The organism is Brevundimonas sp. Leaf363 (genome assembly GCF_001424025.1).
In the GTDB taxonomy this organism is placed as follows: domain Bacteria; phylum Pseudomonadota; class Alphaproteobacteria; order Caulobacterales; family Caulobacteraceae; genus Brevundimonas.
On sequence record NZ_LMPZ01000002.1, the window covers coordinates 942,270 to 994,898 of the forward strand.

Consider the following 52,629-nt stretch of genomic DNA (forward strand, 5'->3'; position numbering starts at 1 on the left):
GAGCCCGTCTCCGGGTTGGTGATCCGCATGTAGTTGTCGTGGGCGCCGCGATTGAAGCCCTCGGGCATGAACTGCGCCGGCTGGCGGTATAGCATGATCCGCACCTTGGCGAAGATGCTGTCGGGGTCGTCTTTCTTGTCGACGTAATCGACCTTGCGGCTGCCGAAGGTGGACTTGAAACCGGGGATGAACAGCCAGGCCCAGAGGGCGAACCCGCCGCAGAGATAGGTGACACCAACGTCCCGACTCTTCTCGCCAAGGCCCTCTTCAGCCGCTTCTACCCGGGCCTTCAGCCACAGAATGAACTCTCGCTGCTTGGGCCAGAGCTTGAACGGGACGAAGGCTCCGCCCGGCTTGCCGACCAGTCGAGGGTCATAGGTCCAGGCGTATCGGTCGAACCAGTAGAGCGGGTCCGCCGCGCACTTGGCTTTCTCGGCCTCCCACCCGCCGGCCTCGGCCTCGATGCGCTCCCGTTCCTCGCGCTCTCGCTTCAGGCGGGCGCGTTGTTCCAGCAAGGCAAGGGCTTCACGCCTCTGCGTCAGGGGCAGCCGCCCCAGCATCTCCGGCGAGAGCGGCGAGGCGAGCGTCAATCTCTGCCTCCGTCAGGTTGGCGAACTCGACCGGCCCACCCTGGGGACCAGTATGCCGAAGCGTGTGCTGCGGGCCGTACTTGGCGGGCTTGCGGATACCTGCCGACCACTTCTTGGCGTCGATGGCCACGCGCGCCGCCTGGGGGTCGAGGGTGCCCTCTATGACCTTCTCGCCGATGTCTCCCACGGCGTCCGCATCAGCGTCGGCCTGATCCTCACGCGCGAGCGCGTAGCTCTGCCGAAAGTCCGAGCGCTCCCGAAGCCAAGTCATGACGGTGCGGTAGGCGGGCATCTCGTCGTCGCGGCAAATCTTGGCCAGGCTTTCGCCGCACGCGAGCCGGATGCAGATCTCGCCAGCCGTCGCCTCGTTGAATGAGGTGGGTCGGCCCATAGGTTTGGTCCCTGTTGCGGCTGGAGCGCCTCTTGGGGCAGGGTGCCGTCTCCAGAAAAGGAGGTCCGCTATGGCCAAGGCGCCCAAAAGAGCCGTTTACCACTCCACGCCCGACCCGAAGGGAAGCGGCTGGGTAGTTACCCGCGACGGCAAGAAGGTCTCGGGCCACCGAAAGCAGGAGACGGCAGAGAAGGCGGCCACCAAGGCAGGGCGTCGCGCTCTCGACGAAGGCGGCCTGGGCCAAGCGGTTCTTCACAAGTCCGATGGCACCATTCGCGAGGAGCGGACCTACGGTTCAGATCCCGCCAAAACGCCCGGCTAGCGCCTTCCTGATCCAGCCGTTGCCGTAGCGCGGAACATGGTCAGAGGGCATGAAAAAAGCCCCTAGACACAAGGTCTGGGGCCGCCGGGCGCAAGAGCACCTATGGCGTGTGTCCGCGATTACCTGTCCCCTGTCAAGCCACGGCATCTAGCGGTTGCGTCTGAGATTGAAGTCTGGGGGCCGGCCAGCGTAGTAAGAGGCCTAACCCTTTGGCCAGCTCAGGTAGCCCTCTTCATTCAGCTTGTAGGGCAGGTCGCTGCGCTCAAGGTGGGCGATAAGCTTTGGGTGGCGGGACGTGACGATACCATCCTCATTGCCCCGGTAGCACCGGTCGCAAACCAGGATGTCCCAGACGTTGACCGCCCGGCCTTCGTACATGCCCGGACCCATCTTGAGCGGCCGCTCGCACATAAAGCATTCAAACGGGCTTTTGCTACCTTCGGGCGGGTTTGTCATTGTTTGACCCTAAGTGAATGCGTGCTGACGTGTTCATATCCAGACGTTACAGTCTCACGGCCTGTTCCTCTCGTGAATGCGATCTTCGAGTTCCGCTAGGCCCCAATCCATAAAATAGGCCAGCCACCATGACTTCTGACGCTTGGTCAGCGGGCACATTCGGTCTTCAGGCACGCCTCGCGCCCTCCACTCATCGTTTTGTGCCCTCAGATTGATCAGCTGGCGAACATGCGGCTCGTCCGCCTCTATTGTGATCCTGCGAGATCGTGCTTGGTGAAGGTGCTCATCGTCGGCAGGCCAAAGGGCCATGTCAGCCGCCAGTTTCGTAAAATCCTTGGTTAGCTTGTCATGGAGGTCAGCCTTTTTGGCGAACCCGTACACCAGGTTCAGCGTGCTTGTGACGCCCACGACGGCCATCAGAATCTTGGCGATGAGCGTAGTTCTATCGACTAGAAAAAGGGCCACGAATGCCCCTGAACCGCTGACCGCCGAGATCGCGGTTATAAGATCGGCTATCCGCCGGTAAAACTCTCGCATTGCCGAGTGATACCGGCGGCTTCGGCCTACTCCGCACGAAACGACATAAAAGCCGCCGTCGTCCCAAGTCATTTTCTGGGCGGGCGTTCTTGCTGCAGCCAGTCTGGTGTTCGCCCGCCTTCGTTGTTTCTGGCCTTCTCTTCTTGAAGGGGCGTCTGACCGGGCTGGGGTCGCGGCGGCTGCGGTCGCGGCGGTTGCGGTGGCTGCGGTGGGTTGATCTTCTTTTCGTCCGTCATGCCGTTCCTTTCGCGGGGGCTGCTGGTCTCAATCTAAGCAATAGACGATAGCGCACGCGTCGAGTGCGAAGATCAAGTCCTCGCGAATCCTTGTCCGCACCGAACCGCTGCTGGCCATCTCGTTGATGTTCGCCCCCTTGCCCGCGATCTCGGCCAGGGCATGGATCGCCCTCATAGCTGGGTGCCCGGCGGGGAGGTTCGGCATGTTGGGGCGCAGGTTGGGGTCTCCGCCCTTCCGCTCCGCTATCTCCAGGGGGACGCCTGCGATCATAAGGTGGATGGTCCGCAGCCGGTCCCAGCTCTCGGCGATCTTGGTGTCGTAGCCTTCACCCCCACCAGACTTGGTCTTGCCCTCGCGCAGCAGGGTCGGGGGTGTCAGCAAGCGTTCGGGGTCGATCCGCTCGTAATCGGTGCGGAAGCGCAGCCCAGCCGACCGCTGCAGTTCCGTGATCCCACCGGTGGTACGCAAAGTGTCCAAACCGTCTCGGCCGACACGCCACTGGTCGCCCTCTTGGCCACGCTGGTCCCGGCCCTTCTCGACCGACAGTTCGCCCCCGCGCGCCTTCTCCAGCGCGTTGATCTCCGCTCGGACGGATCGCATTCGCTTGGCGTCAGTCTGGGCCTCCAGGGCCAACTCAAGCTCCAGCATTGCCAGATGCCCTTCGCGTCGACGGGGTAGGTCCGGCGCGATTAAACCGTTCGGGCCCTCGACCGTCGCAGCGAGGTCGGCCTCGGCTTTGCGGAAAGACCGCGCCAAATCCGGCGACAGGGTAAGGCCGCCGATCACGACCGGCGCCGAGTTGTCGTTGGTGTGGTTGTCGTTCGCTCCGATGACGCGGGGGGCGGACGGGGCACGGTGCTGGCCCTGGCGCTGGCGAGCGCGCTTCTTGGCCTTGTCGGTCTTGCTCATGCTGCGGCTCCTGGGGCGAAGAGGTCAGGCTTGTGGTTGGTGTTGGCGGGCTGGGCGGTCAGACCGAACTCGACCAGCAGGTGAGGCGGGACGCGGCATCCGGGGCGGCCGGGCGAGGGGCCGATGTCATCGGACGGCCAGAACCGGTTGCGCTGAAACTCTCGCAGCTTGGCTCGCCAGCGGTCATCGTCCGGCGCGGCGGTGCGCTGGGCCAGCGAGGCGATGGCGGTTCGTGGGGCCTTTGCGATCGACCGGCGCGCCCAAGTCCGCCAGCAAGCGTCCCAATCGCGCTGTCGGCCGTCCTTGGCCATCCACCAGTCTCGGAACTGCCGGGCCTCAAACGCCAGATCGACGTTGGCTCCTACCTCTCGGGCTTCGGCCTGCATTTCCGCGACCAGATCGGCCTTCGGGCAATCCACCGGCAGAGACGTTTCAGGCTTTCGCCTTGTGGCCCCCTTGGGGGGAAGGGGGGTATCTTCTTCTGGTTCTGGTTCTGAAGAATGCTCTAGCAAAACGGTAGCATTTGCTAGGTCCGTCCCCTTTGCTTTCAGTGCCTTAGCCTGTCCACCTTTGGAACCGGAAACGGCTCTCTTGATCGACTTTTCCGACGCCTTTTTGAGCTCTTTGGTGATCCGGTCGTTGCGGATTACGTCGCCATCCGGGGTGAAAAACTCCAGCACGTCGTCGCCGATCTTGGCCCATCGCGAGGGCGAGCAGGCGGCCATCCGCGCCAGCTTCTTGGGGTCGTTCGGCAGCTCCCCGCCGGCCGTCCACATGGCCATCAGAAGCAGCAGGTAGGCCCCGTGCTGTTCGGCCGTCAGGTGGCGCGTGTCCTTGAGGTAGTCGCCCACATAGAGCTGCATGAAGGGGTTGCTCACGCGGCTCTCCGGTCTTCAATGAGGTCGATCTCGGCGCGGTAGCTCATGGGCTCCGAGCCTTCGCCGCCGTGGCGGTTCTTGGCTATGATGACGTCCATGTGGGTGCGGAGGTCAGCGACCTTCATTTCCCAGTCCAGGTGAGTGTCGGTCCCGGCCTTCGGCTCGGCCTTCTGCAGGTAATAGACCTCGCGGAAGGGGAAGAGGACGGCGTCGGCGTCCTGTTCGATCGAGCCCGACTCCCGAAGGTCGGACAGCATCGGCCGCTTGTCGTCGCGGCTCTCGACCGAGCGGTTCAGCTGGGACAGCAGCACGACGGTGATCTTGGCCTCGCGTGCCAGGTTCTTGAGGGCGCCGGTCATCTCCGCGATCGCGCTGGCCTCGTTCCGGCCGGCGAGGGCAGGACGGCGCATCAGCTGCAGGTAGTCGATCCCGATGGCGGCCAGTTCTCCGCGGCGCTTCATCGCCCAGACCGCGCGTGACACATCCTCGAGCGAGACGCCGGCCCGGTCGCGGAGCCAGAGGTTCTTCGGGATACGGCCCTTGGCGGCGTGCAGAGCCTGCATGTCGAAAGAAGTCAGAGGCATCACCTTGGCGATGTCTGAGAAGCTCACCGGCTGGTCCTCGCGGACGGTCAGACGCGACAGGGCGCGGTCGTTCAACTGGTCAGTGTCCATCTCCAGCGAGAAGCCGGCGAAGAGCTTGGTCGGGTTTTGCAGCGCCGCGCCGTACAGCACGTTGCCCAGAAGCGCCGTCTTGCCCATGCCGGGGCGACCAGCGAGGACGATGACCGAACCGGGCATGAGCCCGCCCAAGCGCTTGTCGAAGCACGACAGGCCGGTCTGGACACCCTTAGGCTTCCCGGTGGCGAGCTCCAGCTCCAGCCGACCCATACGCGTCTGCGCGGCCTCATAGGCATTCTGGAACAGCGCATCCTCTGGCGCGGAACCGCGCTCGGCGGTCTCCAGCTCGGCGCGGGCTTTGGCCACTGCCTCGTAACCACTGTGCTCACGGGACCGGGCCGACTGCATGGCTACGGCCGCCATCTTGATCAGGCGCCGGCGGACGGCCGTGTCCGCGAGCTGCTCGGCGTAGTCGCGCGAGAAGGCGGACGGTGGAGCGCGATCGATCAGGTCCAACAGATAGCTGAGGCCGCCGAAGTCGTGGAACGCCTGATCGTCGTCGAATGCCTGTTGGAGCGTCCTGGGTTCGGCTAGCTTGCCCGCGCCGATCAGCCGGGCGATCTCGGAGAACAGCCGCTCGTGAAAGGGCTCGCTGAAGTCCGGTCCTGTAACGGCGTCATGGACTAGCCGCCACGCCTCGTTCTCGAACATGAGGCAGCCCAGCAGCGCCTGCTCGGCTTCCAGGTTCAGCGGCAGGGCGTTGGCCCGGTCCTCTTCGTCGCGCGGATCCATCATGCGGCCTCACTGTCGAACAGGGGGCCGCAGCGGATGGCCTCGGCACGCGCTTGGGCTGCGTCAGCCCAGCGGTTCAGTTGCTCGGCGACGGCCGGGTACCGCTTGGCGCGGCTCTTCGCTTCACGGCGGACCATGCGGGCGTAGTTGAGTTCGAGGTCGAGGAGGTCTCGGCGATTCACCGGCGGTCCCCATCGTTAGCGGCGGAGGCGCGGTCGAACAGCTGTTCCGCCCGGGCCCGCGCGTTCGGTCCCGAAATCAGCGGCTGATAGGCCCGCGCCGCGATCATGGACGAAGCCCCAGGCCCATCACGTCGGGCGGTGAAGACGTCTTTGATGGCGTCCAGAGCCCCTTCGCATTCAAGCTGGAGGCAGGCGTCTGGCGCGCCCAGTAGGTGGTCTCGCATTCGCTCAAAGGCGGCGCGGCGCACGGCCTCGTCACGGGCGCGCTGGGCGGCCGTCTGGCGATCCCGGTCGATGCGGGCAGCGACATGGTCGGAGAAGTCTCGGCGGGCGGCGGTCATGCAGCGCTCCGGATGCTGGCGTTGAATCCGGCCTTGCGTCGGCGTGCGAGCTCCTCGTCGACCTTCAAGCACACGTAGGCGAAGTCGGGCTCTGACAGCCGCTGCAGGTCCATGAAATCAACGCGGGTGTCGTCGATCACTTCGAGCGTTCGCCAGCCACCGGGAAGGCTGCGAAGCCGACCGCGCCGGATCAACCCATAGACCATGCGGTGGACCCCGCTCTTCGAAGCGAGACCGAGCTCATCCATGATGTCGGTGTATGCGGGCGAAGCGCCCGCATGTTCAGCCTGATACCGTTTGATGAAGGCAAGACAGTTGGCCTGCACTGTGGTCAGTCCGCTCATCCGATCCAATCCTTGTCCAGAACATGCGCGCCGGCGACCCGCTCGTATTCGGTCGAGATGATCGCCCGCAGGCCGTGCACACCGCCCAGATCCAGGATCGCGCGCATGGCGCCGGACAACCGGGCTCGCTCGACCTCGATGCTGGTGGCGCGCTGACGCATCGCCGCGGCGGCCTCGGGAGGTCTCATGCCGCCCACCTGCGGAGGGACCGGGCGTAGTCCTTCTCGGACTGGCGGGGCGTGCCGACCTGGCGGGCCATCGCCTTGGCGGCATGGGTCAGGCAGTAGGTCTCGACCGACTTATTCGCGCCTTCAGGGACAGGGCCGCCGCAGCACATCTGAAATGCCGGGCGCCCAGGCTCGCCTACGGGCCAAGAGCACTGCGACCGGCGGCGATCAATCAGCAGCACGGCCAGATCGTTTGCGGGGGCAATGAGGCTCGGCGAATCGACCGGAGGCGGGGCGGCCTTCTCAGCCTTCAGCGGACCATTCGACATGTTCCGCACGATGGGCGGGGCTTTGGGCTCGCGCGGCGGTTTGGCGGGCGCTGCGGCTCTGAGGGTGGACTGCGGCCTGTCCTTTCTGGACATGCCCAGTCTATGCACACGGCCGATCACGGCGTTGCGCGTCCGGCCCGGCAGCACACTGGCGATTTCAGACGCGCTCTGGCCCTTCAGCCAGAGGTTCTTGAGGATCGCCTCTTCGTTCTGTGACCAGTCGCGGCACAAGGGGTTGATGTTCATGCGGCGTCCCTCCGGGCGAAGTTGATGGGGTCCCAGTGGCCGGCCACCTTCGGGTGACGCAGGCGGAGGGCGCAGAGCCAGATGCCGAAGGCGTCGGCCTCGTCGGAGGCGTCCTCGCCAGCCTGGGTGTAGGTGTGGGGTTCCAGCCCAAAGGCTCGGCAAGCGCGGACCATGTCCGGCTTTTTGGCGTTGCCCTTGCCCGTGAGGGCTTGCTTCGCCTGGGCGGGCTGGACCTCGGCGCACTCCAGCCCTCCGCGGTAGGCGATGCGCTCAAGCTCTCCGGCGAGGCCTTGGAGCTTGCGTGTCGTCAGGATGCTGACGCCGCCCTCGACCTTCTTGCTGGCCGGGTTCCATTTGGCGCGGGGCAGAACCGGCGCTTCGAACACGATGAGGGCCGGCTGGACGCGCTCAAGCAGGGCGTTGATCCGGTCCTCGAACGCGGCAAGGAAGCGCCCGACCTCGTCACCCGTCGACGGCAGCCGGAAATGCTCCAGCGTCGGGACTTCGCCGGTATCGGCGGCCCCGAAGCAGATGCCGGTCTGGGTTGCGAGGTCGAGCGCGAGCAGCATCAGGCCGCGTCCTGCATGTGCGCAGCATCGTCGCCGTCATCGTTGGCGACGGTTTCGATGTCGGTCTGGCCGTCATCGGGTTCCGGCGCCGACCGCGCATCGGCCGCAGCGGCGTTGGCCTTCTCGAGGCGGGTCTGGAAGGCACGGCGAACGATCCCTTGGCCTTCCTCGTGCCCTTCGCCGTAGCTCTGGACACAATCGGGCGGGCATTCCTTGGGTGCCTCACTTGCCCAGCCCTTGCCGGCCAGGCCATGCTTCACACCGATCTGACGCCACTTGAGCTGCTCGCGGACGGGGTCAGGGGTCGCCTCGGTGCCGTACAGCTCCAGTTGCGAGCCGATGGGGTGGGCCATCGCCTCGGCGTACCAGTCGCGCTCGGCGTAGAACTTCTTGACCTCTTCCGGCGTCCATTCCAGCAGCCGGACCTGCTCATCCAGCACGCCGAGGGTGATGCCTTTGGCCTTGGCGCCCTTCCGGTAGGCGCTGATCTCCGCAGCGATCTTTTTCCGCTTCTCCAGCAGAGCGACCATCTCGTGCGCGGCCATGCGGATGTCGTCGTGGCTCGGCATGCCGTTGCCGGGCTCGTTCGGGATCGATCCGATGGTCCCTTGAACCTCGGGATACTTGTCATCGTTGGCAGTCAGGGTCTTGGCCATCTGGCCCTCCATCACGACCGCTCAACGGGGCGGTCTGTCCCGTTCAGTCATCGCTGCGCTGCGCGCGCCTTGCAGTGGTGGTAGAGCGCCAGCATTGGTCGCAGGGCGTCCTGGATCAGGCTCAGGCTCGCAGCGCCGTCCAAGTGATCGAACTCGCCGTCAGCGGCCCGCCGGATCATCTCGGAGACCATCTCCCCGCTCTCGGCGGTGAAGGTCGCCAGCTGGGCTTGGAGCGCTGCCTGATCGATTGCCCCGCCGGGGACAAAGACTCCGCCCGCCTCATGAGCGATGTGCTCGGCCAAGGCCGTTCCGCCGGCGCCCGCCAGCTTGCAGGCTTCGGCGTAGGACAGCTTCACCCGCTTGCGATCCGGGGTGTCAGGGTCGCCCGCAGCGTGAAGAGACGCGCGCGGCCGTTCCACTACATCGGCGGCTTGGTTCAGCCCTCCGACCTGCCCAATGGCCTTCGCCAGGGCTTCGTAGTGCGATCCCGGCGGCCGGGGCTTCATCACTCGGTACGTCATCTGTTCACCCCAACGGGGCCTTCGCAGTTCAGGGGTGATCGTCCGGCCGTCTCAGGCGACGGTCGGGCTGGGCAGGACAGGGTTGGTTGGATGGTCGTTCGCGGCGTGCGGATGTTCCTCGGCTTTGCGAGGGAAGAAGGGGGCGAGCGTCCGCTGCGTGAGGTCCAAAGCCTCTGCGGCCTGCTGCTGGGCGGCGACCACGCCTTTGACGACAGGGAGCTCGGAGCGGGCGAAGTGGGCCAGGTTCCCAAAAGCCTGCCACGCCTCGTCTTGGTGGCCAGCCGCGGCCAGCCTCTCAATCTGGACGATGACGTCGTAAGCGACCGCCGCGTTGATCAGCGCGCCCTGGGCCAGCATCCTGGTCATGAAAGCCCCCGGACATCGGCACGCGCAGAAAACCGTGACCGAGGGAGCGGTTTGGACCCGCGTTCTGACAATGGCCCGCCGGAGCACGGGAGGGGAGGGGCGCTCCAGCGGGCCGCCATCGCCGCGCGTGAGGTCGCCAGCGATGAAGGGGAAGCAGCCATCGGTCAGGCCGCCTCTTGGGAAAGGGAAGAGTCGTTGGCTGGCGCAGAGAGCCTGCGCAGCACACTCGCCGGTGCCTTGGGCTCGTACATTGAGCGGAGCAGACGCAGCTCAGCTGCGGAGCGTCCCACGGTTGGTCCGACGCGCAGCCCATGTTCGTCCAACAGCCAAAGCGCTAGAGGCGGGGCCACCTGTCGTGTGCCAGCGATCACATGATCGGCGAAGCTACGAGACAGGCCTGCACGGCAGAGGTCGGCAGATGTGATTTGCTGAGCCATGGACGGACCCTACATATTGTAGGACTTCCATGCAAGGCCAAATCCTACGATACCGGTAGGGACGTCTTGGTGCGCTCTCTGCACAATGTAGAGATGGCCAGCCCGCCTTTTCCAAATCACGTCCGCGCCTGGCGGCTGTTCCGCCATATGACGCAGGAAGAGCTAGCCGAAGCGATTGGGTCGTCTACTGCGACCGTGGGACACATCGAGACTGGAGCTCGGCGGCTCACCGATAAATGGGCCCATCCCATCGCAAAGGCGCTGAGCACTTCGGCTGGCTACTTGCTGGATCACGATCCAAACGACCTACCGACTGCAGTTCTAGATGTGTGGGCCGAGATACCCGTCGAGAGCCGTGACCAAGCGCTAAAGGTGTTAGAGAGCTTCAAGCGGACAGGGACGCAAGGATGATAAACTCGGCCGTTTTGCTTGCCCTAGCGGTCCAGGTCGCGGCGGCGGCACCGCTTACTCCTCAGTTCGATCTGGTCTGCGTGGACTCAAAAAACGGAGAGCAATATCGCTTTCGCCTGGATCTAGATCAGAACCGCTGGTGCGAGGCTGAGTGCGCCGAGGCGCGCCCCATCTCTGCCGTCACGGCAGACCGCTACACGCTGTTCGATTATGAAAGCCGATCGCCTCGGCTGAGGACTTCTGGTCTTGGATATATTGATCGACAGACCGGTGAACATTGGGAACAGCGCACAGCGATAGGCTCCCTGACGCAGATCACTCGTCGAGAAGGGCGCTGCGAGCGCGCCGACTTCAGCGGAATGCCAGAGCCAAGGCTCTAGGCCGCAGTGAATAAACCTTTCCAAGCGCCGCTCTGGAGTCTTGCGGGCGGATGATCCCCCCGCCCGACCCGCCCGCCATCATCGGCCAGGCCAGCGTCATCGACGGCGACACCCTCGAGATCCACGGCCAGCGGATCAGGCTCTGGGGCATAGATGCTCCTGAGAGCGGCCAGACCTGCGAGCGGGGAGGCCAGACATACCGTTGCGGGCAGCAGGCGGCGTTAAGGCTGGCGCGCGACATCGACGGCCAAGTCGTCACCTGCGCCCCTCACGGCCGGCGCGATCGCTACCGGCGCATCGTGGCGAAATGCTCGATCAACATGGTCTCTGATAGTGAGTGGGAGCGGGTGGACGTCCCGGTCGATCTCGCGGCCGGCCTGGTTGTGGTCGGCTGGGCGGTCGACTTCCCGCGCTACAGCGGCGGCGAGTATGCAGACGAAGAGGCGATGGCGCGCGAGAGCCGCAACGGCATGCACGCCGGCACCTTCATCGCTCCTTGGGAGTGGAGGGGGCGGCCCAGATGATGTTGCCGGGAAGCCGCAAATCGTTTGGGTAACGATACCAAGTGGCCAGCGCGCCGAGAGGGCTGAAGCCAAACAGAAGCGGCTTCTGGCCGATAGCCGAAGAAATCGAGTCTGTCAAATTCGCTTGATTTATAGAACTTAACGGGACTTCTTTGGCTTTCATAAGCTACCGGCGCCCAAAGTGCGTCTTGAATGGAGGCAGTCATGGCAGCGATACGCAATGAATTCTCCTTCTTGGGTGTTCATGTGAGCTTCGGCAAACCGAAGGCAGTAGGCGAGAGCCGCCGCGCCCGTGAGTTCGCCAACAAGGTTTACAAGGAAACCAAGGGGGCGACGCCGGAGCTTAAGCGAATGTACGCCAAGCTCCTGGAAAATGAGCGTCGAACCTCCGGCTCTTAATCCCACTCCGCCAATCGAAATTGGGCCCTTCGCCGGCAAGATCGCGAGGGGCTCTTTTCGTTGCGGGGAGCGGGAGATCGACCGATGGGTGGTCGACTGCCACAAGGACCACGAAAAGCTGAAGGCCCGGGTCTGGGCCGCGCGGGTCGAGAACGGGTCTGTGGTGGGATTGTACGCCCTCCGCATTCGTCTTGAGCCTGACGACGATATTGAGGGCGGTGGGCAGTTTTTCCGACGCGAGGCTAACCATTTCGCAGCCGTGCAGCTCTGCTATTTGGCAACGCATTGGCCGTTCCAACGCCACGGGATCGGTGGCCTCATGACCTCGCATGCTATCCGCGAGTTCGGCCACGTCGCGGCCAAAACCGGGATCTGCGCGCTCACCCTTGTCGCCATCAACGAAGAAAAGGCTGCCTGGTACAAGAAGCTTGGCTTCCGCCAGTACGGCGCGGACTGCGCACAGCCGAAGCTGTTCCTACCTGCACAGTCTGCTATCGAAATGATCGGCTAGCCCTACGTATCGACGGTGACGTTGGCTAATCATCTGCGAACAGCAAAACGGCGGCCCCTTCCGAGGCCGCCGTCTGCTCACTCTGTGGGGTGAGTGAGGCCTACAGTGTATCCCGGCGCGTCATGCGGATGTCCGCCGTTCCGCCGGCGCCGTTGCCGGTGCACTGGTATTCCTTGGTGATCAGCGTGGTCATGCAGCCGGAACTCGTCATCGCCGTGCACTGGCTGGTCGTGCCGCCGAAGGCCTCGGCCCCCGAATATCCCCAGGTGGCGCAGCGTTGCTGAGCGACCTTCAGGCCTTGGGCCTCGTCGACTGTAGGCGCCTCGAACATGCCGACCTCATAAGACAGCCGCACCGTTCCGTCGGCACGGCTTCCGCCTGTCGCGGTGTATGTCTTGGCAGTGGCGCAGGCGGCCAACGCCAACAGGCCGACGCAAGCGCCGGCAACTAAGATCTTCTTCACAGGATAGCCCCCTCAGGCTTAATCGAACGCCGTCCTCCCGACGACGCGAGTTCACCATAGGGCACAGCTTCGGCGAGAGTCTAGGCGGCTTCAGGTTGTGTCTGCTCGGTGACTCTCGGGCAGGTGCCGAAGCTGGCCAGGATCACGGGCTCGTCCCAGAAATCCACATCCGGTTCCCCAGTCAGACTGAATGCGGCCGCGCCGTCTGCTGAACGGGCGATGATGTCTGCGCCTTCGAGCGCGCGCTCTGCATTCAGGAATTGGTGCACCTCGCCGGCCTCAAGCCGGCCGCTCCGGGCCCAGAACCCTTGCGCGCAGTAGATCTTCTTTCTGGCCATCTGCCGCTCCTCTCGCCGTTAACGAATCGCCGGTTTCACCAAGGAGTCGAGTCCGGCGGCTAAATGGTGCGACCGCTCCTGTCGTGAGGCATCCTACAAAAAGTAGGAAATTCCGCTGGACACGATCCCTACGATATGTAGGATGCCCTCATCACCTGAGAGGGACGCCATGTCGCTTCACCAACCCCAAGCCCGCCCGCAAGCGTCCGGAGTTCCGGCGCAGCTGGCCGCCGATTTGTCGCACTTCGACGCCGCGATGGATCGTGACTTCCCGCGCCATCAGCCCGCAACCTATGCCGATCTGGTCGGCAAAGAGTCGGGGCTGGCCCAGACGCTCATGCGACGCGCTGCGACCCGCTTCGGCCAGTTCGAAAGCGTGATGCTGGACCACTGGCGCTTCCGCCGGGCGAGCCGCCAGCCGGTCGAGGCCATGCCGAAGCTGGCCCTGCGCCACCTTAACGCGGTGTTGGATGATTACGACGCCCTGGCCCCGATCATGGCTGAGCTACGGGCTCGCCGGGATGCTGCTGTGGCCCCCATCGCCAAGGCCGCGTGATGGAGCGCCTCGACAGCATCGTCGGTCGGATGCGCGACGGCATGACCGTCACCATCGGCGGCCAGGCCCTCAAGATCTCGACCACCTACCGCGTGGTGGACGGCGAGATCATCAACCGCACCGGTCGGCTTTTCACCGTCGCTGAGGCGTGGGAGCGCATCGCCCTGATATGCGAGGACAGCGGCCGGGCCGAAGTTCTCTACGGCCAGACCAACCCCGATCAGGCCGACATCATCCAGGCGATCAACGCGGCGGACATCCGCTGCCTGCGGGCCTGCATCAAGGCGGTGAGCGGGCGGGGCGATCCCCAGCCTCCGGCCGCTGCGAACGCGCTGCCGATGGAACAGGCGAGGGCAGCATGAGCGCGCTCCTCTGGCCCCTGTGCGCCTTCGCGGCCTTCGCGCTCGGCAACGTCGCTTACCTTGGCTGGTCGGTCTGGGATGACTGCACCAAGCCTCTGCCAAGGGGGCGGGGATGAACGACCTCTCTCCTTCGCGGGACTGCGCCATCGCGCGTCTGACTGACCTTCGGGCGGCCCAGGCCAAGCGCGACGAGTTCGACCCGCGCATCGAGCCCTTCCGCATCAGCCCTTGGGTCGCGCGAGGCGTCGAATTCGCTGCCTGCGCTGCGTCCGTCGTCTTCGCTTGGAGCGTCCTGCCGTGACCCTCGCCAATCCCCTGACGCTGCCTGAGGGCGGCAAGATCACCGCGCCTGGCGTCTACTCTCTGTCGATGTCCGACTATCACTCGGACATCTGCTCCGGGTCGTCGATTAGCTCGTCCGGTCTGCGGACCATCTGGGCCAAGTCGCCCGCGCACTACTGGTACGAGAGCCCCTACAATCCGACGCCACCCGAGGCGAAGGACCGGCCTCACTTCTCCATTGGCCGGGCCGCGCACCACCTGCTGTACCTGGGCCGCAAGGGCTTCGACGACGAGTTCGTGGTCCGGCCGGAGCAGTGGTCGGACTGGCGCACCAAGGAGGCGAAGGTCTGGCGCGACGCCGCGATCCTCGCCGGAAAGACCGTCATCACCGACAACGAGCTGGCGCTGATCGCTGGCATGGCCCGTTCACTCGCCGCGCACCCACTGGTGAAGCAGGGCGTGCTGGACGGCGCGGTCGAGCGGTCGCTGATCTTCAAGGATCCGGTGACCGGCGCCTGGCTTAAGAGCCGCCCCGACAACATCCCGGTCGACAGCGGCTTGATGGCCGATCTGAAGACGACGGACAGCGTCTCCGACGACGACCTGGAGCGGTCGTTGGCCAGCTTCGGCTACCACATGCAGGCCGCGCTGGCGGGCATGGCGTCCGAGGCCGTCCTAGGCCGCCCGATGGAACAGTTCGCGCTGGTCTGGGTGGAGAAGGCTCCGCCGCACTGCGTCCGCGTAACCGTCCTGACGGGCGCCGACATCGAGCGCGGCCAACTGCAGCTCCGCACCGCGATCGATCAGTTCGCTGCAGCCGTGAAGTCCGGAGTCTGGCCCGGCCCGGGCGGCGACCGCCGCGATGCCGAATACCTCCAGCTGCCCGCCTGGGCGGCCAAGCGCATCGACAGCCGGCTCGAGATTATCGGCGCCGAGAACGACAACACCTCCAGCCCGAAGGCCGCCTGACATGACCGATCAACTGCCCGCCACCCGTCAGGCCGCGCCGCGTCCGCCGATCATGGCAGGGGGCCAGATAGCGGCCCTTGTCCCGCAGACGCTGGATGAAGCGTTCCGGGTCGCTCAGGCCATCGCCGCGTCGGGTCTGGCGCCGCGCGGGCTCGACAAGCCGGAACAGGTCATGGTGGCGATCATGGCCGGCGCCGAGCTGGGGCTCGCCCCTTTCCAGGCTCTCCAGTCGTTCGCCATCGTCAACAACCGGCCCACCCTTTGGGGCGACGGCTTGATGGCCGTGGCGCGGGCCCAGGGCATCAAGGCCCGCGAGTGGATCGACGGGGTCGGCGACCAAGCGGTGGCGAGCTGCGAGGTCACCCGCCCCGACACAGGCGAGATCATCCGCCGGTCGTTCTCGGTCGCAGACGCCAAGAAGGCGGCGCTTTGGAACAAGCAGGGGCCGTGGCAGTCCTACCCGAAGCGGATGCTCCAGATGCGCGCTCGCGCGTGGGCCCTCCGCGACGGCTGCGCGGATATGCTGCGCGGCTTCCAGGTCCGCGAGGAGGTCGAGGACTTCCAGCCAATGACGGCACGTCAGGTGCCGGCCGACGCCCCAAACCTGTCCGCTCGCCTTGCCGCGCCGCGCGAGGAAGACGCTCCGCGCGAAGGCTTCTCGACCATCCAGGCCGAGTTTACCGACACCGACGCCGCTACGCCCCCCGAGGCGGCTTCGGAGCCCGCGCTGGATGACGGCGCTGGCGATCTCTCCCCCGACGCTCCGCAGGCGGATGGGGCAGGGGAAGCAGCCGAGCCCGCGGAGCCCAAAGGCGATGATGAGACGGGCTCGGCTGCCGACCTCTTGGCGTGGGCACAGCGGCTCATCGAAGACCTGCCGGGCCTGAACCGCGATCAGATCGAAGCCATCCTGGCCAGCGAGAACGAGGTCGCCAACTTCACCGGTCTGGAGGCGACCCAGCCCCAGGTGGCGATGGACCTGCAGCGCGCGATCAAGAACCGCCAGCGGGAGCTCGCGTGATGTCGATTCTTACCGTCCGCGTCGACCTGATCCTTAAGTCCGGAATGTCCGTGCGCTTCTATTGCAGCGGCATCACAGCCACTCGCCGGCAAGACAACAGCTTGTCCGCCATCGAGATTACGAAGCCAGTTGGCTGGCCTCTCTACATCCGCCTCGACGACGTGAGCGCAGTTGTCACCCGCAGGATGCCGTTCTGGTGCGCTTGGGGCCGCCGATGACCCTCACCAAGGACGACCGCGAGACCGTCAAGATCGAAAAGCGCGCCGTCTCCAAGGCCCGCCGCGAGAAGATCATCGGTAAGCAGGACGGAGCCTGCAAACGCGCCAACTGCGACCAGCCGGCCGTCGATGTCGATCACATCCTGCCCCTATGGGCGGGAGGGTCGAACCGAGACGAGAACCTCGAAGGCCTCTGCACCGGCTGCCACAAGCTGAAGACGAAGGCTGAGGCCGCATGGCGCGCCAAGGCTAAGCGCATCGAAGCCCGCGAGAAGGGTACGCGCCGCGCCCGTCAGCCGATCCCGAAGGCCGCCAATCCCTGGCCGAAAGGTCGAGGCTTCGGCCCCAGGCCCCGCAAGTTCAACGGCCAGATCACTCCTACCAGGCGGCGGGGGGAGGGATAGATGCGCGAGACCCTGATCGAGGACGCCCTGATCGAGCTTCTGAACAGCCTCATGGTCTGCCGCCAGCGGCCTGATGACGGCCCTTTCCGCCAGGCGACCGGCGTCAACACCACCCGCTTCTGGACCGCCTACGAGCGCGGCCACGCGGCGCTGAACACACCGAAGGATCCGGCATGACCAATACCAACACACAGCCCGAAGAACCAGGACATACGGGTGGGCAATGGGCCGTTTGGAACGAAGGATGGTCCGAGCACAGCTACGCGACTGCCGAAATCGTGCGGGTAACGCCGATGAAGGTCATGACGGCGGCGGCTTGGGGCCGGAGGCGCGAGAAGCATCACTACGCCGACAACATCCTGTTCTCAGGGCCTGAAGCCAATGCAAAGGCCCTGGTCGAACGCCTGACATCGTCCGCTGGGCTCATGAAGGACGAGGTCCGCCGGTCCCGTGAACGCCATGCAGCGCGCGTCGCCGCAGAGGTCGCCCGCGCCACTCAACCAGAGGCGGGCTCGGAATGAGCGACGCCATCGACCTATTCTACGCCAAAGCGGACGCCTGCAATCCTGTCAAAATCGGGGGGAGAACCAATCTGCTTGGTGACCCCGACATCAAACCGGAAAAGCCGCACACCATAATCGGTTTCCCCGGCGGCGATGTGGAGATCGCTCGCACAGAAGACGGCGATTACTGGATCCATGTCGCCGTGCGGACCGATCATCGCGGAGACGGCGAGCCCAAGGGGGCGGGCCAGATTATCCGGGCAAGGATCGACGCATCGGGCCGCTACTCGGACGCGGCGAACGCGGCGCTCAATGACGAGATCGAGGAAGGCGCTGTCGAGCACATCGCGTTTCTCGTCCGCCCTGGATTCAAGCCCTCACGGAGCCGGAAATGACCGCCCCGTCCGACCACCCCACACCCGGATCAGTCCTAACGATTGGCGATCTGGTTCGGCATGATCGCGGCGAGCTTGGTGTCGTGACGGTGATTGAAGGTGATCGCCTGAAAATCGCTACCCTGAACGACACCGGGTTCCGAGGCGACTTCGTGAATCGCTTCACCTTCGTCTCCCGCCCCCAACCTGAACCCGGAGCGGAGGGGGTAGAGGCGGCGGTTGAGCGGAAGGCGTTCGATCCGCAGTTTTACGCCGAGCTGCGCGAACACGCACTGACCGCCCTTCGCGACCGAAAGCCATTCACCATAAACGCAGACGGCGCGCTGGCAATCATCGACCAGGCAGCGGCTGATCGCGCCTCCCACGAAGCCCAAGCGGCCGAGATCAAGGCGCTCAAGGAAGGGCTGGAGCTAGTGGCTGGCCTGTTGCCTAGCCTCGCTGGCGCGGACGGCCAACCCGATGGGAAGGTCTACGCGATCTACGCCACCAAGCGCGAAATCATGGCGGCTAAGGAAATAGCCAGCACCCTCACTGAAAGGGGCCAGTAGATGGCTGAAGCTCTGAAGGCGCGGGCGGGCGTATATGTCGCCAGCCGGGCCAGCATTCCCGAGCGCGGGCAGATGTGGCGCGACCTGCGCGCATCGGGCGTCAACGTCACCTCGACCTGGATCGACGAAGACGGTCCCGGCGAGACGGCGGACTTCGCCGATTTGTGGCCGCGCATCCAGCGCGAGGTAACGTCCAGCGAGCGCCTGGTCTGCTACCTGGAACCCGACGACTTCCCCATCAAGGGCGTGTTGATCGAAATCGGCATGGCGCTCGCCGCTGGGGTTCCGGTGTTCATCGTCGCTCCCGACATCACGCTTGAAGGCCGCACGTTCCGGCCCCTTGGGTCGTGGGTCAAACACCCGGCCGTGACCTTCTGCGCCACTGTAGCCGACGCCATCCTAGCCCTCGCTCCTCCAGCTGTTGGAGTAGCGGGGCCGGTGGATAACGCTATCCGGCTCGCTCTTCACCGGTGGCTGGAGTGGGATTTCGACGGATCGGATCGGGAGTACCGAGATGGCACACAGCACATCTTGGCCGCTCTTTCCGATGGACCCCAGTCGAGTGAACCAGCTCGTTGGCTGTGGGACCAGCGGGAGGGGATGGGCTGGGCTGAGCGATGCACGGCGGCCAAGCCCTTACCGGGGCCGATGGTCCGTAATGTCCGAGCCCTATATGCCGCCCACCCCCAACCCTCGCAACCCGCCCCCGATGGGGAAGTCGCCGCACAGTTCGAACTCGACGAGATGGCGAGCAAGGCGACCAGCTTAGAAATCATCGCAGCGTCGTGGAAAGAGCGCGCCGAAGCCGCCGAAGCCAAGCTCCAGGCGATGGAGGAAGAGAGGGCGCTGGCCGAAGCTGACGTGCTGATGGCGGCCGAGCGCCTGTCGATCCTCGCGCAGGGCAAGTCGAAGGGGCCGCACGAAGAGTACGTTCGATCCTCCATCGCGCCGATTGCGGGCGACCTGTTCAGCCTCGCCCGTTCCCGCCTAGCCAGCAAGGGAGTGCGGTGATGGGCGCGACTGACATCATGCTCGGCATCGCTCTCTGTGTCGGCTTCTGCCTTCTCGTAGGCGGCGCGACAGGGGGCTTTGATGCCCGCGACGCCTAACCCCTCCCGGAGAATAGCCATGTCCGATCAACCCGACACTGTAGTGGTTCCGCGCGAGCCGACCGAAGCGATGATCAGTGCCTTCAGGGCCTGGTATTACCAGCAATCCCGGAAGCGCATCTTTGCGACGAACGCCAAGAAGGCGTGGTCGGCCATGATATCCCAAGCCCCTGCTGCTGGCGGGGGAGGGGTGGACCCGAAGGTCCGTCGCCTGGTCATCGCGGCCCGCGCTGTAGCGTTCGGCGACAATACGGGCGCGGCAGCCATCAAGGAACTGGACGCGGCGTCAGAAGCCTTCGCAGAGACCGTTCCGTGGGACGACGACCCCGAACTAGAGGGCCTGGCCCTCACTGAGACGATCTGCGCCGAGGTCATCGCTGCGAAGGGGGGAGAGTGGCGGCCGATAGAGACTGCGCCTCGCGACGGAACATACGTCATCTTGGCCGAGCCGGACGGAAGCGTGTTCGAGGGCCGCTTGACCGATGGCGGGTGGTATTCGCGCGGTAACGACGCGTCCGACCATTGGGGCGGCGAGACGTATCCTGACCACTGGATGCCCCTGCCTGCCGCTCCCGCCCTCTCCTCCAAAGTGGGAGAGTAAGATGGACCGCGACGAAGAGGCCGACATCTTCCCGGCTAACAGAACGGTCAATGTGCGCCGCAGAATGAACCGCGTCAGGTCCAGCGCGAAGGTGTGCGTGACCTGTCCTGCAAGCCGCCACGTCGCCATGATGGCTGACGCGCTCTCGACCGGCGACAGAACCTACCACATGTTCGAGGACGAACCCCTGCACTGTGCCTCGTCGATCTACTCAGTGGTCGAGAACCTTTGGAAAGCGCGGGCTGAGATCGCGCGTCTGCGAGGCCTGTCATGACCCCCTCAAAGATTGCAGAGCTGCGACGGCTGGCGGAAGGAGCGACGCGATGAGCGAGGAAGCCTATCCGCTGGCCTGGCCGATGGGGAAGCCCCGGACGCCCTATGCCCGGCAACGACGCGGCGCGTTCAAGCAGGACGGCAAGCCTCTGACAATGACCGGGGCTCGGCGTCGGTTGACGGAGGAACTCGGTCGGCTGGGCGCGCGCTACGTCATCCTGTCGTCCAACGTCCCGGTGCGGCTCGATGGTCTGCCGAGGGCCGGGCAGCGCAAGCCTGACGATCCCGGCGTGTGCGCCTACTTCCAGCTGGACGGGAAGCCCTATGCGATGGCCTGCGACACCTTTTCGGAGGTCGAACAGAACATGGCGGCCATCGCTGGCCATATCGACGCGACCCGCACCATCACGCGCTATGGAGTGGCGAGCGCGGCCGAGACCCTGCAGGCATTCCAAGCACTCCCCGCGCCCGGCGGACGCCACTGGACGGCCGTTCTGGGCCTGACGAAGGCCGAGGCATCGCCGGACACCATCAAGGCCGCCCATCGCCGCCTGCTTCTGGACCGTCACCCCGACCGGGGCGGGTCCGATGCGGACATGGCTGAGATCAACGCGGCGCGCGATCAAGCTCTGAAGGAGACCAACCCATGAGCACAGGACTGGTCGAACGGCTGGAGGCGGCTGAGAACGGCGAGGTCTCTGAACGACCGTGGATTGCGACGGACCTCATGTCCGAAGCCGCCGCCCGTGTGGACGAATTAGCGACCCTCGTTAGGATGCTGGTCCGCCACGTCCCTGAAACCAAGGCGATACGGGCTAAGGCCGTGGACTATTTGGGCCGCCACAACCTCAACCCTAGTCCCCTCCGCGCCCTTCAGACCGACAGCAGTGGAGATGAGCCATGACGGCGGCTGTCCGTCACCGCGTCGATGTCCGGCCGGCGCCGTCAGACTGGGCCGATGATGACCCCATGACCCTGGCGGAGTTCGCCATCGTCTTCGGGGAGGCCTACCCCTTGACCGTGAGCGCCATGCGAGCCGAGATCCATCGCGGGCGCTTGACGGCCTCCTGTGTCGGGGGCTCCTACTGGGTTACCCCCGCGAGCGTGAAGGCTCTGTTCCGATGCCCCGTCAGTCCAAAGGCCCGCGCCTCTACCTCCGCAAGGGGCGGGTCGACAACCGAACCGGGCAGAGGCTCCCCGACCGGTTCTTCATCCGTGACGGATCGACTGAGGTCGGCACAGGCTGCGGCCCGGAGCGCATGGACGAAGCCGAGCAACGACTCGCAGCCTACATCGGCGAGAAGTGGACGCCGCCAGCCGCCGAAAGTGATCCCGCTAAGGTCTTAGTCGCGGACGTTCTGGCGCTCTATGGCCATGAGCGCGGGCCGAAGCTCAAGAGCAAGGCGGCGTCGAACCTGGGCTTCACCAACAATCTGTTGGCCTGGTGGGGAGCCCGAACGCTATCCGACGTGCGACGGACCACGTGCGCCGCCTACGTCAAGCACCGCACGTCTCAGCGGATCCGCCACGGGGACACCGGGCGTATGGTGACGCCGCAGACCGCACGACGCGAGCTAGAGCTGCTGTCGGCCGCGATCGGCTACTGGGATGGCGAACACCACCTGACGCGGCGGCCGGCCGTCATCCTGCCCGAGAAGCCTGAGAGCAACCGAGACGCCCTCAGCCGAAAGCAGGCCGCTGCCCTGGTCTGGGCTTCGATGGGCTGGGATCGGATCGAAGGGGAGTGGAAGCGCCCCTCGACCAACGCGCGCACCAACCGGATGCACCTGCGCCGTTTCCTGCTGATCGGGCTCTACACCGGCTCGCGGTCGGACGTGATCAAGCGCCTTTGCTGGTCCGAGAGCCTGCATGACCCGTGGGTCGATCTGGAGGCGGGGATCATCTATCGGCGGGGCAGGGGAGAGCAGGAGAGCCGCACGAAGCGCCGGCCGCTGGTGAAGCTGCCGCACAGGCTCCTGAGCCATATGCGCCGCTGGCACGCCCTCGACGCGAAGGCGGGGCGGACGACGGTGCTGCACTTCGGAGGCGAGCCGGTCGGGTCTGTCCGCACGTCCTTCGCCAGCTGCGTGGCGGGCGCCGGTCTCAACCCCGAGGTGACGCCGCACTGGCTACGACACACCGCCGCGACCTGGCTGATGGAGCGGAACGTGGTCACCTGGGAAGCCGCCGGCTACCTCGGGATGACGGCCGCGACCCTCGAAAATCACTATGGCCACCATCGCCCGGACCACCAGTCGGCCGCGCGGAAGGCGATGGGCTGACCTGCTTCCCGAATATTCCCCAGAAACGTCGGAAAACGCCGTGAACGAAACCGGAAAGTAAAGCGGGCCATACCCAGCAAACATAGACGTTAGGCGCTCAATCTAGCTCGTTTACACCGAGAGGGTCGGCGGTTCGAACCCGTCGCCGCCTACCAGGCAAGACAAAGGCCGCCGGAGCGATCCGGCGGCCTTTTTCCTTGGGTGGGCTGAGGCCCGATCAGAAGCGGAAGCTGGCCCGCAGCAGCAGGCTGTAGCGGACGTAGTCCTCGATCATTTCGGCGTCGGCCGAGATGGAGAGCATGCCCAGCGCATTGCCGAGGTTCAGCTGGAGCCCGGCGATGGGGCCGCCGCCTTCGATATCCGAGGGGCTGAGCACGAAGTCCGGGCCGCCGGAGAGGAAGCGGGCGGTGGTCGAGCCTGGATCGACCGAGATGTTCTGGCGCCAGCCGAGGCGCAGTTCCGGACGGATCCAACCATCGCGGCCGAAGCTGTAGCCCACGTTCATGGCGGCGGTGGCCGAGAACATGTGACCGGTGCGCTCGTCGATCGACAGGTCGAAGCCGTCGCCGCCGCCGTCTTCGGTGCGGGCGTCTTCGGTCAGATAGAAATATTCCGAATAGGCTTCAGGGCGAATCCACAGGCGGCCGAAGCTGCGCTCGTAGGAAGCGCCCCCGGCGGCCGCCAGGGTGAAGCCGTGCCACTCTGACTTGTTCGACAGGTTGATGCCTTCGCCGACGAACTGGCGGGTGGCGCTGAAGGTGGCGTAGCCGCCGGCCGCGCGGGCCCAGGTCGTCCAGTACTGACCCTGCGCGCGCCAGTAGAGGCCCAGCTCCAGCAGGTTGGCGGACAGGACTTCCTCGGCCTCGGCCTCGGGGTCCTTCAGGTCGGAGGAGGTGAAGGCGGCCGAGACGCCGAATGCGCCCAGGCCCGTGCCCCGCTCGACGCCGCCCGCGACGCCGAAGCCTTCGGAGCGGAAGCCGTAGGTGTCGGTCTTGTCCTTGTCGGCGTAGAAGTTGATCTCCTGCACCCAGGCGCTGGTCTGGCCCGGCGCGGCCGAGGCGTTGCGGCCGGTCAGGGCGCGGGTCACCGCATCGACGCCGGACGCCAGCGACAGCAGCGGCCCGCCGGAGTGGTCGGGCAGCATCTGTTCGTACAGGTTGATGAAGCCCTCGCGGCCGTTCTGGGCCAGGAAGGCCAGCCGAAGCTGCTCGTTGTCGCCCAGAGCGCCGTAGATGGCGTCGAAGGCCTGGGTCTCTGACTTGATCAGGCCCATTTCCTGCGTCGTACGCTGGCGCACATCGACGTACAGGTCGCCGGCCGCCTGATCGACGCCAACCGTGGTGACGAACAGATAGGGGGAGTTCTCGTCCACCTTGGTCTGATTCAGCGAGCCCACGTTCAGATCGCCGGCGTGGATCAGGCTGTAGCGCTCGGGGCCGTCGATCAGGGACGAGAAGCCGATGCCCAGGCCCGCGCCGTTGGCCAGATTGGCCTGACCGGTGACGTTGAAGCCGGGGGTCTGGTTCGACTGCGGGTCGATCAGGAACAGCAGGGTGCCATCGGCGCCGACGTCCAGGCTGGAGATCGTCGCGCGGCTGGTCTGCTGGGCGTAGAGGGTGCCCTTGGTGACGTCGATGTCCAGGCGACCGTCGCTGTCGTTGATAACGCCCGTCACGACCGCGCCGCCGGCGATCGACAGGCGATCCTGGCCCGCGCCGAAGTATAGGTCGCCCACGACGGCGCCGTTCTGGATGTCCAGGAAGTCGGCGCCGGCGCCCATCTTGATGTCGCCCGAAATCGCAGGCTCGAAGGCATCCGGCACGCCGTCTTTGTCGCTGTCGAGCGGCGGCTCGGTCTTGGGGTCGCCGTCATCCGGAACCACCACGCCGTATTGGGTGATGGTGACGCCGGTCGTGTTGGCGCTGAGGTCGATCGCGGTCGCCGTACCCGTCGTCGGCTTCTCGCTGTCGGGCTGGTTGCCGATCGCGATGATGCGGGTGTTGGTGAAGCTGGTCAGGGTGCCGGACAGGTCCTGCACGCCGGTCACGGCCGTCTCGTAGCCGCCCACGGCGGTGATGGGGCCGTTGTTGACGAAGGTCGGCATGTTCGCGCCGGCCGCGATACGTACGACCGCGACCTGGTTGGCGCCGGCCCCGCTGCTGACGGCCGCCATGGAGCCTGTGTTCACGAACCGGGGGGTCGTGGTCCCGGCCCGGATATCGACGCCGACCGCATCGCCCAGTATCGAGGTTGCGGCGACCGTGCCGCCGTTCGAGATGCCGCCGGCGACCGTGACGGTCTGGCCGGCGCCGCCGCCGATGGCGATCGCCGTGGCGTCCACCTGATCGTACAGGCCGGCTGCGCTGACGCTGCCGCGGTTGATGAAGCCGAAGGCGTTGTCACCGGTCCCGGCGACGCCCAGCGTGATCGAACGGTCTGCCGCGCCGACGCGTACGGCGGGCGCGCTGCCCAGCGTCGTGATCGCGGCGGTGCCTTCGGAGGCGTCGGGTATGCCGTCGTCGTCCTCGTCCAGATCGTCCTTGCTCGCATCGGTCGGCGGAACGGCCAGAACGACGCCCTGGGCGACGTTGGCGGAGACCACCAGAGCGGAACCGCCCTGCAACAGATCGTCGGCGTCCAGCTTCTCGACGATCGTGGCTGACGGCCGCGTGGTGTAGCGGTACCCCGTGGAGCTGAGCTGGCCCTGGACGGTCACAGACCCGGACACGTCACCCTCGACTGACGCACCGACGGCGTTCTTGCCGATGGCGGCGACCGTGCCGGCGACATAGATGTCACCCGTGACGTCGCCCTGGCTGCGAATGGCGTAGGTATCGTCGCCGCGCACGCTGATGAGGCCACGCAGATCCAGGTCGCCGACCAGGTCGCTCTGCAGCCGCACGCCGTACGACTGGTTGCCCTCGACGCTGATGTTGGAGGAGGTCTCTCCGTAGATTCGGCCCGTGAAGGGGCTGGCGCCGACGATGTTGACGCCGTGGCGATTCGTGCCGGTCGAGAACGGACCGTCCAGGTCGCCGTCCTTGTCGGTATCGACGGCGGTCTCGAGATCGTCCGTCAGCTGAATCGCGCCGCCGATGGTGACCGATCCGGTGCGGCCGCCCTGGACCAGGATGCCGGTGGAGCCGTCGGCCGACTTCAGCATGTTGATCTCGGACCCGCTGTCCAGATCGATGGAATGGTTGGAATCGAGCGTCAACGCGGCGCCGGAGGCGACAGCGATCGATCCCGAGCCGGCGATGCGCACGGAATCGTTCGAGCCCGACGTCGTGACGGGCGTGGTCCGATCGGTCGAGATGACCACTTCGGCCTGAACGCCTGTCGCAGCCAACAGGGGGGCGATCGCGGCCGCGGTCGCAAGCAGTTTACGCATTATCGAGAACACCCCGAGGTGGACGCAGAGACCCAGACCGCCCCTGTATCAGGGCGGGAACGCAGTGTCTCAAGTTTCTCGAATTTGAGGCGAATAGAAGGCGTCGGACGGCGCGTTGCGTTGCGGCCGCCTGCGGCCCCTCGACGCCTTTTCGACCGGGCGCGGACGAAAGCGCCCGAGCCCTTGGCAAGCACGGCGCAGAGGCCTAGGGCAGCGGACATGGCCAAGCTTGCCCACAGAGGACGCATCCAAACGTCGCGTGGGCGCGTTGCTGCCGTCCCCAAGCCTAAGTTCAACGAGTTCTCCATGAGCATGACCGACCTCGACGTTCAGGAAAGCGAGCTGCGGCTGATTCCTGGTCTGGATGAGGAGGTCGGCGACACCCTGCGGCGAGTGAAGGCGGCATCGTCCGATCCGCGCCCGCGCCTGGTCGACACCACCATGCTGTATGCGCCCAAGTCGGGCGGGGTGAAACGATACCTTTTGTCCAAGAAGGCGTGGCTGGAACAGAACCGGCCGGGTGTCGCACACACGCTGGTCGTGCCCGGCGCGAGGCATCATGTGAAGGGGGACGGCATCGTCACCCTGCACGCGACCAAACTGCCGTTCGGCGACGGCTATCGCTGGCCGTCGTCGGTCAAACGGTGGGGCGCTTGGGTCGCCGCCATGAAGCCGACCGTGATCGAGGCCGGCGATCCCTACACGCCGGGGCAGGGGGCCCTGGAGGCCGGGCAGCGGGCCGGTTGTCCGGTTGTCGGGTTCTGCCACTCGGACCCTGCCAGCCTCGCCGCGCTGCATTTCGGCGAGTGGGCGAAGAAGCCGGTCGAGAAGCGGTGGGCGAAGCTGTTCAGCCAGTTCGATCGGGTGGTGTCTCCCAGCCGTTTCATCGCCAGTCGCCTGGAAGAGGCGGGTGTGCGCGACATCGTCATCCGCCCGCTGGGGGTCGAAATCGACACCTTCCGCCCGGACCGGCGCGATCGCGACTGGTTGCTGCAGAAGACCGGCCTGCCGGCCCATGCGCGACTCCTGTGCTTCGCCGGGCGTCCGGCCAAGGAAAAGAACATCGACGTGCTGATCGAGGCCGTTCAGAAGTTGGGCGACCCCTATTATCTGGTGCTGGTCGGGGCCGGAACGGGCCTGCCGACCGAGGACCGGGTCATCAGTCTGCCCTATGAAAGGGATCCCAAGGCAGTCGCGCGCATCATCGCCAGCTGCGACGCCTTCGTGCACGCCAACGACCGCGAGCCGTTCGGACTGATCGTGTTGGAAGCCATGGCTTGCGGCCGCCCGGTCGTGGGGGTGAACGCCGGCGGCGTCGCCGAGACGGTCAACGCCTCCGTCGGAGAGTTGGCGAGATCCGCCGACCCGGACGATTACGCCCAGGCGGTCGAAGCCCTGTTCGCACGCGACATCGAGGCGCTGGGCCAAGCGGCGCGGATGCATACGGTCGAGAACTTCGCCTGGAATCGCGTGTTCCAGGATTTGTCCATGGTTTATGCGGACGTCAGCGGCGAAGCCGCCTTCGTCCAGCCGAGCGAGGCCTGGGCGGTCCATTAGGCCCAGCCTCCCGCGTCATGTCCCAAACATCTGAGTACGCGACTTTCACAGCCGCGCGGCCCCGCCGTGTGCTGGTGGCGACCAACCATCTGCAGAGGATTTCCGGCTCCGAGGTCGTAGCCCTCGAGGCCATCGAACACTTTCGCGCAGCGGGCTGCGACGTCACCGTGTTCGCCAACTGGATCGGCGCGCCGATGCGGCGCGTGGTCGAAAAGGCGGCCGGCAGGGCCATCATAACCGACCCCGCCGCCATCCGGCCGTTCACCTACGACATCGCCTATGTCCAGCATCAGGTGCTGGGCCTGTTGGACTACGAGGCGGGACCGGACGATGTCGAAGCGACGATGATCGCCATAGGCCGACTGTCGCGTCGCGCCTTTCTGGAGAGCGGCGGCTGGTTGCATGACCGTCTCCTGGCCAATCTGGTCCTCGCCAACTCCGAACTGACCGCTCAGCACCTGAAGGACGTTGGTGGCGAGGGCAGGGTGGTCAGTTTCCACAACGGCGCGCCGGACACCTTCTTCGCGCCCTACAGGCCTCGCCCAAGCAGGCCGGGTCGCATCATCGCGGTGACCAATCACCGCGACCCCGCGCTGCTGGCTGCGTTGGACGGCCTGGCCGACCACGCCAAGGTGCATCACTTCGGCCGGTCCGGCGAAAAAGTCCGCCGGATGACGCCGCACATCATCGCCAAGGCGGATCTCGTGATTTCGATCGGCAAGACCGTCCCCTATGCCCTGGCCGGCCGCATACCCGTCTATGTCTACGATCACTTCGGCGGGCCGGGCTATCTGACCCCGGAAAACCGCGACCGGGCGGCGCTGTTCAACTTCACCGGCCGCTGCAGCGAGCGAAAGCTGGCCGGCCGTGAGCTGATCGACGACATCCTGGGCGGGTATCGAATCGGAAACGACTTCGCTCGCGACGTGCCGGACGCGTGGCTGCGTCGGTATCGGCTGTCGGACCACCTCGATCGAATGTTCGAGCCGCCGCTGGTCTCGAACGCCGAGAAACGCGCGCGGATGAAGGCGAGCCCGTTCCTGGCGCAAGAGCGGATGCTGTCGGACTACGTCCGCGCCAGCTATCAAAGGGAACAGAGAGTGGAGGCGAAACGGCGCTAGGCGGACATACACCGCGGCTCGCCGCCATGCGGGGCCGCGCCACCTCTTCCAGATTTTCAGAAGAAGTGGCGCGAGTGACGGGGCTCGAACCCGCGACCTCCGGCGTGACAGGCCGGCACTCTAACCAACTGAGCTACACCCGCGTTTCCCTCCCGGCCGGGGCCGTCGGGGAGGCGGTCGTTTAGGCGGGGGGTGGATTTGCTGTCAAGCGACCCGACCGCTTTTTGTGCGGAAATCGCAACGCGAAGCTGCGAACCATTCGCACAAAAATCGTTATCCGGCTTGGGTTTGAACGTCGATAAGGTTGGGTCTAAGAAGCGGCGAATCCGCCGCACCTCCCACCGCAGCGGACGAGGGTCTGTCCCCCATGAACGCCTTACTGCTGGAATACCTGCCGATCGTGATCTTCCTGGGGATCTCGGCCGCGCTGGGCCTGCTGTTCATCATCGCCGCCTGGGTGCTGGCGCCCAAGTCGCCCGACAGCGAAAAGCTGTCGGCCTATGAGTGCGGGTTCAACGCCTTCGACGATGCGCGCATGAAGTTCGACGTGCGGTTCTATCTGGTGTCGATCCTGTTCATCATCTTCGATCTGGAAGTGGCCTTCCTGTTCCCGTGGGCGGTGTCGATCTTCGATCTGTCCAAGGGCGGCATGGTCTTCGCCTTCTGGTCGATGATGGCCTTCCTGGGCGTGCTGACCATCGGCTTCCTCTACGAGTGGAAGAAGGGAGCCCTGGAATGGGAGTGACCACCACCAATACGCTGCCGCTGATCGGTGCGGGCAATCAGGGCGCGTCGCCGCTGGTTCCGGCCGGCTCGGCCGCACGATCGTCGGTCGAGGGCTATGACCCCAAGATCCACGACAAGTTCTTCGAGGCGGTGAACGTCGAGCTAGCCGAGCGCGGCTTCCTGGTCGCCGGCGCCGAGGACGTCATCAACTGGGCCCGAACCGGCTCGCTGATGTGGATGACCTTCGGCCTGGCCTGCTGCGCCGTCGAGATGATCCAGATGTCGATGCCGCGTTTCGACGTCGAGCGCTTCGGCATGGCGCCGCGCGCCAGCCCGCGTCAGTCGGACCTGATGATCGTCGCCGGCACCCTGACCAACAAGATGGCGCCGGCCCTGCGCAAGGTCTACGACCAGATGCCGGACCCGCGCTACGTCGTCTCGATGGGCAGCTGCGCCAACGGCGGCGGATACTACCACTACAGCTACAGCGTCGTTCGTGGTTGCGATCGGGTCGTGCCGGTGGACGTGTATGTGCCGGGCTGTCCGCCGACCGCCGAAGCGCTGCTGTACGGGCTGCTGCAGCTGCAGAAGAAGATCCGCCGCACGGGGACCATCGACCGATGAGCCTTCTGGCCGCGATCCAGGCCGTCGAGGCCGAACTGACTCCGCTGGGCACCGAGATGGTCGCCGAGCTGGGCGTCGAGGCGCATGTCGCTTTCGGCGAGCTGACTCTGGCGGCGCCGCGCGAGCGGATCGTCGAGATCCTGACGGTTCTGAAGAAACGCTTCGGCTTCCAGCAGCTGCTGGACGTCTGCGGCGCCGACTATCCCGATCGCCGGGAGCGGTTCGAGGTCGTGTATCACCTGCTGTCGATGACGCGGAATGCGCGGGTGCGGGTGAAGGTCTCGACCGACGAGACCCAGCCGGTGCCCACCGCCGTCGAGGTGTATCCGTCCGCCGGCTGGTTCGAGCGCGAAACGTTCGACATGTACGGCGTGATCTTCTCGGGTCACCCCGACATGCGCCGGCTGCTGACCGACTACGGTTTCGAAGGGCACCCCCTTCGCAAGGACTTCCCGATGACCGGGTATGTCGAGGTGCGTTACGACGAAGAACAGCGCCGGGTCGTATACGAGCCCGTCAAGCTGACCCAGGAGTTCCGGAACTTTGATTTCCTGTCGCCATGGGAGGGCGCCGATTATCCGGCCCCCGTTCTGCCGGGCGACGAGAAGGCGGGAGGAGCGCGCTGATGGCTGACGGTCAGCCCCTGGCGCCGCTCGGCGCCGACGTTTTCGAGGATGTGGACGGCCGGACCGCGCATGCGCGGGAGATGGACGACCGCAAGTTCACCATCAACTTCGGCCCGCAACACCCGGCCGCGCACGGCGTGCTGCGCCTGGTGCTGGAGCTGGACGGCGAGCTGGTGACCCGCGTCGATCCGCACATCGGCCTGCTGCATCGCGGCACCGAGAAGCTGATGGAGGCGCGCACCTACCTGCAGAACGTGCCGTACCTGGATCGCCTCGACTATGTCGCACCGATGAACCAGGAGCACGCCTTCTGCCTGGCCATCGAGCGCCTGCTGGGCATCGACGTGCCGTACCGCGCCCAGCTGATCCGGGTGCTGTATTCCGAGATCGGCCGCATCCTGTCGCACATGCTGAACGTGACGACCCAGGCCATGGACGTCGGGGCCCTGACCCCGCCGCTCTGGGGCTTCGAGGAGCGCGAGAAGCTGATGGTCTTCTACGAGCGCGCCTCGGGCGCTCGCCTGCACGCCAACTATTTCCGTCCCGGCGGCGTCCACCAGGACCTGCCGATGGACCTGATCGACGATATCGGCCGGTGGTGCGCGGAGTTCCCGCGCGCGCTGAAGGACATCGAGAGCCTGGTCACCGAGAACCGCATCTTCAAGCAGCGCAACGTCCACATCGGCGTGGTGTCGAAGGAGGAGGCGCTGGACTGGGGCTTCACCGGCGTCATGCTGCGCGGGTCTGACATCGCCTGGGACCTGCGCAAGTCGCAGCCCTACGAGTGCTACGCCGACCTGGAGTTCGACATCGTCGTCGGCAAGGGCGGCGACTGCTGGGACCGCTATCTGGTGCGCATCGAGGAGATGAAGCAGTCGGTGCGGATCATGGAGCAGTGCATCCACCGCCTGCGCAACTGTCCCGGCGACCCGGTCATGGTCGAGGACAACAAGATCGTCCCGCCCCGCCGCGGTGAGATGAAGCGGTCGATGGAATCGCTGATCCATCACTTCAAGCTCTACACCGAGGGCTTCAAGACGCCGGAAGGCGAGGTCTATGCGGCCGTCGAGGCGCCCAAGGGCGAGTTCGGCGTCTATGTCGTCTCGGACGGCACCAACAAGCCGTACCGAGTGAAGATCTCGGCCCCGGGCTTCCGCCATCTTCAGGCAATGGACTGGATGAACCGCGGCCACATGCTGGCGGACGTTTCGGCCATCCTCGGCTCGCTCGACATCGTCTTCGGCGAGGTCGATCGTTGATGGATTTCGCCGTCACGCCCATTTTTACGCTGACGCAGGCCATCTGGTTCGGCGTGTTTCTTGTGCTGGGCGTGGCCGTTCAGTTCGCCTTTTCACCTAAGCGCCGGGCGGTGATGGGCTCGCTGCGCTTCATCCTCGCCGACGTGTTTCGTACGGCGCCGGCCATCGCGGGCGTGACGCTGATCCGCGGCGCCTACCGGGCCGGCTATCTGGCCGAGGGCCGTGGGTTCTTCGAGGCGAACTTGCGCTCGGTCGTGTGGATGAGCGGCTTCATCTTCATCACCCAGCTGCTGGTGCGCTATCTGCCGCCGCTGTCCTGGCTGGCGCGCGACCTGCGCGACGCCGGCCGCGCCGTCTGGAGCGCGCGACTGGGCCGCTGGATGGGGAGGGCGGCATGAGCGTGGACGCCGTCGTTCAAGGCCAGCTGGACGCCTACAATGCCCAGGACATCGAGGCCTTCGTGTCTCACTTCGCCGACGACATCACCGTCGCGGACCTGAACGCCGAACCGAACCTGACCGGTCTGGACGCTTACCGCGAGCGCCATGTCGGCCTGTTCGCTCAGCATCCGCAGAACCGCGCCGAACTGATTTCGCGCACGGTGATTGGCCGGACCGTGATCGATCATGAGCGGGTCTTCCGCTCGCCCGACGCTGCGCCCTTCGAGGTCGCGGCCATCTATTCCTTCGCCGGCGACAAGATCGCCCGCGTCGACTTCGTGAAGGCCTGACATGAGCGTTCGTCGTCTCGCCAAGGTTCAGCCGACCTCCTTCGCCTTCTCGGAAGCGACGAAGGCGAAGGCCGACTGGTGGATCGCCAAGTATCCGGCGGATCGTCGCCAATCGGCGGTGATCCCGATCCTGTGGCTAATCCAGAAGCAGGAAGGCTGGTGCTCGGAGCCTTCGCTGCGCGCGACGGCCGAGCTTCTGGGCATGGCCTATATCCGGGTGCTGGAGGTCGCGACCTTCTACACCATGTTCATGCTGGAGCCGGTGGGGACGTCGGCCCTGATTCAGGTGTGCGGCACCACGCCGTGCATGCTGCGCGGCGCCGGCGACCTGATGAAGGTCTGCAAGTCGAAGATCGGTCCCAAGGACGTGCTGTCGGCCGACGGCCGCTTCACCTGGCAGGAGGTCGAGTGCCTGGGCGCCTGCGTCAACGCGCCGATGGCCCAGATCAACGACTATTATTTCGAGGATCTGACGGCCGAGAGCATGGCCCAGATCATCGACGACTTCGCCGCCGGCAAGACGCCCGAGCGCGGCTCTTACATCGGCCGCACCAACTCGGCGCCGGACGGCGGCCCGCTGACGCTGAAGGACCCGAGCCTGTACGACGGCTCGGCCGCCAAGCCGATCACGGTCATCCCCAACAGCCAGCCCGCCAAGGAGCCGGCGTGACCCAACCGCTGGACCTCAACACCGAGGAAGGCCGATCGGCGTACCGGGTCGAGCTGCGCCGCGTGGCGTGGCCGGTGCGGATGACCGGTTTCGTGCTGGTCATCCTGGGTGCGCTGGCCGTGCTCGCCCCCCGGTGGATTTCCGCCTGGCCCAACTCGCTCGTCACGGTGGGCTGGGTCGTTCTGGCGGCCGGTTGGGTCCTTTTCATCACGGCGATTGTCATGCGGACCCGCTATCATCGCCGTCGGCTGGCGGAGCTGGCCGCATGATGCGTCTGTCTGTGCAACCGGCAAGGGCGGGGGATGGCCCAGAAACCGAAACGCGGCCCGGGGGGGACGCGGCCGTCGCTGGTGCGACGCGCCGGCGTGGCCGGAGCCTTCATCGTCAATCTGGCGGGGGCCACGGCCCTGCCGTTCGCCGCCGCGCAAGCCGCGCCCACCCGAACGCCGTCACCGCCCCATTCCAGCTCCAAGACGCCTGATGCCCCTCAGCCTCCAAGACAACAGCCTGATCGAACGCCGACCCTGCCCGAACGCGGCCAGACCGGCGGCGTCGCGCGTCGCCGCCGTAGCGGAGGTGGGCGCATGACCGGCGTTCTGCAGGACAAGGACCGTATCTTCACCAACCTCTACGGCCTGCACGACTGGGGCCTGGAGGGCGCGAAGAACCGCGGCTGCTGGAACGCGACCAAGGACATCCTGGACCTAGGCCGCGACTGGATCATCACCAACACCAAGAACTCGGGCTTGCGCGGACGTGGCGGCGCCGGCTTCTCCACGGGTCTGAAGTGGTCCTTCATGCCCAAGGAGGTGAAGGACGGTCGCCCGCACTATCTGGTGGTCAACGCGGACGAATCCGAACCCGGCACCTGCAAGGACCGGGAGATCATGCGCCACGATCCGCACCTGCTGATCGAAGGCTGCCTGATCGCCAGCTTCGCGATGCAGGCGCACGCCTGTTACATCTATCTGCGCGGCGAATATGTGCTCGAGCGCGAGCGCATGGAGGCGGCGGTCAAGCAGGCCTATGAGGCCAAGCTGATCGGCAAGAACAACGCCCACGGTTGGGACTTCGACGTCTACATCCACCACGGCGCCGGCGCTTACATCTGCGGCGAAGAGACCGCCCTGCTCGAGAGCCTGGAAGGCAAGAAGGGCCAGCCTCGCCTGAAGCCGCCGTTCCCGGCCGGCGCGGGCCTCTACGGCTGCCCGACCACGGTGAACAACGTCGAATCCATCGCCGTGGTCGGCACCATCCTGCGTCGCGGCGCCGACTGGTTCGCGGGCTTCGGCCGTCCGAACAACACCGGCACCAAGCTGATGTCGATCTCGGGCCATGTGAACAAGCCGTGCAACATCGAGGAGGCCATGAGCATCCCGATGAAGCAGCTGCTGGAAGAGCACTGCGGCGGCATCCGGGGCGGCTGGGACAATCTGAAGGCCGTGATCCCGGGCGGGGTCTCCGTTCCGCTGATCACGCGCGACATGGCCGAGACGGCCCTGATGGACTTCGACAGCCTGCGTGAGATGCGTTCGGGTCTGGGCACGGCGGCGGTGATCGTGATGGATCAGTCGACCGACCTGGTGAAGGCGATCGCGCGCATCAGCTACTTCTACAAGCACGAGAGCTGCGGCCAGTGCACGCCGTGCCGTGAAGGCACGGGCTGGATGTGGCGGGTGCTGGAGCGGATGGCCATCGGCGAGGCCGATCCGACCGAGATCGACCTGCTGCTCGACGTCGCCGGTCAGGTCGAAGGTCACACCATCTGTGCTCTGGGCGACGCGGCCGCCTGGCCCGTGCAGGGCCTGATCCGGCACTTCCGTCACGAGATCGAGGACCGCATCGCCTCCTACCGCTCACGCCGCGCGAACTTCGCCGGCCACGCCATCGCGGCGGAGTAGGGGATGAACGCCGTGGTTCGATCGCTGACCGTCATCACCGCTGCCGCGGCCCTGCTGGGGGCGTGCGCCACCCAGTCAATGCCTTCTGCGGCGGCGGTAGCTGATGCGGCTGCGTCGGAAGCTGCGGCCGCTGCAAACGAAGCGGTTGATGAGTGGCGTGCATCGCAACGTCCGACCTCGGCCAGCGTGGGGGTGCCTCAGCCGGAAAACTTCCAGCCTGCCGGCTGGATGAATAACAACTGGATCGAACAGGTGACGCAGATGTCGATCCTGCCGTCGACGCCGGGCGGCGTGGCCTTTGTCGGCGACAGCATCACCAACGGCTTCCGATGGGCCGAAGCCTTCCCGAACGCCAACGTGCGTAACTGGGGTATCAGTGGCGATACGACGTGGGGTGTGCTGGCCCGCTCGCAGCAGATCATCGCTACCAAGCCGGCCAAGATACTCCTGCTGATCGGCACCAATGATTTCGGCAATTGGGGCAAGACGCCGGAAGAGACTGCGGCTGGCATCGCCGCCATCGTCGATCTTTGGCAGGCGCAACTACCCGGCACACAAATCTATCTGCAGGGCGTGATGCCGCGTCAGCCGGAGTATCGTGAACGGGTCACGGCGCTGAACGCCATGATCCAGCAGATCGCGGCCGAGAAGGGCGCGACCTACATCGACCTGTATACGCCGTTTTTGGACATAGACCGGCTGGACCCGACGGTGACGATGGACGACCTGCACCTGACGGGGCAGGGGTATCAGCGCTGGCTGTCGATCATCACGCCCTGCGTCACAGGAGCGGGGCCGTGCGCATGAGCCTGTCCCTGATCCTGGCCTTCGCGCCCGTCGCCCTGATGGCTTGCAAGCCGGCGGCCGAGCCCGCGCCGACGCCGGTCGAGACGGTCGCGGCCGCCCCGGCGGTGACCGACGCCGCGCCCGCTGCGCCGGCCGTGCTGAACGCCGCCGATCTGCGCCGCGTGTGCCGCGCCGGTCTGGCCGCGATCCATGGCCAGGACGTGTCGATGATCGAGATTTCCGGCGTCACCGGCCAGGTCGTCAGCGCCAGCTGGCGCGCGCCGGTCGACGGCGGACGGATGCGCGCGGAATGCCGCGTGGATAGCGACCTGATCACCTGGAAGCCGCTGGACCTGCCGGACGCGAGCCAGGTGCGATGGATGAACCAGTCGGGCGACCCGGTCGTCCGCTATGCGCTGGACGGGGACCGGGTGATCGTCACCCAGACCCAGCCCGATGGCGCGAACGAACGGTCCGAAGTGACTGTTCCTGCTGAACAAGAGGCCCGCTGATGCCCGTCGCCAAGGTCAATGGCGTCCCGACCGAGTTCGAGCCCGGCATGACCGTGCTCCAGGTCGCCGAACGCGCCGGGGAAGAGATTCCGCGCTTCTGCTATCACGAGCGGCTGTCGATCGCCGGCAACTGCCGGATGTGCCTGGTCGAGGTGAAGCCCGGACCGCCGAAGCCGCAGGCGTCGTGCGCCCTGCCGGCCGCCGACGGCCAGGAGATCTTCACCGATACGCCGATGGTGAAGAAGGCCCGCGAAGGGGTGATGGAGTTCCTGCTCATCAACCACCCGCTGGACTGCCCGATCTGCGACCAGGGCGGCGAATGCGACCTGCAGGACCAGTCCATGGGCTACGGCCGCGACGGCTCTCGCTATGCCGAGAACAAGCGCGCGGTCGAAGAAAAGAACATGGGTCCGACCATCAAGACCTTCATGACGCGCTGCATCCAGTGCACGCGCTGCGTGAGGTTCATCACCGAGGTGGCGGGCGTTTCGGACATCGGCATGATCTCGCGCGGCGAGGACGCTGAGATCACGACCTATCTGGAAAAGAACATCGACTCGGAGCTGTCGGGCAACGTCAACGACCTGTGCCCCGTGGGCGCCCTGACCCACCGCCCGTGGCAGTACCACTACCGCCCCTGGGAGCTTAAGAAGACCGAGACCATCGACGTCATGGACGCCCTGGGCTCGAACATCCGCGTCGACGCGCGCGGCGCCGAGGTCATGCGCGTGCTGCCGCGCGTGAACGAGGGCATCAACGAGGAGTGGCTGTCGGACAAGAGCCGCTATGCGGTCGATGGCCTGCTGGCGCGCCGCCTGGACAAGCCGTGGGTGCGCGAGAACGGCAAGCTGCGTCCCGCATCGTGGGACGAGGCGCTGGGCGCCGTGGCGGCGAAGATCAAGGCGGCCCCGGCCGACCGCATCGGCGCCATCGCCGGCGACCTGCAGGACGCCGAATCCATGAAGGCGACGCTGGACCTGTTCCGGGCGCTGGGTTCGGCCAACACCGACTGCCGCCAGGACGGCGCGGCGCTGGGCTATGGCCCGCGCGAGAGCTGGCTGTTCAACTCGAGCCTGCAAGGTATCGAGAACGCCGACGCCGTGCTGCTGGTCGGCGTCAATCCGCGCGCCGAGGCCCCGCTGCTGAACGCACGCCTGCGCAAGGCCTGGCTGAAGGGCAAGATGCAGGTCGCGGTGATCGGCGAGGCGGTCGACCTAACCTATCCGTATTCGCACCTGGGCGCGGGCGCCAAGACGCTGTCCAAGCTGCCCAAGGCGGCGAGCGACATGCTGGCCGCCGCCGAACGCCCGGCCATCATCGTGGGCTCGGGCGCCCTGTCGGGCGACAATGGCGCGCAGGTGCTGAACGCCCTGGGTGCGCTGGCCAAGAAGGTCGGCGTCATCGCTGACGGCTGGAACGGCTTCAACGTCCTGCAGGGCGCCGCGTCGCGCGTGGGCGGTCTGGACATGGGCTTCGTGCCCGGCGAGGGCGGCCTCGACGTCGCGGGCATGCTGAAGCCCGGCGCGCTGGACGTGCTGTTGCTGCTGGGCGCCGACGAGGTCGATCCGACCGGCTCGGACGCCTTCCGCGTCTATCTAGGCAGCCACGGCGATCGGGGCGCGCACGGCGCCGACGTCATCCTGCCGGGCGCGGCCTATACCGAGAAGCCGGGTCTGTATGTGAACACCGAGGGTCGGGTCCAGATGGCGGAACGCGCCGTCTTCCCCAAGGGCCAGGCCAAGGAAGACTGGGCCATCGTCCGCGCCCTGTCGGGCCTGGTCGGCCAGACCCTGCCGTACGACACCCTGAGCCAGCTGCGCGACAAGCTGATGGCTGACCACCCGACCTTCGGCCGGATCGACTACCTGGCCGCGCCGGCCGCCTTCGACCCGTCTAGCCTGGGCGAAAAGGGCGACCTGGGCGACTCCGTATTCGTCTCGGCGGTCCGCGACCCCTACCTGTCAAATCCCATCGCGCGCGCCAGCGCCACCATGGCCGAGCTGTCGGCCCTGCGGGTTCAGCCCGCGGCCCTGGCAGCGGAGTAGTCCATGACCGAATCCTTCTGGACCACCCCCGTCGGCTGGACCGTCGTTACCGTGCTGCAGATCCTGGCCGTCACGGTCGGGATCCTGATCTCGCTGGCCTTCCTGCTGCTGGCCGACCGCAAGATCTGGGCGGGCGTGCAGATGCGCAAAGGTCCCAACGTGGTCGGCCCCTTCGGCCTGCTTCAGTCGTTCGCGGACTTCTTCAAGTTCGTACTGAAGGAAATCGTCATCCCGGCCGGCGCCGACAAGGTGGTGTTCATCCTGGCGCCGCTGATCACCTTCATCCTGGCCTTCCTGGCCTGGGCGGTGATCCCGTTCGCGCCGGGCTGGGTGATTTCCGACCTGAACGTCGGCATCCTCTACATCTTCGCGATCAGCTCGCTGGGCGTCTACGGCATCATCATGGGCGGCTGGGCTTCGAACTCGAAGTACCCGTTCCTGGGCTCGCTGAGGTCGGCGGCGCAGATGGTGTCGTACGAAGTCTCGCTGGGCCTGATCATCATCAACGTGATCCTGCTGGCCGGCACCATGAACCTGACGGCCATCGTCCAGGGCCAGCAGGGCTGGTTCTGGAACTGGTACGGCTTCGGCGGCGGGGCGGGGACGTGGCCTCTGCTGGTCATCATGTTCCCGATGTCGATCATATTCTTCATCTCGGCCCTGGCCGAGACCAACCGCCCGCCGTTCGATCTGCCCGAGGCCGAGTCGGAACTGGTGGCCGGTTATCAGGTCGAATACTCCTCGACCCCGTATCTGCTGTTCATGATCGGCGAGTACGCCAACATCGTCTTCATGTGCGCCATGATCAGCCTGCTGTTCTTCGGCGGCTGGAACCCCGGCTTCGACACCGACCTGATCGGGCTGGACGGCTGGCCCTCCGTTTTGCGTGACCTGTTCTACCTGCTGGTATTCGCCACCAAGATCGTCTTCTGGTTCGCCATGATCGCCATGGTGAAGGCATTTGTGCCCCGCTATCGGTATGATCAGCTGATGCGCCTGGGCTGGAAGATATTCCTGCCGACGTCGCTGGTGGCCGTGGTCGTCGTGTCGGCCTGGCGCGTCTTCGCGGTGGGGGCGTGATGCGCGTCCCCGCTCTTATTCTCGGCCTGGGCCTTCTGGCCGGCGCCTGCGCGCCGTATGAAGCCATGCCGACGTCCGGCTACCAGTGGGAGCAACGCCAGCAGCGCATCGAGCGCGATTGGCGCGACCAACAGGCGGCTCCGGCCGCCTTGCCTGCCAAGGATTCTGAGTGATGTTCACCCGTATCGTTCAAGCCACCAAGGGCGCGATGATGCTGGACGTCATCGGCGCCATCGGCCTGTCCATCAAATACATGCTCAAGCCGAAGGCGACGGTGAACTATCCGTTCGAGCGCAATCCGCAGTCGCCGCGTTTCCGAGGCGAGCATGCGCTGCGCCGCTATGCGAACGGCGAGGAACGCTGCATCGCCTGCAAGCTGTGCGAGGCCATCTGCCCGGCCCAGGCCATCACCATCGAGGCCGAACCGCGCGCCGATGGGAGCCGCCGCACGACCCGCTACGACATCGACATGGTGAAATGCATCTACTGCGGCCTGTGCCAGGAGGCCTGCCCGGTGGACGCCATCGTGGAAGGCCCGAACTCGGAGTTCACCGTCGAGACGCGTGAAGAACTCCTGTTCAACAAGGAGCGGCTGCTCGAAAACGGCGACCGCTGGGAACGGCAGATCGCGAAGAATCTGGAACTCGACGCGCCGTATCGCTAAGGCGCGTATCGCTTAACCGGCGGCCGATTCCGACAGGAGCCGGCAGCCACCAATGAAGGAGCCGAAAGGCCCGACATGCTGCAAGGACTGGCCTTTTATCTGATGGCGGCTGTGGCCGTGGTGTCCGGCTTGCTGGTCGTCACCGCGCGCAACCCCGTGCACTCGGTTCTGTATCTGATCCTGGCCTTCTTCTCGTCGGCCGGGCTGTTCGTGCTGCTGGGCGCCGAATTCCTGGCGATGCTGCTGGTGGTCGTCTACGTCGGCGCCGTCGCGGTGCTGTTTCTGTTCGTCGTCATGATGCTGGACGTCGACTTCCTGCGGCTGCGCGAAGGCTATGCGCGCTATCTGCCGCTGGGCGGCATCATCGCGGGCATCCTGTTGGCCGAAATGATCATGGTGTCGATCTCGGTGGTCCAGGGCGGCGCCGCCCGGATGGCCGACGCGCCGGGCCGGCCCGGGCCGGACGTCACCAATGTCGAGGCCATCGGCCGCGTGCTCTATACGGACTACGTCTACTTCTTCCAGGCGGCCGGTATCGTGCTGTTGATCGCCATGATCGGCGCCATCACCCTGACGCTTCGCCACAAGCCGAACGTGAAGCGCCAGAACCCCGGCGACCAGGTCAACCGCGACCGCAAGGCGGCGGTGGAGATCAAGGGCGCGGCCACCGGCCAGGGCATCGATCCCGAGGAGCTTGTCTGATGGTCGTGACGCTGCAGCACTATCTGGCGGTCGCCGCCATGCTGTTCACCATCGGCGTGTTCGGCATCTTCGTGAACCGCAAGAACGTCATCATCATCCTGATGTCGATCGAGCTGATCCTGCTGGCCGTGAATATCAATTTCGTCGCTTTCTCGACCTACCTCAACGACGTGTCGGGGCAGATCATGGCGATGTTCGTGCTGACGGTCGCGGCGGCCGAGGCCGCGGTCGGCCTGGCGATCCTGGTGACCTTCTTCCGCAACCGCGGCGACATCGCGGTTGACGACGCCTCGGTGATGAAGGGCTGATCCGACAGTGAACCTCGAGCTCCTCGTCACCCTGGGCGTCTTCGCCCCGCTGCTCGGCGCCGCCATCGTCGGCCTGAGCGGTCGTCGGATCGGGAACATCCCGTCCCAGGCCGTAACCACGGGCCTGCTGTTCTTCTCGTGCGCCGTCGCCTGGACGATCTTCATCAACTGGACCTGGTTCCACCTGGAGCCGTTCACGGTCGAGCTCATGCCGTTCATCAACGTCGGCGACTTCAAATCGGCGTGGTCGATCCGCATTGACGCCATGTCGGCCGTCATGCTGATCGTGGTGACGTCGGTCTCGTCGCTCGTGCACCTGTATAGCTGGGGCTATATGGCCGAGGACGACTCGAGGCCGCGCTTCTTCGCCTATCTGTCGCTCTTCACCTTCGCCATGCTGGCGTTGGTGACGGCAGCCGACTTCATGCAGCTGTTCTTCGGCTGGGAAGGCGTGGGCCTGGCGTCCTATCTGCTGATCGGATTCTGGTACAAGAAGCCGACCGCCAGCGCTGCCGCCATCAAGGCCTTCGTCGTCAACCGCGTCGGTGATTTCGGCTTCGCGCTCGGGATCATGACGATCTTCTGGATGTTCGGCACGATCAACTTCGCCGAGCTGTTCCCGCAGATCTCGACCTATGCCGGCGAGACCTGGAACTTCATCGGGCGCGACTGGTCGGCGCTCGACCTGGCGGGCTTCCTGCTGTTCATCGGCGCCATGGGCAAGTCGGCCCAGTTCTTCCTGCACACCTGGCTGCCGGACGCGATGGAGGGCCCGACCCCGGTGTCGGCCCTGATCCATGCCGCCACCATGGTGACGGCCGGCGTCTACATGGTCTGCCTGCTCAGCCCGATCTACGAATACGCGCCGGGCGCCAGCCAGATCATCGCCATCATCGGCGCCATCACGGCCCTGTTCGCGGCCACGGTCGGTCTGGCGCAGAACGACATCAAGCGGGTCATCGCCTATTCGACCTGTTCGCAGCTTGGCTACATGTTCTTCGCGGCGGGCGTCGGCGCCTATCAGGCGGCCATGTTCCACCTGTTTACCCACGCCTTCTTCAAGGCCCTGCTGTTCCTGGGCGCCGGCTCGGTGATCCACGGCATGCACCACGAGCAGGACATGCGGAAGATGGGCGGCCTGTGGAAGCTGCTGCCGGTCACCTATGCGGTGATGACCATCGGCACGATCGCCATCACCGGCCTGGGCATCCCGGGCGTGGGCGGCTTCGCCGGCTTCTACTCGAAGGACTCCATCATCGAGAGCGCCTATGCGGCGGCCTCCAGCGGTCACAGCGCGGTGGGCCTGTTCGCCTTCTTCATCGGCATCCTGGCCGCCGGCCTGACGTCCTACTACTCGTGGCGTCTGGTGTTCATGACCTTCCACAACAAGCCGGCGTGGAAGGATGCGCATGCGGACGATCACGCCCATGACGCACACGATGACCACGCCTCCCACGCCCAGATCGAGACCCACTCCGAGCCGATCGCTGACGACCACGCCAATGGCGATCACGCGCACGACGATCACGCTCACCACGGCCCGCTAAAGCCTCACGAGAGCCCGTGGGTGATGCTGGTTCCGCTGATCCTCCTGTCGGTCGGTGCGGTTCTGGCGGGCGTCGTCTTCGCCCCGCACTTCATCGGTCACCACGAGGGCGAGTTCTGGCGCGGCGCCATCTTCACCGGCCCGCACAACCACGTCCTGCACGAGAGCCACGACGTTCCCACCTGGGTGAAGTGGTCGCCGCTGGTCCTGACGCTGATCGGCGCCGCCTTCGCCGTCTGGATCTACATCCTGCGCGAGGGGATGGGCCGCCGCATGGCCGAACGGGGCGGGCTGATCTACCGCTTCCTCTACAACAAGTGGTGGGTCGACGAGGTCTACGACTTCATCTTCGTGCGGGGCGCCAAGGCCGTGGGCGATATCTTCTGGAAGGTCGGTGACGTGAAGATCATCGACGGTCTGGGCCCCAACGGCGCCGCCTGGGCGTCGCTGAAGTCGGCCGCGCGACTGTCCAAGATCCAGTCCGGCTACGTCTATCACTACGCCTTCGTCATGCTGCTGGGCGTCGCGGGTCTGCTGACCTTCGCCATTCTGGCCTGGGGAGCCTGATCGTGCCCTTCATCCTGAGCACCGTCACCTTCCTGCCCCTGCTCGGCGCCCTGGCCATTCTGGCCGCGCGCTTCACGCAGAAATCGGGCGACGCCGCCGCTCCCGCCGCGCGCTGGATCGCGCTGGGCACGACCCTGGTCACCCTGGCCGCCTCGGTCGCACTGGTCACCAGCTTCGACGCGAGCAATACCGGCTATCAGTTCGTGGAGATGGTCCCGTGGTTCGCGGGCGCCAGCTATCACCTCGGCGTCGACGGGATCTCGATCCTGTTCGTGCTGCTGACCGCCTTCCTGATGCCGATCTGCATCCTGGCCAGCTGGAAGTCGGTCGAGACGCGCGTCGTCGACTACATGATCGCCTTCCTGGTGCTGGAAACGCTGGTCATCGGCGTCTTCACGTCGCTGGACCTGTTCCTGTTCTACATCTTCTTCGAAGGCACGCTGGTGCCGATGTTCATCATCATCGGGGTGTGGGGCGGTCAGAACCGGATCTACGCGGCGTACAAGTTCTTCCTCTACACCCTCTTGGGATCCGTCCTGATGCTGCTGGCCATGCTGTGGATGGCCAATACGGCCGGCACCACCAGCATCCCGGAGCTGAAACAGTTTGCTTTCTCGCCGGCGGTGCAGCCGGTGCTGTGGCTGGCCTTCTTCGCCTCCTTCGCGGTGAAGATGCCGATGTGGCCGGTGCACACCTGGCTGCCCGACGCGCACGTTCAGGCGCCGACGGCGGGCTCGGTCATCCTGGCCGGCATCCTGCTGAAGCTGGGCGGCTACGGCTTCCTGCTGTTCAACCTGCCGATGTTCCCGAATGCGTCGCAGACGTTCGCGCCGCTGGTCTTCACCCTGTCGGCCATCGCCGTGGTCTACACCTCGCTGGTCGCTTTCCGTCAGACCGACATCAAGAAGCTGATCGCCTATTCGTCGGTGGCCCACATGGGCTTCGTGACCATGGGCATCTTCGCCGGCAACCAGCAGGGCGTCGACGGCGCCATTTTCCAGATGCTGAGCCACGGCCTGATCTCGGGCGCGCTCTTCCTGTGCGTCGGCGTCGTCTACGACCGGATGCACACCCGCGAGATCGCCTTCTACGGCGGCCTGACCAGCCGGATGCCGTGGTACGCCGCCATCTTCCTGATGTTCACCATGGCCAACGTCGGCCTGCCGGGCACCAGTGGCTTCATCGGCGAGATCCTGACGATGACGGGCGTCTATCAGGTCTCGACCTGGACGGCCCTGTTTGCGGCCTCGGGCGTCATCTTCTCGGCGGTCTACGCCCTGACGCTCTACCGCAACGTCATGTTCGGCGAGATCAAGAACCCCGCGCTGGCGGCGATCGCAGACATCGACAAGCGCGAGCTGCTGATCTTCGTGCCTTTGATCGTCGGCACGCTGTGGCTGGGCGTCTATCCGAACGCCGTCTTCCACTATACCAGCGCCTCGGTCGAAGTTCTGACCAGCGCCTATCGCGCCGCGATCGGCGGGTGAGACCGTGATGCCTGACCTGATCCCCGTCCTCCACCTGCCCGCCTCGGAGCTGACCCTCGCGGTCGGCGCCCTGGTCCTGCTGATGCTCGGCGCCTTCATGGGCGAGAAGTCGGCGCGCCTGATCTCCGGCCTGTCGGTCGCCCTGCTGGTCGCCGGCGCGGTGCTCAGCGCCACCGGCCCGCTGGGCGTCGCCTTCAACGGCGCCTTCGTGGCCGACAGCTTGAGCGTCTACGCCAAGGTGCTGATCTATCTGGCCGCCGCCATCGCCATCATCCTGGGCGACGGCTGGATGCACCGGAACAAGATCGCGCGGTTCGAATACCCGATCCTGATCGTTCTGGCCTCGGTCGGGATGGCCATGATGGCGTCGTCGGGCGACCTGATCTCGCTGTACGTCGGGATCGAGCTTCACTCGCTCGCGCTCTATGTGCTGGCCGCCTTCCACCGCGACGACCTGAAGGCGTCCGAGGCGGGCCTGAAGTACTTCGTGCTGGGCGCCCTGTCGTCGGGCCTGCTGCTGTACGGCGCCAGCCTGATCTACGGCTTCTCCGGCTCGATGCGTTACGAGGACATCGCCGCCTACGCCGCGTCCAACCCGGGCGTGGGCCTGCTGTTCGGCCTGGTCTTCCTGATCTGCGGCCTGGCGTTCAAGGTGTCGGCCGCGCCGTTCCACATGTGGACGCCGGACGTCTACGAGGGCGCGCCGACGCCGGTCGTGGCCCTGTTCGCCACGGCCCCCAAGGTCGCGGCCATGGTGCTGACGGCCCGCGTGCTGGACGGCGCCTTCGCCGGTTCGCACGACCAGTGGGCGCAGGTGACGGTGATCATCTCGCTCATCTCCTTCGCGGTCGGCGCCTTCGGCGGGCTGGCGCAAAAGGACCTGCAGCGCCTGCTCGCCTATTCGTCGATCGCCAACATCGGCTACGCCTTCCTGGGCATCACGGCGGGCACGGACGCGGGCCTGCAGGCCATGCTGATCTTCATGACCCTGTACGTCATCGACCAGTTCGGCTTCTTCGCCATCCTGCTGTCCCTGTCGCGCAGCGGCCGTCCGATCCGCAACATCGGTGATCTGGCGGGGCTGAAGAAGGACCGGCCGGTGACGGCCATCGCCCTGACCATCCTGTCGCTGTCGGTGCTGGGCATGCCGCCGCTGTCGGGCTTCTGGGCCAAGTATTACGTCTTCGGTGCCGCCGCGAACGCGGGCCTGTGGATCCCGGCCGCCCTGGGTCTGGTCGCCTCGGTCGTGGCCGCCTTCTACTATCTGCGCATCATCAAGCTGATGTGGTTCGATGAGCCGCAAAGCGAGCAGAAGACCGACCCGGCGCCGTTCGAGGCCAAGAGCATCGGATGGCTGTCGGCCGCCTTCTCCTTCCCGCTGGTGATCGCGGCGTTGCCGTTCATCGAGCCGGCCGCCCGGGCCGCGGCCTCCGGCTTCGGGGGCTGAAGAGGGGTGGCGGCCGCCGCGCCCGTCCTGGTCCTCGACGTCCTCGATTCCACCAATGCCGAGGCCCGCCGCCGCGCCGAGGCGGGCGAGACCGGTCCGCTATGGATCGCCGCCCGCCAGCAGACGGCCGGACGCGGGCGTCGCGGCCGGGAGTGGGCCAGCGACAGCGGCAATCTGTTCACGACCCTGCTGATGCATACCGACCGCCCGGCGGCCGAGGCGGCGCAGGTGACCTTCGTCGCCGCCCTGGCCGTCGCCGACCTGCTGGACCGCTATGCGCCGCCGTCACTGGTGACGATCAAGTGGCCCAATGACGTGATGCTGGCCGGCCAGAAGACGTCCGGCGTTCTGGTCGAGTCCGGCCCGGCCGAGCGGGGCGGCCTGTGGGTCGCCGTCGGCATCGGCGTCAACCTGGCCCATGCCCCGACCAACGTCGAGCGACCCGCGACCGCCTTGGTCGAGCATCTGTCCGGCGACGCCATCGCGCAGCCCGATCCGGCCTTGGCGGCCGAGGTTCTGGCCAAGGCTTTCGCCATCTGGATGGACCGCTGGGACACCCTGGGCTTCACGCCCGTGCTGGACGCCTGGCGTCGTCGCACCCGGCTGGACGGCCCCTGCGTCGCCCGCTTGTGCCATGAGACGGTCGAGGGCGTGGCCGAGGGCGTGGAGGCGGACGGGGCGCTGCGTCTGCGGCTGCCGGACGGCGGCTTGCGCGTCATCGCCGCCGGCGACGTGTTCTTCGGGGAGGCCGCCTGATGCTGCTGGCCATCGAACAGGGCAACACCAACACGCTGTTCGCGGTCCACGACGGCGACAGCTGGATCGCCCAGTGGCGCACCGCGACCGCCAGTAGCCGCACGGCCGACGAATACGCGGTCTGGCTGAGCCAGTTGCTGCACATGAACCGGCTGTCGTTCAGCGACCTTTCGGGCTGCATCATCTCCAGCGTCGTGCCGCAGTCGATCTTCAACCTGCGCAACCTGTCGCGGCGCTACATGAACGTCGAGCCGCTGGTGATCGGCGAGAACGTCGATCTGGGCATCGAGGTGCGGATCGCCAAGCCGGCCGAGGCGGGGGCGGATCGTCTGGTCAACGCCGTGGGCGCGCACCTGATGTATCCCGGCGACCTGATCTTGATCGACAGCGGCACCGCCACCACCTTCGACATCGTGGCGGCGGATGGCGCGTTCGAGGGCGGTCTGATCGCCCCGGGCATCAACCTCAGCCTTCAGGCGCTTCACGAGGCGGCGGCGAAGCTGCCTCGCATCGCCATCCAGAAACCCGACCGGGTGATCGGCAAGGACACCGTGGAGGCCATGCAGGCCGGGGTGTTCTGGGGCTACATCGGCCTGATCGAGGGCCTGGTCGCACGCATCAAGGCGGAGTGGGGCAAGCCCATGACCGTCATCGGCACCGGCGGCGTCGCCTCACTGTTCGAGGGCGCCACCCCATCCATCGACCGGTTCGATCCGGACCTGACCATCCGCGGCCTGCTGGAAATCTGGCGCCGCAACGCATCACTGAAAGACTGAATGACCAAATCGACATCGGACGAGTTCGTCTTCCTGCCGCTGGGCGGGTCGAACGAGATCGGCATGAACCTGAACGCCTACGGCTTCGGCCCGGCGCACGACCGCAAATGGATCATCGTCGACGTGGGGGTCACCTTCGGCGACCTGACCACGCCGGGCGTGGACATCATCGTCCCGGACCCCACGGCGCTGGAAGGCGAAACCATCCTCGGCATCGTGCTGACCCACGCGCACGAGGACCACATCGGCGGCCTGTCGTGGCTGTGGTCGCGCATCAAGGCGCCGCTGTACGCCACGCCGTTCACGGCCTTTCTGATCCGCGAGAAGCTGCGCGAGGGCGGCATCATGGACAAGGTCACACTGCATGAATCGCCGCTGAACTCGACCGTGCACCTGGGCCCGTTCGACGTGACCTTCGTCACCATGGCCCACTCGATCGCCGAGCCGAACGGGCTTGCCATCAAGACCCCGCTGGGCACCGTTCTGCACACCGGCGACTGGAAGCTGGACGACCAACCCATCATCGGCCGGCCGACCGACGGCGACGCCATCAGCCGCCTGGGCGACGACGGCGTGCTGGCGATGGTCTGCGACAGCACCAACGTCTTCACCGAAGGCGTGGCCGGGTCCGAAGGCGATGTGAAGGTCGAGCTGAACACGCTGATCTCCACCCTGCATGGTCGGATCGCGGTCGGCTGCTTCGCCTCCAATGTGGCGCGCATGGACAGTGTGATCCGCGCCGCCGAGGCCAACGGGCGCCGCGTGGCGCTCGCCGGCCGATCGATGCACCGCATCACCGCAGCCGCCAAGTCGGTGGGCATGCTGTCGGACGTGAAGCCTTTCCTCAGCGAGGAAGAGGCCCGCGTCTGGCCCGCAGACGAGATCCTGTACCTGTGCACCGGCAGCCAGGGCGAGGCGCGCGCGGCCCTGTCGCGCGTGGCCCAAGGCGACCACCCCTTCATCAAGCTGGGGCGAGGCGACCACTGCATCTTCTCGTCGCGGGTCATTCCCGGCAACGAGCTGTCGATCGGCGCCCTGCAGGACACGCTGAGCGAACGCGGCGTGCGGATCTACACCGAGAAGGACCATCCCGGCATCCACGTCTCCGGCCACCCGTGCCGGGACGAACTGCGCCAGATGTACGCCTGGGCCCGTCCCAGGATCGCGGTGCCGACGCACGGCATGCGTCGCCACATCGCCGAGCACGCGCTGTTGGCGAAGGAGACGGGCGTCTCCGAGACCGTCACGCCGCGCAACGGCGATGTCGTCCGCCTGGCCCCCGGTCCGGCGATGATCATCGACGAGGTGCCGTCCGGCCGTCTGTTCGTCGACGGCGGCATCCTGGTCGAGGAGGGCGGCGAGGCCCTGCGCGAGCGGCGCTATGCAGCCTCGAACGGCGTGCTGATCGTCAGCTTCGTCCTCGACAAGCGTGGCAAGATCGTCAGCGACATCGACGTGCGCGGCATCGGCCTGCCCGGCGACGATCATACGCCGCTCGGCGACATCCTCGACGACTTGGCCGAGCGCGCCGAGAAGGCCGTCCGCAGCCTGAAGGGCGAGGCCCTGGAGGACGAGATGGTCATCGAACAGGCCGTCAGCCGCACCCTGAAGAAGGCCAGCCAGAACATCTGGTCGCGCCGTCCCATCGTCGAGACCGTGGTCCTGCGGCTGTGATGCAAGCGGCGGCGGCGCGGGTGAGGGATCGTCTCCGCGCCGCCGGCCGCCGCCTTAAGGCCCGCGTTCGAACCTCGCGACACCGGGTGTCGGGATGGCGCAAGTGGGCCGTGATCGCGGGACAGGGCGCGGCAGGGTTCGTGGCCCTGTTCGCCGTGGTCAATCTGACCCTCAGCCTGTCCACCTTCCGGGGCGAGGACCCGGCTTCGCGCACGGCGCATGAGCTGGGGGTGCTGTGGTTTAGCACCACCGACGGGCGCTCCACCTCCGACACGGCTTTTCGTCTGGTGCATGGCGGGGAGGTCGGCCCCAATCCGACCGCCGCTGATATTCGCGCGCATTTCGAGCGGGCGTCAGAGGGCGGCACCTTCCTGCTGGATCAGGTGATGATCGACCGGATGCAGGCGGTGAACGGCCGGATCGACAGTCGCGTGATGCCGCCCGGCGTCTATGTCGGCGCGCATGCTCTGGGGCCCGACGATCCGCCGATGGTCTGGGTGACCAAGTGGCTGGCGCAGTATCTGCTGTTTCCGCGCCACGCCTATATCCTGGTGGTGCCGGCGCAGGGCGAGGCGATCGCCTTTTCGGCTAGTCAGGAAGGCAAATTCACCAATCCCGTCGGCGACCGGCAGCAACTGACGGCGCGGCTGACGCCTTTCAACGACACAGCCTACGACTTCCCCAGTTCAGGCGAGGCGCTGCACGAGATGACGATCGTCAGCCGTGATCCAGCGATGGTCGCCGATGCTCCGACACGGCTGGAGGCCGCGCGGCACAATCTCGAGGCGCAGGACGCTGCTTATGGTCTGTTCGCGCCCAACTCCAACACCGTGGTCGGCTGCATCCTAGAAGGCGCCGGCCTGATGTCGCCGAAGACGCGCAGCTCGACCCTGCTGGCGTTGCGGGCCCCCGGCATGGGCGCGACGTGCCCGTAGTGCGCGGCCGCTGCATCCGGTAGGATCGGCGCATGTCGATCCAGCGCCTGACGCCCGTTCTCGCCGCCATCCTGCTGGCCGCCTGCCAGCCTGAGCAGCCGCCCGCAGAGCCGGTGTCCGCCCCGTCCGAGGCGCCGGCAATCGCCGGGGCGCCGGCGGGCGACTTCCAGACCCCCGAGGACCTCATTCGCGCCCTCTACGCCGAAGAGACCATTCCGGTGGAGCCGGCGACCATCCGGCGCTTCTTCACGGAGGAGTTCGTCACTCCGCTGACACCGACCGAGGACGGCGCGGTCGTCGACTTCGACTACCGCATCGACGGCCAGGACGGCGCGGCCGAGAACCTGCAGGTCGAGGAGATCGCCGGCGGGCCGACCGGCGGCGTTGTGGTGACGCGCTTCACCAACATGGGACAGGCGATGCAGAACACCTGGACCGTCTGTCGCCAACCGGACGGCCGCCTGCGCATCGTCGAGGCCACCACCCAGGGCCCGCCGGCCTGGAGCCTGCGCCAACTGGCGGGTCTGCCCGCACGCGCAGAAGGCTGTTAGGTCGCGCCGCCGCCTCTAGGCGGCTCGGGAGAAGGGGGCTAAGGCGGCGGCATGATCGGTCGGTTGAACCACGTCGGCGTCGCCACGCCCTCCATCGAGACCAGCATCGCGCTGTATCGCGACGTGCTGGGCGCCGCGAAGATCGGGACGCCGTTCGATCTGCCGCCGCAGGGGGTGCGGGTCTGTTTCGTCGAGCTGCCCAACGCCCAGATCGAACTGGTCGAGCCGCTGGGCGAGGACAGCCCGCTGCATGGTTTCCTGGCCAAGAACCCCAGGGGCGGCCAGCACCACGTGTGTTTCGAGGTTGCCGACATTCTGGCCGCGCGCGACGATTTGCGGGCCAGGGGCGCGACCATCCTGGGGACCGGCGAGCCGCGCATCGGCGCGCACGGCACGCCGGTGATCTTCGCCCATCCCAAGGACATGGGCGGGGTGCTGGTCGAACTGATGGAAACGCCGAAAGTCGGAGCGCACTGATGCCTATCGGCCCCCTGACCATGCTGGCCATCTACATCACGGTCTGGTGGACCGTTCTGTTCGCCGTCCTGCCGCTGGGCACGGCGAAGGAAACGCACGAGCCGCCGACGGACGGATCGCAATGGGGCGCGCCGAAGAACCCCAATTTGAAGAAGAAGTTCATCACCACGACCTGGGTGTCCGCCATCGTCTGGGTCTTCATCATGGTGCTGATCGTCACGGGCTGGCTGCCGCTGCCCAGCCTGGCGGGCTCCAACGCCTGATCCCTCTTGCGGGCGACGCTGATCGGCGGTCAGAGTGCGTTGTTCGCTGGAGCTTCGCATGCGCCTTCTCGCCGGCTTGAGCCTGACGCTGTCGCTGGCGGGCGGCGCGTGGGCGCAGACGCCGCAGCCGGTCATCGACATGCACATCCACGCTTACGGCGCGGAAGGGCAGGGGCCGCCCTCCTACGTCTGTGCGCCGTTTCCGAGCTGGAAGCCGATGGATCCGGGAGCCGGCGGGCCGCGTCTGGCGGGCTATATGGCGTCAATGTTCGGCGATCCGGACTGTCCGGTCAGATTCTTGTCGGCGACGACCGATGACGACCTGCGCACCCGCACGATCGAGCAGCTGAGGGCCAACAACGTCTACGCCGTCGCAGGCGGGCCTCCCGCCTATGTCGATCGGTGGCTGCAGGACGAGCCGACGCGGCTGATGCCCGCCATCGGCGGCGGTTCGCCCGAGCGGTTGCCGTCTGTTGAGGTGCTGAGAGCACGCCACGCGGCGGGCAAGCTGATCGCCCTGTCGGAGTTGAGCCTGCAGTACAACGGCATCGCGCCGACCGATCCGCGCACGGAGCCATACTGGGCCCTGGCCGAGGAACTGGACATCCCGGTCGGGATCCACATGGGGCCGGGGCCGCCGGGGATCACCTATTTCGGCTCGCCCGAGTATCGCGCTGCGCTGTCCGATCCTTTGCAGCTTGAAGAGATCCTGGTGGCGCACCCGCGACTGCGGGTGTTCGTGGTTCACGCCGGCTATCCGTTCAAGGAGCGGATGCTGGCCCTGATGGCGGCGCATCCGCAGGTCTATGCCGAGTTCGGCTTCCTGACCGCCGGCTACGGCGACCGGGAGGTGTGGCCGTATATTCAGGCCTTCGTCGACGCCGGGTTCGAGGACCGCATCCTGTACGGAACGGACCAGATGGTGTGGCCCGAGCTGGTGGGCGCGGCCATCGCGCGGGTGCGGGCGGCGCCGGGTCTGACGGAAGAGCAGAAGCGCAAGTTCCTGTAC

General features: G+C 66.1%; 70 protein-coding genes and 1 tRNA gene (2 of these 71 running past the window's edge). 51 read left to right on the forward strand and 20 right to left on the reverse strand.

The annotated features are described in order from the left end of the window. On the reverse strand, positions 1 to 590 hold the 5' portion of the coding sequence (locus ASG17_RS07635) for a hypothetical protein (RefSeq protein WP_156367765.1). The gene continues 1,060 nt to the left of window position 1, outside the view; 590 of the gene's 1,650 nt are visible here — the first part of the coding sequence; the start codon lies at positions 588 to 590; its stop codon lies off the left edge, out of view. After that, positions 526 to 981 (reverse strand): hypothetical protein, encoded by a 456-nt coding sequence (locus tag ASG17_RS07640; RefSeq protein ID WP_056101348.1) that lies wholly within the window; start codon positions 979 to 981, stop codon positions 526 to 528. Before ASG17_RS07640 ends, ASG17_RS07635 begins: the two co-directional genes overlap by 65 nt. A gap of 70 nt (positions 982 to 1,051) precedes the next feature. Here ASG17_RS07640 and ASG17_RS07645 point away from each other — a divergent pair, with 70 nt between their 5' ends. Next, entirely contained in the window at positions 1,052 to 1,303 is a 252-nt protein-coding gene (locus tag ASG17_RS07645; RefSeq protein ID WP_056101350.1) for a DUF2188 domain-containing protein, read from the forward strand. Positions 1,304 to 1,504: 201 nt separating this feature from the next. On the opposite strand, the gene ASG17_RS07650 is transcribed toward ASG17_RS07645, so the two are convergent. From ASG17_RS07650 to ASG17_RS07715, 14 genes are all read right to left on the reverse strand, one after another. Next, positions 1,505 to 1,759: a hypothetical protein gene (locus ASG17_RS07650; protein WP_156367766.1), complete on the reverse strand. Its 255-nt coding sequence runs from the start codon at positions 1,757 to 1,759 to the stop codon at positions 1,505 to 1,507. Positions 1,760 to 1,813: 54 nt separating this feature from the next. After that, the gene (locus tag ASG17_RS07655) at positions 1,814 to 2,368 is read right to left on the reverse strand and encodes a hypothetical protein (protein WP_156367767.1); all 555 of its coding nucleotides are present in this window, start codon (positions 2,366 to 2,368) and stop codon (positions 1,814 to 1,816) included. A gap of 192 nt (positions 2,369 to 2,560) precedes the next feature. Then, positions 2,561 to 3,442, reverse strand: a complete 882-nt coding sequence (locus tag ASG17_RS07660; RefSeq protein ID WP_056101357.1) for a hypothetical protein — start codon at positions 3,440 to 3,442, stop codon at positions 2,561 to 2,563. Beyond that, complete coding sequence (locus ASG17_RS07665) at positions 3,439 to 4,320, reverse strand: DUF1376 domain-containing protein (protein WP_056101360.1); 882 nt, start codon at positions 4,318 to 4,320, stop codon at positions 3,439 to 3,441. Before ASG17_RS07665 ends, ASG17_RS07660 begins: the two co-directional genes overlap by 4 nt. Next, complete coding sequence (locus ASG17_RS07670; RefSeq protein ID WP_082496151.1) at positions 4,317 to 5,735, reverse strand: DnaB-like helicase C-terminal domain-containing protein; 1,419 nt, start codon at positions 5,733 to 5,735, stop codon at positions 4,317 to 4,319. The genes ASG17_RS07665 and ASG17_RS07670 overlap by 4 nt, the downstream gene beginning before the upstream one ends. Further along, positions 5,732 to 5,914: a hypothetical protein gene (locus tag ASG17_RS07675; RefSeq protein ID WP_056101367.1), complete on the reverse strand. Its 183-nt coding sequence runs from the start codon at positions 5,912 to 5,914 to the stop codon at positions 5,732 to 5,734. Before ASG17_RS07675 ends, ASG17_RS07670 begins: the two co-directional genes overlap by 4 nt. Further along, positions 5,911 to 6,255 (reverse strand): hypothetical protein, encoded by a 345-nt coding sequence (locus tag ASG17_RS07680; protein WP_056101371.1) that lies wholly within the window; start codon positions 6,253 to 6,255, stop codon positions 5,911 to 5,913. Before ASG17_RS07680 ends, ASG17_RS07675 begins: the two co-directional genes overlap by 4 nt. After that, a complete protein-coding gene (locus tag ASG17_RS15575) occupies positions 6,252 to 6,599 on the reverse strand; it encodes a hypothetical protein (protein WP_056101374.1) in 348 nt (115 codons plus the stop codon). Before ASG17_RS15575 ends, ASG17_RS07680 begins: the two co-directional genes overlap by 4 nt. Then, positions 6,596 to 6,787, reverse strand: coding sequence for a hypothetical protein (locus tag ASG17_RS15580; protein ID WP_162238779.1), 192 nt, complete (start codon positions 6,785 to 6,787; stop codon positions 6,596 to 6,598). The genes ASG17_RS15575 and ASG17_RS15580 overlap by 4 nt, the downstream gene beginning before the upstream one ends. Further along, positions 6,784 to 7,341: a GcrA family cell cycle regulator gene (locus ASG17_RS07695; RefSeq protein ID WP_056101381.1), complete on the reverse strand. Its 558-nt coding sequence runs from the start codon at positions 7,339 to 7,341 to the stop codon at positions 6,784 to 6,786. The genes ASG17_RS15580 and ASG17_RS07695 overlap by 4 nt, the downstream gene beginning before the upstream one ends. Then, entirely contained in the window at positions 7,338 to 7,910 is a 573-nt protein-coding gene (locus ASG17_RS07700; RefSeq protein ID WP_056101384.1) for a hypothetical protein, read from the reverse strand. Before ASG17_RS07700 ends, ASG17_RS07695 begins: the two co-directional genes overlap by 4 nt. Continuing rightward, on the reverse strand, positions 7,910 to 8,566 hold the full coding sequence (locus tag ASG17_RS07705; protein ID WP_156367768.1) for a hypothetical protein: 657 nt from the start codon (positions 8,564 to 8,566) through the stop codon (positions 7,910 to 7,912). Before ASG17_RS07705 ends, ASG17_RS07700 begins: the two co-directional genes overlap by 1 nt. Positions 8,567 to 8,613: 47 nt before the next feature. Beyond that, entirely contained in the window at positions 8,614 to 9,087 is a 474-nt protein-coding gene (locus ASG17_RS07710) for a hypothetical protein (RefSeq protein WP_056101388.1), read from the reverse strand. 51 nt (positions 9,088 to 9,138) lie between these two features. After that, positions 9,139 to 9,453 (reverse strand): hypothetical protein, encoded by a 315-nt coding sequence (locus ASG17_RS07715; protein ID WP_056101390.1) that lies wholly within the window; start codon positions 9,451 to 9,453, stop codon positions 9,139 to 9,141. A 530-nt stretch (positions 9,454 to 9,983) separates the two neighbouring features. Here ASG17_RS07715 and ASG17_RS16025 point away from each other — a divergent pair. The 4 genes from ASG17_RS16025 (at position 9,984) to ASG17_RS07725 (ending at position 12,115) form a co-directional block, all read left to right on the forward strand. Then, the gene (locus ASG17_RS16025) at positions 9,984 to 10,301 is read left to right on the forward strand and encodes a helix-turn-helix transcriptional regulator (protein WP_162238780.1); all 318 of its coding nucleotides are present in this window, start codon (positions 9,984 to 9,986) and stop codon (positions 10,299 to 10,301) included. Between the two features lie 430 nt (positions 10,302 to 10,731). Continuing rightward, positions 10,732 to 11,205, forward strand: a complete 474-nt coding sequence (locus ASG17_RS07720) for a thermonuclease family protein (protein ID WP_056101391.1) — start codon at positions 10,732 to 10,734, stop codon at positions 11,203 to 11,205. A 204-nt stretch (positions 11,206 to 11,409) separates the two neighbouring features. Further along, the gene (locus tag ASG17_RS15460; RefSeq protein ID WP_156367769.1) at positions 11,410 to 11,604 is read left to right on the forward strand and encodes a hypothetical protein; all 195 of its coding nucleotides are present in this window, start codon (positions 11,410 to 11,412) and stop codon (positions 11,602 to 11,604) included. Further along, complete coding sequence (locus ASG17_RS07725; protein ID WP_156367770.1) at positions 11,579 to 12,115, forward strand: GNAT family N-acetyltransferase; 537 nt, start codon at positions 11,579 to 11,581, stop codon at positions 12,113 to 12,115. The genes ASG17_RS15460 and ASG17_RS07725 overlap by 26 nt, the downstream gene beginning before the upstream one ends. 100 nt (positions 12,116 to 12,215) lie before the next feature. Here ASG17_RS07725 and yecR read toward each other — a convergent pair whose 3' ends face one another. Together yecR and ASG17_RS07735 are read right to left on the reverse strand one after the other, a co-directional pair. Beyond that, positions 12,216 to 12,578 carry a YecR family lipoprotein gene (gene yecR / locus ASG17_RS15940; RefSeq protein ID WP_056101396.1) on the reverse strand — a complete coding sequence of 121 codons (363 nt, stop codon included), beginning with the start codon at positions 12,576 to 12,578 and terminating at the stop codon, positions 12,216 to 12,218. 80 nt (positions 12,579 to 12,658) lie between these two features. After that, complete coding sequence (locus ASG17_RS07735) at positions 12,659 to 12,916, reverse strand: hypothetical protein (RefSeq protein ID WP_056101399.1); 258 nt, start codon at positions 12,914 to 12,916, stop codon at positions 12,659 to 12,661. A 169-nt stretch (positions 12,917 to 13,085) separates the two neighbouring features. Between ASG17_RS07735 and ASG17_RS07740 the strand changes: the two genes are divergently transcribed. The 16 genes from ASG17_RS07740 (at position 13,086) to ASG17_RS07815 (ending at position 22,439) form a co-directional block, all read left to right on the forward strand. Next, positions 13,086 to 13,472, forward strand: a complete 387-nt coding sequence (locus ASG17_RS07740; RefSeq protein WP_056101403.1) for a hypothetical protein — start codon at positions 13,086 to 13,088, stop codon at positions 13,470 to 13,472. Next, positions 13,472 to 13,834, forward strand: a complete 363-nt coding sequence (locus ASG17_RS07745; RefSeq protein WP_056101404.1) for a hypothetical protein — start codon at positions 13,472 to 13,474, stop codon at positions 13,832 to 13,834. Before ASG17_RS07740 ends, ASG17_RS07745 begins: the two co-directional genes overlap by 1 nt. A gap of 112 nt (positions 13,835 to 13,946) precedes the next feature. Further along, positions 13,947 to 14,135 carry a hypothetical protein gene (locus tag ASG17_RS07750; RefSeq protein ID WP_056101407.1) on the forward strand — a complete coding sequence of 63 codons (189 nt, stop codon included), beginning with the start codon at positions 13,947 to 13,949 and terminating at the stop codon, positions 14,133 to 14,135. After that, on the forward strand, positions 14,132 to 15,085 hold the full coding sequence (locus ASG17_RS07755; protein ID WP_056101413.1) for a PD-(D/E)XK nuclease-like domain-containing protein: 954 nt from the start codon (positions 14,132 to 14,134) through the stop codon (positions 15,083 to 15,085). Before ASG17_RS07750 ends, ASG17_RS07755 begins: the two co-directional genes overlap by 4 nt. Position 15,086: 1 nt before the next feature. Continuing rightward, positions 15,087 to 16,106, forward strand: a complete 1,020-nt coding sequence (locus ASG17_RS07760) for a hypothetical protein (protein WP_056101415.1) — start codon at positions 15,087 to 15,089, stop codon at positions 16,104 to 16,106. Continuing rightward, positions 16,106 to 16,324 (forward strand): hypothetical protein, encoded by a 219-nt coding sequence (locus ASG17_RS07765; RefSeq protein ID WP_056101419.1) that lies wholly within the window; start codon positions 16,106 to 16,108, stop codon positions 16,322 to 16,324. Before ASG17_RS07760 ends, ASG17_RS07765 begins: the two co-directional genes overlap by 1 nt. Beyond that, positions 16,321 to 16,728 carry an HNH endonuclease gene (locus ASG17_RS07770; RefSeq protein WP_082496212.1) on the forward strand — a complete coding sequence of 136 codons (408 nt, stop codon included), beginning with the start codon at positions 16,321 to 16,323 and terminating at the stop codon, positions 16,726 to 16,728. Before ASG17_RS07765 ends, ASG17_RS07770 begins: the two co-directional genes overlap by 4 nt. Then, a complete protein-coding gene (locus ASG17_RS15465; RefSeq protein ID WP_156367771.1) occupies positions 16,729 to 16,905 on the forward strand; it encodes a hypothetical protein in 177 nt (58 codons plus the stop codon). Further along, positions 16,902 to 17,249 (forward strand): hypothetical protein, encoded by a 348-nt coding sequence (locus tag ASG17_RS07775; RefSeq protein ID WP_156367772.1) that lies wholly within the window; start codon positions 16,902 to 16,904, stop codon positions 17,247 to 17,249. The genes ASG17_RS15465 and ASG17_RS07775 overlap by 4 nt, the downstream gene beginning before the upstream one ends. After that, a complete protein-coding gene (locus ASG17_RS07780; RefSeq protein ID WP_056101426.1) occupies positions 17,246 to 17,626 on the forward strand; it encodes a hypothetical protein in 381 nt (126 codons plus the stop codon). The genes ASG17_RS07775 and ASG17_RS07780 overlap by 4 nt, the downstream gene beginning before the upstream one ends. Next, entirely contained in the window at positions 17,623 to 18,174 is a 552-nt protein-coding gene (locus ASG17_RS07785; protein WP_056101428.1) for a hypothetical protein, read from the forward strand. The genes ASG17_RS07780 and ASG17_RS07785 overlap by 4 nt, the downstream gene beginning before the upstream one ends. Further along, a complete protein-coding gene (locus tag ASG17_RS07790; protein WP_056101431.1) occupies positions 18,175 to 19,185 on the forward strand; it encodes a hypothetical protein in 1,011 nt (336 codons plus the stop codon). It begins immediately after the preceding gene. 117 nt (positions 19,186 to 19,302) lie between these two features. Then, the gene (locus ASG17_RS07795; protein WP_056101434.1) at positions 19,303 to 19,884 is read left to right on the forward strand and encodes a hypothetical protein; all 582 of its coding nucleotides are present in this window, start codon (positions 19,303 to 19,305) and stop codon (positions 19,882 to 19,884) included. Between the two features lies 1 nt (position 19,885). After that, on the forward strand, positions 19,886 to 20,158 hold the full coding sequence (locus ASG17_RS07800) for a hypothetical protein (protein WP_056101436.1): 273 nt from the start codon (positions 19,886 to 19,888) through the stop codon (positions 20,156 to 20,158). A 49-nt stretch (positions 20,159 to 20,207) separates the two neighbouring features. Beyond that, the gene (locus ASG17_RS07805) at positions 20,208 to 20,807 is read left to right on the forward strand and encodes a J domain-containing protein (protein ID WP_056101439.1); all 600 of its coding nucleotides are present in this window, start codon (positions 20,208 to 20,210) and stop codon (positions 20,805 to 20,807) included. A gap of 471 nt (positions 20,808 to 21,278) precedes the next feature. Beyond that, complete coding sequence (locus ASG17_RS07815; protein ID WP_056101445.1) at positions 21,279 to 22,439, forward strand: tyrosine-type recombinase/integrase; 1,161 nt, start codon at positions 21,279 to 21,281, stop codon at positions 22,437 to 22,439. Between the two features lie 217 nt (positions 22,440 to 22,656). Here ASG17_RS07815 and ASG17_RS07820 read toward each other — a convergent pair whose 3' ends face one another. Continuing rightward, complete coding sequence (locus ASG17_RS07820; protein ID WP_056103261.1) at positions 22,657 to 25,830, reverse strand: autotransporter outer membrane beta-barrel domain-containing protein; 3,174 nt, start codon at positions 25,828 to 25,830, stop codon at positions 22,657 to 22,659. Between the two features lie 306 nt (positions 25,831 to 26,136). Between ASG17_RS07820 and ASG17_RS07825 the strand changes: the two genes are divergently transcribed. Continuing rightward, complete coding sequence (locus ASG17_RS07825; RefSeq protein WP_056101447.1) at positions 26,137 to 27,387, forward strand: glycosyltransferase; 1,251 nt, start codon at positions 26,137 to 26,139, stop codon at positions 27,385 to 27,387. A 17-nt stretch (positions 27,388 to 27,404) separates the two neighbouring features. Then, on the forward strand, positions 27,405 to 28,508 hold the full coding sequence (locus ASG17_RS07830) for a hypothetical protein (RefSeq protein ID WP_156367773.1): 1,104 nt from the start codon (positions 27,405 to 27,407) through the stop codon (positions 28,506 to 28,508). A gap of 66 nt (positions 28,509 to 28,574) precedes the next feature. On the opposite strand, the gene ASG17_RS07835 is transcribed toward ASG17_RS07830, so the two are convergent. Next, positions 28,575 to 28,651 (reverse strand) — tRNA-Asp (locus ASG17_RS07835). Between the two features lie 224 nt (positions 28,652 to 28,875). Here ASG17_RS07835 and ASG17_RS07840 point away from each other — a divergent pair. The 28 genes from ASG17_RS07840 to ASG17_RS07970 all read left to right on the forward strand — a co-directional run. Continuing rightward, positions 28,876 to 29,253, forward strand: a complete 378-nt coding sequence (locus ASG17_RS07840) for an NADH-quinone oxidoreductase subunit A (RefSeq protein ID WP_056101452.1) — start codon at positions 28,876 to 28,878, stop codon at positions 29,251 to 29,253. Next, a complete protein-coding gene (locus ASG17_RS07845) occupies positions 29,223 to 29,858 on the forward strand; it encodes an NADH-quinone oxidoreductase subunit B family protein (protein WP_369796674.1) in 636 nt (211 codons plus the stop codon). Before ASG17_RS07840 ends, ASG17_RS07845 begins: the two co-directional genes overlap by 31 nt. Then, the gene (locus tag ASG17_RS07850) at positions 29,855 to 30,484 is read left to right on the forward strand and encodes an NADH-quinone oxidoreductase subunit C (protein WP_056101464.1); all 630 of its coding nucleotides are present in this window, start codon (positions 29,855 to 29,857) and stop codon (positions 30,482 to 30,484) included. The genes ASG17_RS07845 and ASG17_RS07850 overlap by 4 nt, the downstream gene beginning before the upstream one ends. 80 nt (positions 30,485 to 30,564) lie before the next feature. Continuing rightward, entirely contained in the window at positions 30,565 to 31,743 is a 1,179-nt protein-coding gene (locus tag ASG17_RS07855) for an NADH-quinone oxidoreductase subunit D (RefSeq protein WP_156367827.1), read from the forward strand. Then, complete coding sequence (locus tag ASG17_RS07860) at positions 31,743 to 32,141, forward strand: hypothetical protein (protein WP_056101467.1); 399 nt, start codon at positions 31,743 to 31,745, stop codon at positions 32,139 to 32,141. The genes ASG17_RS07855 and ASG17_RS07860 overlap by 1 nt, the downstream gene beginning before the upstream one ends. Further along, on the forward strand, positions 32,138 to 32,473 hold the full coding sequence (locus ASG17_RS07865; RefSeq protein WP_056101471.1) for a nuclear transport factor 2 family protein: 336 nt from the start codon (positions 32,138 to 32,140) through the stop codon (positions 32,471 to 32,473). The genes ASG17_RS07860 and ASG17_RS07865 overlap by 4 nt, the downstream gene beginning before the upstream one ends. Before the next feature lies 1 nt (position 32,474). After that, a complete protein-coding gene (gene nuoE / locus ASG17_RS07870) occupies positions 32,475 to 33,143 on the forward strand; it encodes an NADH-quinone oxidoreductase subunit NuoE (RefSeq protein ID WP_056101474.1) in 669 nt (222 codons plus the stop codon). Continuing rightward, a complete protein-coding gene (locus ASG17_RS07875) occupies positions 33,140 to 33,412 on the forward strand; it encodes a hypothetical protein (protein ID WP_056101475.1) in 273 nt (90 codons plus the stop codon). Before nuoE ends, ASG17_RS07875 begins: the two co-directional genes overlap by 4 nt. Positions 33,413 to 33,727: 315 nt before the next feature. Then, entirely contained in the window at positions 33,728 to 35,044 is a 1,317-nt protein-coding gene (gene nuoF, locus ASG17_RS07880; protein WP_056101478.1) for an NADH-quinone oxidoreductase subunit NuoF, read from the forward strand. A gap of 3 nt (positions 35,045 to 35,047) precedes the next feature. After that, on the forward strand, positions 35,048 to 35,851 hold the full coding sequence (locus ASG17_RS07885) for a GDSL-type esterase/lipase family protein (RefSeq protein WP_082496154.1): 804 nt from the start codon (positions 35,048 to 35,050) through the stop codon (positions 35,849 to 35,851). Next, positions 35,848 to 36,342 (forward strand): hypothetical protein, encoded by a 495-nt coding sequence (locus ASG17_RS07890; RefSeq protein ID WP_056101483.1) that lies wholly within the window; start codon positions 35,848 to 35,850, stop codon positions 36,340 to 36,342. The genes ASG17_RS07885 and ASG17_RS07890 overlap by 4 nt, the downstream gene beginning before the upstream one ends. After that, entirely contained in the window at positions 36,342 to 38,387 is a 2,046-nt protein-coding gene (nuoG, locus tag ASG17_RS07895) for an NADH-quinone oxidoreductase subunit NuoG (protein ID WP_056101486.1), read from the forward strand. Before ASG17_RS07890 ends, nuoG begins: the two co-directional genes overlap by 1 nt. 3 nt (positions 38,388 to 38,390) lie before the next feature. Beyond that, positions 38,391 to 39,467 carry an NADH-quinone oxidoreductase subunit NuoH gene (nuoH, locus tag ASG17_RS07900; protein ID WP_056101489.1) on the forward strand — a complete coding sequence of 359 codons (1,077 nt, stop codon included), beginning with the start codon at positions 38,391 to 38,393 and terminating at the stop codon, positions 39,465 to 39,467. Further along, entirely contained in the window at positions 39,467 to 39,640 is a 174-nt protein-coding gene (locus tag ASG17_RS15470) for a hypothetical protein (protein ID WP_156367774.1), read from the forward strand. The genes nuoH and ASG17_RS15470 overlap by 1 nt, the downstream gene beginning before the upstream one ends. After that, positions 39,640 to 40,131 carry an NADH-quinone oxidoreductase subunit NuoI gene (nuoI, locus tag ASG17_RS07905; protein ID WP_056101492.1) on the forward strand — a complete coding sequence of 164 codons (492 nt, stop codon included), beginning with the start codon at positions 39,640 to 39,642 and terminating at the stop codon, positions 40,129 to 40,131. The genes ASG17_RS15470 and nuoI overlap by 1 nt, the downstream gene beginning before the upstream one ends. Before the next feature lie 75 nt (positions 40,132 to 40,206). Further along, complete coding sequence (locus tag ASG17_RS07910; RefSeq protein WP_056101494.1) at positions 40,207 to 40,833, forward strand: NADH-quinone oxidoreductase subunit J; 627 nt, start codon at positions 40,207 to 40,209, stop codon at positions 40,831 to 40,833. Next, a complete protein-coding gene (gene nuoK / locus ASG17_RS07915; protein ID WP_056101497.1) occupies positions 40,833 to 41,141 on the forward strand; it encodes an NADH-quinone oxidoreductase subunit NuoK in 309 nt (102 codons plus the stop codon). Before ASG17_RS07910 ends, nuoK begins: the two co-directional genes overlap by 1 nt. Positions 41,142 to 41,148: 7 nt before the next feature. Further along, entirely contained in the window at positions 41,149 to 43,254 is a 2,106-nt protein-coding gene (nuoL, locus tag ASG17_RS07920) for an NADH-quinone oxidoreductase subunit L (protein WP_056101501.1), read from the forward strand. Between the two features lie 2 nt (positions 43,255 to 43,256). Continuing rightward, a complete protein-coding gene (locus ASG17_RS07925) occupies positions 43,257 to 44,741 on the forward strand; it encodes an NADH-quinone oxidoreductase subunit M (protein WP_056101504.1) in 1,485 nt (494 codons plus the stop codon). A 7-nt stretch (positions 44,742 to 44,748) separates the two neighbouring features. Then, a complete protein-coding gene (gene nuoN / locus ASG17_RS07930; RefSeq protein WP_056101507.1) occupies positions 44,749 to 46,188 on the forward strand; it encodes an NADH-quinone oxidoreductase subunit NuoN in 1,440 nt (479 codons plus the stop codon). Between the two features lie 6 nt (positions 46,189 to 46,194). Beyond that, entirely contained in the window at positions 46,195 to 46,944 is a 750-nt protein-coding gene (locus ASG17_RS07935; RefSeq protein ID WP_056101508.1) for a biotin--[acetyl-CoA-carboxylase] ligase, read from the forward strand. Continuing rightward, entirely contained in the window at positions 46,941 to 47,720 is a 780-nt protein-coding gene (locus ASG17_RS07940; protein WP_056101511.1) for a type III pantothenate kinase, read from the forward strand. The genes ASG17_RS07935 and ASG17_RS07940 overlap by 4 nt, the downstream gene beginning before the upstream one ends. Beyond that, positions 47,721 to 49,394: a ribonuclease J gene (locus tag ASG17_RS07945; protein WP_056101513.1), complete on the forward strand. Its 1,674-nt coding sequence runs from the start codon at positions 47,721 to 47,723 to the stop codon at positions 49,392 to 49,394. A 110-nt stretch (positions 49,395 to 49,504) separates the two neighbouring features. Beyond that, positions 49,505 to 50,329, forward strand: coding sequence for a hypothetical protein (locus tag ASG17_RS07950; RefSeq protein WP_235560381.1), 825 nt, complete (start codon positions 49,505 to 49,507; stop codon positions 50,327 to 50,329). A gap of 32 nt (positions 50,330 to 50,361) precedes the next feature. Further along, on the forward strand, positions 50,362 to 50,880 hold the full coding sequence (locus ASG17_RS07955; protein ID WP_056101519.1) for a hypothetical protein: 519 nt from the start codon (positions 50,362 to 50,364) through the stop codon (positions 50,878 to 50,880). 51 nt (positions 50,881 to 50,931) lie between these two features. Beyond that, on the forward strand, positions 50,932 to 51,357 hold the full coding sequence (gene mce / locus ASG17_RS07960; protein WP_056101521.1) for a methylmalonyl-CoA epimerase: 426 nt from the start codon (positions 50,932 to 50,934) through the stop codon (positions 51,355 to 51,357). Then, a complete protein-coding gene (locus ASG17_RS07965; RefSeq protein ID WP_082496155.1) occupies positions 51,357 to 51,620 on the forward strand; it encodes a DUF1467 family protein in 264 nt (87 codons plus the stop codon). The genes mce and ASG17_RS07965 overlap by 1 nt, the downstream gene beginning before the upstream one ends. Before the next feature lie 58 nt (positions 51,621 to 51,678). Next, a protein-coding gene (locus ASG17_RS07970) for an amidohydrolase family protein (RefSeq protein ID WP_056101524.1) crosses the window boundary here: on the forward strand, positions 51,679 to 52,629 show its 5' portion. The gene runs 63 nt beyond the window's last position; only the first 951 of its 1,014 coding nucleotides appear in the window; its start codon is at positions 51,679 to 51,681; its stop codon lies beyond the right edge, outside the window.

Excerpts from the sequence above, each read along its gene's own strand:
- ASG17_RS07850 (WP_056101464.1), top strand. The coding sequence starts at position 29,855 with ATGAGCCTTCTGGCCGCGATCCAGGCCGTCGAGGCCGAACTGACTCCG.
- ASG17_RS07645 (WP_056101350.1), top strand. The coding sequence starts at position 1,052 with ATGGCCAAGGCGCCCAAAAGAGCCGTTTACCACTCCACGCCCGACCCG.
- nuoN (WP_056101507.1), top strand. The coding sequence starts at position 44,749 with ATGCCTGACCTGATCCCCGTCCTCCACCTGCCCGCCTCGGAGCTGACC.
- ASG17_RS15465 (WP_156367771.1), top strand. The coding sequence starts at position 16,729 with ATGCGCGAGACCCTGATCGAGGACGCCCTGATCGAGCTTCTGAACAGC.
- ASG17_RS07820 (WP_056103261.1), bottom strand. The coding sequence starts at position 25,830 with ATGCGTAAACTGCTTGCGACCGCGGCCGCGATCGCCCCCCTGTTGGCT.
- ASG17_RS07680 (WP_056101371.1), bottom strand. The coding sequence starts at position 6,255 with ATGACCGCCGCCCGCCGAGACTTCTCCGACCATGTCGCTGCCCGCATC.
- ASG17_RS07650 (WP_156367766.1), bottom strand. The coding sequence starts at position 1,759 with ATGACAAACCCGCCCGAAGGTAGCAAAAGCCCGTTTGAATGCTTTATG.
- nuoF (WP_056101478.1), top strand. The coding sequence starts at position 33,728 with ATGACCGGCGTTCTGCAGGACAAGGACCGTATCTTCACCAACCTCTAC.
- nuoH (WP_056101489.1), top strand. The coding sequence starts at position 38,391 with ATGACCGAATCCTTCTGGACCACCCCCGTCGGCTGGACCGTCGTTACC.
- ASG17_RS07770 (WP_082496212.1), top strand. The coding sequence starts at position 16,321 with ATGACCCTCACCAAGGACGACCGCGAGACCGTCAAGATCGAAAAGCGC.
- ASG17_RS07695 (WP_056101381.1), bottom strand. The coding sequence starts at position 7,341 with ATGAACATCAACCCCTTGTGCCGCGACTGGTCACAGAACGAAGAGGCG.
- ASG17_RS07885 (WP_082496154.1), top strand. The coding sequence starts at position 35,048 with ATGAACGCCGTGGTTCGATCGCTGACCGTCATCACCGCTGCCGCGGCC.
- ASG17_RS07785 (WP_056101428.1), top strand. The coding sequence starts at position 17,623 with ATGACCGCCCCGTCCGACCACCCCACACCCGGATCAGTCCTAACGATT.
- ASG17_RS07765 (WP_056101419.1), top strand. The coding sequence starts at position 16,106 with ATGTCGATTCTTACCGTCCGCGTCGACCTGATCCTTAAGTCCGGAATG.
- ASG17_RS07710 (WP_056101388.1), bottom strand. The coding sequence starts at position 9,087 with ATGACGTACCGAGTGATGAAGCCCCGGCCGCCGGGATCGCACTACGAA.
- ASG17_RS07805 (WP_056101439.1), top strand. The coding sequence starts at position 20,208 with ATGAGCGAGGAAGCCTATCCGCTGGCCTGGCCGATGGGGAAGCCCCGG.
- ASG17_RS07640 (WP_056101348.1), bottom strand. The coding sequence starts at position 981 with ATGGGCCGACCCACCTCATTCAACGAGGCGACGGCTGGCGAGATCTGC.
- ASG17_RS07775 (WP_156367772.1), top strand. The coding sequence starts at position 16,902 with ATGACCAATACCAACACACAGCCCGAAGAACCAGGACATACGGGTGGG.
- nuoG (WP_056101486.1), top strand. The coding sequence starts at position 36,342 with ATGCCCGTCGCCAAGGTCAATGGCGTCCCGACCGAGTTCGAGCCCGGC.
- nuoK (WP_056101497.1), top strand. The coding sequence starts at position 40,833 with ATGGTCGTGACGCTGCAGCACTATCTGGCGGTCGCCGCCATGCTGTTC.
- ASG17_RS07825 (WP_056101447.1), top strand. The coding sequence starts at position 26,137 with ATGAGCATGACCGACCTCGACGTTCAGGAAAGCGAGCTGCGGCTGATT.
- nuoI (WP_056101492.1), top strand. The coding sequence starts at position 39,640 with ATGTTCACCCGTATCGTTCAAGCCACCAAGGGCGCGATGATGCTGGAC.
- ASG17_RS07660 (WP_056101357.1), bottom strand. The coding sequence starts at position 3,442 with ATGAGCAAGACCGACAAGGCCAAGAAGCGCGCTCGCCAGCGCCAGGGC.
- ASG17_RS15470 (WP_156367774.1), top strand. The coding sequence starts at position 39,467 with ATGCGCGTCCCCGCTCTTATTCTCGGCCTGGGCCTTCTGGCCGGCGCC.
- ASG17_RS07800 (WP_056101436.1), top strand. The coding sequence starts at position 19,886 with ATGGACCGCGACGAAGAGGCCGACATCTTCCCGGCTAACAGAACGGTC.
- ASG17_RS07760 (WP_056101415.1), top strand. The coding sequence starts at position 15,087 with ATGACCGATCAACTGCCCGCCACCCGTCAGGCCGCGCCGCGTCCGCCG.
- ASG17_RS16025 (WP_162238780.1), top strand. The coding sequence starts at position 9,984 with ATGGCCAGCCCGCCTTTTCCAAATCACGTCCGCGCCTGGCGGCTGTTC.
- mce (WP_056101521.1), top strand. The coding sequence starts at position 50,932 with ATGATCGGTCGGTTGAACCACGTCGGCGTCGCCACGCCCTCCATCGAG.
- ASG17_RS07700 (WP_056101384.1), bottom strand. The coding sequence starts at position 7,910 with ATGCTGCTCGCGCTCGACCTCGCAACCCAGACCGGCATCTGCTTCGGG.
- ASG17_RS07790 (WP_056101431.1), top strand. The coding sequence starts at position 18,175 with ATGGCTGAAGCTCTGAAGGCGCGGGCGGGCGTATATGTCGCCAGCCGG.
- ASG17_RS07745 (WP_056101404.1), top strand. The coding sequence starts at position 13,472 with ATGGAGCGCCTCGACAGCATCGTCGGTCGGATGCGCGACGGCATGACC.
- ASG17_RS07890 (WP_056101483.1), top strand. The coding sequence starts at position 35,848 with ATGAGCCTGTCCCTGATCCTGGCCTTCGCGCCCGTCGCCCTGATGGCT.
- ASG17_RS15580 (WP_162238779.1), bottom strand. The coding sequence starts at position 6,787 with ATGAGACCTCCCGAGGCCGCCGCGGCGATGCGTCAGCGCGCCACCAGC.
- ASG17_RS07720 (WP_056101391.1), top strand. The coding sequence starts at position 10,732 with ATGATCCCCCCGCCCGACCCGCCCGCCATCATCGGCCAGGCCAGCGTC.
- ASG17_RS07780 (WP_056101426.1), top strand. The coding sequence starts at position 17,246 with ATGAGCGACGCCATCGACCTATTCTACGCCAAAGCGGACGCCTGCAAT.
- ASG17_RS07740 (WP_056101403.1), top strand. The coding sequence starts at position 13,086 with ATGTCGCTTCACCAACCCCAAGCCCGCCCGCAAGCGTCCGGAGTTCCG.
- ASG17_RS07865 (WP_056101471.1), top strand. The coding sequence starts at position 32,138 with ATGAGCGTGGACGCCGTCGTTCAAGGCCAGCTGGACGCCTACAATGCC.
- ASG17_RS07725 (WP_156367770.1), top strand. The coding sequence starts at position 11,579 with ATGAGCGTCGAACCTCCGGCTCTTAATCCCACTCCGCCAATCGAAATT.
- ASG17_RS07670 (WP_082496151.1), bottom strand. The coding sequence starts at position 5,735 with ATGATGGATCCGCGCGACGAAGAGGACCGGGCCAACGCCCTGCCGCTG.
- ASG17_RS07815 (WP_056101445.1), top strand. The coding sequence starts at position 21,279 with ATGCCCCGTCAGTCCAAAGGCCCGCGCCTCTACCTCCGCAAGGGGCGG.
- ASG17_RS07750 (WP_056101407.1), top strand. The coding sequence starts at position 13,947 with ATGAACGACCTCTCTCCTTCGCGGGACTGCGCCATCGCGCGTCTGACT.
- ASG17_RS07715 (WP_056101390.1), bottom strand. The coding sequence starts at position 9,453 with ATGACCAGGATGCTGGCCCAGGGCGCGCTGATCAACGCGGCGGTCGCT.
- nuoE (WP_056101474.1), top strand. The coding sequence starts at position 32,475 with ATGAGCGTTCGTCGTCTCGCCAAGGTTCAGCCGACCTCCTTCGCCTTC.
- ASG17_RS07910 (WP_056101494.1), top strand. The coding sequence starts at position 40,207 with ATGCTGCAAGGACTGGCCTTTTATCTGATGGCGGCTGTGGCCGTGGTG.
- ASG17_RS07795 (WP_056101434.1), top strand. The coding sequence starts at position 19,303 with ATGTCCGATCAACCCGACACTGTAGTGGTTCCGCGCGAGCCGACCGAA.
- ASG17_RS07830 (WP_156367773.1), top strand. The coding sequence starts at position 27,405 with ATGTCCCAAACATCTGAGTACGCGACTTTCACAGCCGCGCGGCCCCGC.
- ASG17_RS07955 (WP_056101519.1), top strand. The coding sequence starts at position 50,362 with ATGTCGATCCAGCGCCTGACGCCCGTTCTCGCCGCCATCCTGCTGGCC.
- ASG17_RS07735 (WP_056101399.1), bottom strand. The coding sequence starts at position 12,916 with ATGGCCAGAAAGAAGATCTACTGCGCGCAAGGGTTCTGGGCCCGGAGC.
- ASG17_RS07965 (WP_082496155.1), top strand. The coding sequence starts at position 51,357 with ATGCCTATCGGCCCCCTGACCATGCTGGCCATCTACATCACGGTCTGG.
- ASG17_RS15460 (WP_156367769.1), top strand. The coding sequence starts at position 11,410 with ATGGCAGCGATACGCAATGAATTCTCCTTCTTGGGTGTTCATGTGAGC.
- ASG17_RS07705 (WP_156367768.1), bottom strand. The coding sequence starts at position 8,566 with ATGGCCAAGACCCTGACTGCCAACGATGACAAGTATCCCGAGGTTCAA.
- ASG17_RS07945 (WP_056101513.1), top strand. The coding sequence starts at position 47,721 with ATGACCAAATCGACATCGGACGAGTTCGTCTTCCTGCCGCTGGGCGGG.
- ASG17_RS15575 (WP_056101374.1), bottom strand. The coding sequence starts at position 6,599 with ATGAGCGGACTGACCACAGTGCAGGCCAACTGTCTTGCCTTCATCAAA.
- ASG17_RS07860 (WP_056101467.1), top strand. The coding sequence starts at position 31,743 with ATGGATTTCGCCGTCACGCCCATTTTTACGCTGACGCAGGCCATCTGG.
- ASG17_RS07840 (WP_056101452.1), top strand. The coding sequence starts at position 28,876 with ATGAACGCCTTACTGCTGGAATACCTGCCGATCGTGATCTTCCTGGGG.
- ASG17_RS07655 (WP_156367767.1), bottom strand. The coding sequence starts at position 2,368 with ATGACTTGGGACGACGGCGGCTTTTATGTCGTTTCGTGCGGAGTAGGC.
- ASG17_RS07855 (WP_156367827.1), top strand. The coding sequence starts at position 30,565 with ATGGACGACCGCAAGTTCACCATCAACTTCGGCCCGCAACACCCGGCC.